Raw genomic sequence first — 56,318 nt, 5'->3', positions numbered from 1 at the left:
GCCAACGCCATCGGCACCAACGCCGAGTACCGCCGGCTCACCCAGGTCGCCGAGCTGGTGCAGCGCATCGGTGCGCTCAACCACGAGCTCGGCAAGGAGCGAACGCTCACCGCGTGGTACGTCTCCGACCGCAGCAGAGGCCAGCGCCTCGTCCAGCTCAAGACGCAGCGGCAGGCGACGGACACGGCCAAGAAGCAGGTGCTGAGCGCGGCCAACGCCATCGACGCCGCGCACTCCGCGCGTGTCATCGAGGGCGTCGACAACATGCGCCGGTGGCTCGCCGGTCTCGACAGCCTCCGCGAGTCCATGGTCTCGAACGTGCCGCCGCGTGCCGCCATCAGCACGTACACCACCATGATCGGCGTCTTCTCCGCGATCGAGGGCGACCTGGGTTCCGGCGTCAACGACGACACCCTCCAGGGTGACGTGGCCGCGCTCGGCTCGCTGCAGCGGGTCAAGGAGGAGATCTCGCGCCAGCAGATCATCCTGATCGTGGCGCTCGTCCAGCGGAAGCTGGACAACGACGACCTGTCGGACTTCCTGGGCTCCTGGAACAAGCAGCAGGCCGAGCTGGCCGCCTTCGAGCAGGAGGCCGACTCCAAGGACCTGGAGGCGTACCAGAAGGGCGTCAGGGGCCTGCAGATTGACCTCGCCGACGCCATGCGCCAGCGCGCGCTCGCCCAGATGCGCGAGTACAACGAGATCCGGGACCTCGACGTCACCACCCGCCGCGACCTCGGCAACTGGTACGAGTCGACCACGCTGTCCGGCAACGCCATGCGCAAGGTCGAGGACGGCCTGGCCACCAGGATCGTGGCCAGGACCCGGGAGCTGAGCGACACCGAGCAGCGCAACGCGATCATCTCCGGTGCGGTGATCCTGGTCCTGCTGCTCCTCGTCCTGGTCTTCACCACCCGCGTGGCCGGTTCGCTGGTCCGCCCGCTGCGCCGGCTGCGTGCCGAGGCGCTCCAGGTCGCCACGACCCGGCTGCCCGAGACCGTCCGCGTGCTGCGCGAGTCCGGCGAGAACGCGCAGATACCCGAGACGCCCTCGGTCGGCATCAACACCCGCGACGAGATCGGTGAGGTCGCCCAGGCCTTCGACGAGGTCCACCGCGAGGCGATCCGGCTGGCCGGCGACGAGGCCAAACTGCGGGCGAACGTCAACGCCATGTTCGTCAACCTCTCCCGCCGCAGCCAGACGCTGGTCGAGCGGCAGCTGCAGCTCATCGAGGGCCTGGAGCAGGGCGAGGAGGACGAGCAGCGGCTCGCGAACCTGTTCCGCCTCGACCACCTGGCCACCCGCATGCGCCGCAACAGCGAGAACCTCCTGGTCCTCGCCGGCCAGGAGGCCGCGCGCAAGTGGAGCGAGCCGGTGCCGCTGGTCGACATCGCCCGCGCCTCGCTGTCCGAGGTCGAGAACTACGAGCGGGTCCAGATCCAGATCCCGTCCGGCACGCTGATCGTCGGCCCCGCCGTCACCGACGCCGTCCACCTGCTCGCCGAGCTCATCGAGAACGCGATCTCGTTCTCCCCCCGCGAGAGCAAGGTCCAGGTCACCAGCACCCCCGCCGAGGGCGGCGTGCTCGTGTCGATCAACGACCTGGGCATCGGGATGAACCAGGAGGAGCTCTCCGAGGCCAACTGGCGCCTGGCGAACCCGCCCGTCGTGGACGTGTCGGTGTCGCGGCGCATGGGCCTGTTCGTGGTCGGCCGCCTGGCCCTGCGCCACGGCGTCCGCGTGCAGCTCAGCCCCCGGGAGACGGGCGGCCTGAGCGCGCTGGTCTTCATGCCGGACATGCTGATCAGCAACGGCCTGGGCGGGCCGCAGCAGGGCGGGCAGTACGAGGCGTTCACGGACTTCGACCCGAGCATGTTCGCGGAGCCTTCGCGGAACGGGTCCGCCTCCTACGGCGCGGCGCCCTCCGGCGACGGTCCCGAGCACGTGGTGGACACGCAGTGGCCGGGGTCGCTGCCGGTGCCGGGGAGCGGCAACTGGGCTCCCTTCGGCGGCGACCAGCAGGCGCCGTTCAACGAGCAGCCCGCCGCGTTCAACGACCGGCCCGCCGCAGATCGCCCGTTCGGTGAGCAGCCCTTCGGCGAGCCGCAGCCGTTCGGTGAGCAGCAGCCGTTCGGCGAGCCGCAGCCTTTCGGGGAGCGGCAGTCGCCCTACGCCGAGCAGCCGCAGAGCTCGCAGAACGGCGACCAGCCGCGCTGGCCGTCGTTCGCCGAGGAGCCCCCTGCGCCCGCGCAGCAGCCGTTCGGAGAGCAGCCGTTCGGTGAGCCGCAGCCGTTCGGTGAGCCGCGCTGGCCGTCGTTCGCCGAGGAGACGCCGCCTCCCGCGCCGCAGCCCAACTCGTTCGCGGAGAACCGGTGGCCGTCCTTCGCGGAGCAGCCGCCGCCCCTGCAGGAGGAGGAGCCGCGCTGGCCGTCCTTCGCCACCGAGCCGCCCAAGCAGCCGCAGGAGGAGCCGCAGTGGTCGTCGTTCGCCGACCCGGTGCCGCGCAGGTCGCTGTTCGAGTCGGAGGATCGTCCGCAGCCGCAGTTCGGGGAGTCGTACCGCTCGCCGTTCGCGGATGACCTCAAGCCCGCCGACCAGTTCCAGCAGAACGGGCAGTCCAACTACGACAGGTTCGGGCCCGGCGACTACTCCTCGCAGGACATGACCGGCCCGCTCCCCGTGGTGCGCAGCTCGCCCATGGAGGAGCAGGGCGACGAGTTCCTGCCGATCTTCTCGTCGGTCGGGTCCGACTGGTTCCGGCGGCCGGAGCCCGAGGTGCTGCAGCCGCACAGCGAGCCCGCTTCCTACGAGCCTGCTTCCTACGAGCCCGCTTCCTACGAGCCCGAGCCGGAGACCACGGTCGTGCATCCGGCCGTGCCCGCCGACCCGGCCCCGGTCGCTCCCGCGCAGTCCCCGTCGGGGCTGCCGCGGCGCACGCCCGGCGCGTCCGGGGCGGGCGCGACGTGGTCCTCGCCCGCGGACTCCGGCTTCCAGGCCGCGCAGGCCGCCGCGCAGCCCGCGCAGGGCGGCACGACGTCCTCGGGCCTGCCCCGTCGCGTGCCCAAGGCCAACCTGGTGCCCGGTACGGCCAGCCTCGCCGAACCCCAGGCTTCGTCACCGGCACCGCAGATCTCACCCGAGCGGCTGCGCAGCCGGCTCTCCAGCTTCCAGCAGGGCGTCCGCCAGGGCCGAGCGTTCACCCGGGGCGAAGAGAATGAGGAGGACAAATGAGAGAAATGAGCCAGGGTGCGCGCGGCATCAGTTGGTTGATCACGGATTTCGTGAACAACGTGCCGGGCGTCGCCCACACGGTCGTGGTGTCGTCCGACGGTTTGCCGCTGGCCTTCTCCGAGGGTTTTCCCAAGGATCGGGCCGACCAGCTCGCCGCGGTGGCGTCCGGCGTGATCAGCCTGACCCAGGGCGCCGCGCGGGTCTTCGAGGGCGGTATGGTGAGCCAGACCGTTATCGAGATGCAGCGTGGGCTCTTGATGATCATGTCCATCAGTGATGGGTCCTGTTTGGCGGTCCTGGCTGCTCCCGACTGTGACATGGGCCTGGTGGCTTACCAGATGACCCTGCTGGTCGAGCGAGCGGGCCAGGTGCTGACGCCGGCCGTACGCGCCGAGCTGCAAGCGGCCCGCCCCCGTTAGTGAGGCGGTGACAGGAGATCATGGTGTCAGGTCAGGGTTGGGCTGGTGATAGCACTCCGCCGCATCCGGCGGCTCCCCGTCCGCAGAAGCAGAGCTCCCTGGTACGGCCCTATGCCGTGACCGGGGGACGCACCGCTCCGCGGATGAAGTTCGCCATGGAGGCATTGGTGTCCTCCGTGACGTCGGAATACCAAGACATTTCCCTACTTAGTCCGGAGTATCAGGCGATTATTCAACTGACCCGGAACGTCCGGTCGGTTGCCGAGATCTCCGCCCTTTTACGCCAGCCCCTTGGGGTGGTCCGGGTGCTGATCGCCGACATGGCGTCCGAGGGCCTGATCCGCGTGCACCAGCCTGCGCTGGACGCCGGAAAGCCGGACCTCAACTTGCTCGAAAGGGTGCTCAGTGGACTTCGCAGGCTCTAGCCCCGGCCTAACCTCGACGAAGATCGTCGTGGCCGGGGGCTTCGGCGTGGGGAAGACGACATTCGTGGGTGCGGTATCGGAGATTCTGCCGCTCACCACCGAAGCGGTCATGACGGACGCCTCCGCGCACGTGGACGACGTCTCCCTCACACCGAACAAGACCACCACGACCGTGGCCATGGACTTCGGCCGGGTCTCGCTCGACCAGGACCTGATCCTCTACCTGTTCGGCACGCCCGGACAGCACCGCTTCTGGTTCATGTGGGACGACCTGGTGCGGGGCGCGATCGGCGCGGTGGTGCTCGTCGACACGCGGCGCCTGGCGGACAGCTTCCCCGCCATCGACTATTTCGAAGAGGCGAAGCTGCCGTTCGTGATCGGCATCAACGGCTGGGACGGGCAGTTCGCGCACGCCCAGGACGAACTCCGCGAGGCCCTGTCGATCGGCGGCCACATCCCGATCGTGCGCCTGGACGCCAGGCAGCGGGAGTCGGTGAAATCCACCTTGATCACCCTGGTGGAACACGCCTTGACCCGCCACATGCACACCCCGGTGTAGGCGGACCGCGGCCCGTCCGGGTTCAACCTGCTGGACCCCGCCCCGAGGCCAACGGCCTTCGCAATGGGGCGCTTCGCGCCGAAGGCGCTCAGACGTTCTCGTCTGGGCGCCTTCGGCGTCTGGTCGACCCACCCCTTGACCTACGAGGCGGTGGGCCGACTGCTGCCCACCCTGCCTACCGGATCCGGCAAGCTTCGTTGAGCGATCGCGGTTGGGAGCCCTGCCGGACCCGCCAAGTCAATCGACGCGCTGAGTATTGCCGCGGACAACGAGTTCCAGCACGGGTACACAATCTCCCTGGTCGAGGGCCTGACACCTGGCCAGAGGCGGCCGCTCTCCGCGTGCTCAGGCCTCGGCTCGGCCCAGCGTGTGCTCCGGATTGTCCAGCCAGACCCGTTGCCCCACCCGCGTGATGGTCATGCCGAACCGCTCCCGGTCCGGCTCACCCCAGGACACCCACTGTGCGTAAGCGTCGGTGATCTCATCCCACAGGGACCGACCGCCGAGCTGGTATGCGAGGTGATCGCCATCTGGGTCATGAACCGCCGCCGCCCAGTGGGAAGGGTCGGCCGGGTCGACCACGTACAGCACGAAACGGTCCCCCTCGTCGACCTCGCGGATGTGCAGGCCGGTGAGAGCCGACATGGCCAGCCCCGCCCCCGCCGGCGCGTGCGCGATCGTGCGAGGGTCGACCCGGGTCGTGGACCGTCGGCCGCTGCCGTCGTCGCCGGAGACGGGGGACCCGTCCTGCGAGCGCATCAGCATGTACGACGTGTAGCCGGGGAACCGGCCGACCGCGACCCCGTCCGGCCTGACCACGAGCCGCACGGAGAGGTCGACGTCGAAGCCGGGCGAGAACGGCGCCACGATCACGCCGCCCGGCCGAGTCTGCTCGACCCATGCGTACGGCACCGTGTGGACGGCGCAGGTGACGTGGACCCGGTCGTACGGCGCTCCCTCGGCCCACCCGTCCGCCCCGTCACCGACGATCAGGCGCGGGTGCACGCCGGCCGCGGCCAGCGTCTTTCCCGCTTGCTCGGCGACGACCTGGTCGACCTCAATCGAGGTCACGATGCCGTGCTCGCCGACCAGGTGGGACAGCAGCGCGGCGGTCCAGCCCGTCCCCGTGCCGATCTCCAGCACCCGATCACCCGGATCCGGATCAAGCAGGGTGAGCAGATCGACGACGGTCCCCGGGGCGGAGTTGGAGGAGGTGCAGCGCCCGTGCACCTCGCGGATGTCGGTTGCGCCGGCATCGAGCTGAGTCACGATGGCGTCCGGTCCGTACACCGTGGCCCACCAGGTTTCCGGGTCGGCGTGCTGGTCGATGAGGCGGGGGCCGCCTCCGGTGAGAACGACCCCGGTGGGTGGCACGAACCGATGACGGGGCACGGCCCGCAATGCCTTGTCGATGGCGCCGCTGACCGGGCGGCGCTCGCTGATGGCGTCGATGAGGCCATCGATGCGGGCGTCCAGGTCGAAGGTCACTTGCCGTCCTTCTTGTCCCCGTCACCGCTGCCGCGCTTGCCCTCGCTGCCGTCTCCGTCGTTCTGGCTCTTCTTTTCCTTCGGGGGCGTGAACGGCTTCAGGCTAGGTTCCTCGCCCTTGTGCTTTCCCATGCCGACCTCCTACGTCTAGACGAGTCGCTTACCGTAATCATGTGACTACGGTCCGGGGGCGGGCAAGGCAAATGCCGTTTCCAGCCTTCGCCGATAGGCGACTGTCACCTCCGCTGTAACACGCCCAGGCGTGACATGGGATCGCTCCCGAGCTGGTCGCGGCGTGAGGAAGGGCACGCAGCCGCCATGGGCACTTCCGGATGAGTTGTCGGCGAGGCTCCAGCCGTTGTTGCCGTTGGTGCCTCGTCGTGCCGATCATCCTGGGCGCAAGCGCCTGGGGGATCGCAAGGTGCTGCCGGGCATCTTGTTCGTGCTCCACACCGGGATCTCGTGGGAGCATCTGTCACAGGAGTTGGGCTTCGGTTCGGGGATGACCTGCCGGCGGCGGCTGCGGGACCGGCATGCCGCCGGGGTTTGGCAACACCTGCATGAGCTGTTGCCGGCGGAGTTGCACGCCGCGGGTCGGCTGGACTGGTCCAAGGCGGTGATCGACAGCTCTCACGTCCGGGCACTGAAGGGCGGCCCGAAACGGGTCCGAGCCGGGTCGACCGTGGGAAGACGGGCTCCGAACATCACGTGATCGCCGACGGCAACGGCCTCCCTCTGGCGCTGAGTCTGACCGGCGGTAACCGCAACGACGTCACCCAGCTGGTGCCGCTGCTGAGGTCGATTGCGCCCGTGCGCGGGCGGCGTGGCCGGCCCCGCCGACGGCCCGAGGTGCTGTACGCCGACAGACGGTACGACCACGACAAGTACCGACGGCTGGTCTGGGCCACCGGCGTGAAGCCGATGATCGCCCGCCGAGGTGCCGGGCATGGCTCCGACCTGGGTGATCGAGCGGACCATCGCACTGCCACACTGGCTCGGTCGTCCGCGTATCCGCTGGGAGATCCACGATGACATCCACGAGCCTTCATGGCCCTCGGCCCGCTGATCATTGTGTTGGAGGTCCTAAGTCGTGAGGACCGGACCGGGCTCGGATATTCGGTGGTCTGCCCGCCCCTGAGGACACAAGATGAGGCGCATGACTCTGGCCACCCCCACACTGCACACCGCTCGCCTGCGACTGCGCCCCTTTTCCGACTCCGACGCGGACCCCCTCTTCGCGCTGCACAGCAACACCTACGTGATGCGCTACTGGGACTCCCCGCCGTGGACCGAACCGGCCCGCGCCGAGCGCTTCATCGAGGCTTGCCGGAAGATGGCGGACGAAGGCACCGGGGCGCGGGTGGCCATCGACCGTGCTTCTGACGGGGCCTTCGTCGGCTGGTGCAGTCTGACCCGATGGAACCCGGACTACCGCAGTGCGTCGTTGGGCTACTGCCTCGACGGGGCGATGTGGGGCCGCGGCTTCGCGACGGAGGCCGCGCACGCGTTGGTGCGGTGGGCATTCGACACACTGGACCTGAATCGTGTTCAGGCCGAGGCCGATACGCGCAACGTGGCATCTGCCCGGGTTCTGGAGAAGATCGGATTCGTACGTGAAGGGACGTTGCGGGAAGACTGCGTCGTCAACGGTGAGGTGTCCGACTCGTGGGTGTTCGGGTTGATCAGGCGAGAGTGGCAGCCGTCGGCCGTGCCGATTCCAGCCTGCTAAGAGCTCCGAACCACCTCAACGCGTGCCACCCTGCGTCCACCTGCCGCAGAAGGGAAGGGATAGGAGCGCGAGGGTTGAGGGCCAGGTGGACGGTCAGCCGAGCGTCTGCACCCGCTCGGCCCACCCCTTGACCTACGAGGCGGTGGGCCGACTTCTGCCCACCCTGCCAACTGGATCAGGCAAGGTGCGGTAAATCCCGGCGGGGGTCGGGTCAGAGGGAGTCGACGACCGCGTCGACCACTCTGGTGAGGCGGTCCGGGCCGTCGGCGACGCGCGCCAGCAGGCGCATGCCGACGACGGTGTTCAGTAGCAGGCTCCCGACCGCCCGGGCGTCCCGGTCGGCGGCGATCTCGCCCGTGCGCCGGCCCTCCTCGACCAGCGCGCGGAAGGCGTCCTCGGTGCGGTCGAACATCCGCCGCACGAGCTGCGCCGCGCTCTCGTCCGACTGGCCGAGCTCGGCAGCGGTGTTCACGGCCATGCAGCCGCGCCGGTCGGGGTCGGCCAGGTCCATCTCGGACAGGAGGCACAGCGCCCTGCGCAACCTGTCCTTGACGGGACCCGGCTCCTCCAGCATCTCGATCAGCGCCGCCGCCTGGCTGTCGCGGTAGCGGCTCAGCGCCGCCTCGAACAGCGCGTGCTTGCTGCCGAAGGCGTTGTAGAGACTGCCCTTGCCGATGCCGAGCGCGTCCACCAGGTCCTGCGGCGTGGTGGCCGCGTAGCCCTTGCGCCAGAACACGTCCATGGCGTGCCCGACGGCCACGTCCGGATCGAACTGCTTCGGCCTCCCCATGGCAACGACGCTAGCAGTTTCTGGACCTGGAGGTCAAAATCACCCGGCGGCCGGCATCTCCGGGGGTGCTCCGGTCGCCAGCCGGTGGGCGCGCCGCGTGATCGCGGCCGGCCAGCCGTCCGGCACCACGGTGAAGGCACCCGCCCGCACCGCCGCGAGGGCCTGGTCCGCGATGTCCGCGGGGTCCTCGCCGTCGGGCGACATGCCGGTGCGGACCAGGGCCGGGCACAGCATCGTCACGCCGACCGGCGTGCCGGCCAGCGACAGCGCCGCCTGTTCTGCGAGGGCGACGACGGCGTGCTTGGAGGCCGCGTACGCGCCACCGGCCGGGAACGTGACGAGCCCCGCCAGCGAAGCCGTGATCAGGATGTGCGCCGGCCGTCCGGACGCGAGCAGCCGCGGGACGAACGCGCGCAGTCCGTTGACCACGCCGCCCACGTTCACGGCGAACACCCGGTCCCAGTCCTGCGGGCTCACCTCCCACGGAGCGCCCAGGTCCCGGCCGACGATGCCCGCGTTCAGGCAGACCAGATCGACGTCCGGGGCGGCGGCGGCCAGCGCCTCCATCTGCGCGGCGTCGGAGACGTCGGTCCGGACGGCCTCGGCCCCCAGTTCGGCCGCGGCTTCGGCGAGCGCCGTCTCGTTGACGTCGGCGAGCACGACCCGTGCCCCGTCCGAGCGGAGCCGGGCGGCCAGCGCCCTGCCGATCCCGCCGGCGGCGCCGGTGACGACGGCGTTGGTGAGGTTCATGAGGATGCTCCAAACATGGTCGACGAGTCCGCCGTCGCGGTGGGAGTGCACACGACCGCGTCGAAGGCCTGGTGCAGCGGCGTGTCCACGGTCGCGCTCTGCGACCGGATGCGGTCCAGCGGCGGCCCCGTACGCAGGTCGGTCAGGGTGACGGCCCCGCCGAGCCCGGCGTCGACGAGGGCCCCTTCCACGCTCCCGGGAGCCGGGGCGTCGAGGCTGACGACGTCGAGCGTGAACCCGACCGGGGAGCCCTCGGCGGGGACGATCATCTCCGGCGCCTGGCCGGCGGTGTGGGTCAGCGCCACGGCGCGGTAGCGCAGGCCGAGGTCGCGTGCCAGGTAGTGGCCCATCGGCAGGCCGGCCAGGTGGCCGCCGAAGGTGACGGGGGTCTTCTGTATGTGGTTGTTGTGGGCCACCAGCACGACTCGCGTGCCGGTGCCGGCCCTCTCCAGATGCCACCGTACGGCCGCGGCCATGTAGTGGTCGCGCGCCGACGTGTCACCTGGCAGGCCCGCGCCGGAGAACAGGTCGTTCATGGCCCGGAGCATGTAGTCGGTGTGGCGGGCGGCATCCAGGTGGCGCCGGGCCGTGTCGTAACGATGCCGGCCGGCGCGGGAGACGTAGAGCGGTTCGAGTGCCCGCAGCCGCAGCGACAGCCGGGACAGGCCCGCCGTGAGCGAGTCGCGGAACGCCGGGTCGAGAGCGCCCCACGCGGGCGCCGACACGGCGGCCGAGCCGCCGGTGATCTCGTCGGCCGCGCGCAGGACGCCGGCCACGAAGTCGCCGAGGTCCGGGTCGACCAGCCGCAGGTATTCGGCGACCGGGTCGAGGTCCGGCCGCAGGGTGAGGGTGTTGGGCAGGTCGATCCCCACGATCCGGACGGGCCGCGACCTGCTCCGGTTGTACTGGCGCAGCCAGCGCAGCAGCTCTCCGAACACACCGCGGGTGAGGGGCCCGGCCAGCCGGAGGAGGTCGGCCTCGTCGCCCTCGCCGGCCAGCCAGGCGTTGACGGCGGCGGCGTCCGCGGATCCGAGCTCGAACGCCACGTCGGTGAACCCGCAGCGTTCGAGGAGGAAGCGGAGCAGCCGCGCGCGGGCGAGGTTGAACTCGCGGACGAAATGGGCGCCCTCGCCGACGCCCACGACCTGGGCGTCACCGACCACGCCGCGCAGCGGCTCGAGATCGTCGAGGTCGGGGTCGGCCGGGTCGAGGGTGTTGAGGACAGTCGTGTGCCCTGACAGGGAACGGGAGGTCATGGAAATGCACTCGTTTCTCGGTGGATGCCGGAAGCCGGCGGTCAACGCGTCGAAGAACGCGGATCAGAGCGCTCGGCCGGACCCGTGCCGACGGGTCGCCGGAAGCGCTGCGATGTCCGCTCAGGGACGCGGATCAGAGAAACAAGGTGCCAGGAACCATGCGGCCGATCATAGCGGAGCCGTAGCACGCACGCTCCGTCACCGCCGATGCCGGTGCGTACGTTCATACTTCGCCTCTTGACCTTGTCAGACGGGGTCGGTAATGATCAACCGCGACTCCCGCCGAAAGGTGCACACGTGCGATTCATCGCAGGCAAGACCGCGGCTTTAGCCGCCGTCCTGACAGCAGTTCTCGTCGTCCCCCAGCCCGCCTCAGCAGCCGCCCAGCTCATCGGGAACGGCACCTTCGACAGCTCCACCGCCCCCTGGGCCGCGATCGGCCAGACGACGGTCGCGCTCGACGCCCAGCGGCTGCGGGTGGACGTGAAGGCCGTCGTCGCCAACCCCTGGGACGCCATGGTGGCCACCCCCACCACCGCCGCCCTGAACCCGGGCAAGAGCTACACCCTCTCCTTCGACGCCTACTCCACCGTCGCCTTCAAGGCCACCGCCACGGTGCAGTACAAGGCCACGCCCAGCAGCAACCAGTCGCTGGCCACGGGCGTGCAACTCACCACGTCGAGCAAGCGCTACAGCATCCCGTTCACGGCCGCGACCGCCACGGACACGGCGGCAGAGGTGACGTTCCAGCTCGGCGGGTCCGGCGGGACGCCCGTGATCCGGTTCGACAACGTGTCGCTCCTGGAGACGCAGACGACGCGCCCGACCTCCCTGTTCGTGTGGAACCAGTCCAACCCGGCCAAGTGGGTCACGGCCAATCCGAACGCGAGCCAGACCGCGGCCATCTCCGCGAACATCGCCAACAAGCCGATCTTCGAGTGGTTCGGCGGCTGGTTCAGCGACATCACCCAGGCCGTGGACACCTACGTCGGCGCGGCGCAGGCCCAGGACAAGCTGCCGATGCTGGTCGCGTACAACATCCCCAACCGGGACGCGTGCGCCAACCAATCGGGCGGCGGCGCGGGCGACGCGGCCGGCTATCACACGTGGATCACCGAGTTCGCCAAGGCCATCGGCACCAGGCACGCGATCGTCGTGCTGGAGCCCGACGCGGTCGCCGCCGCCGGGTGCGTGACCAAGATCGGCAAGAACCCCGAGGACCAGTACGCGATGCTGCTGGACGCCACGCAGGTGCTGAAGGCCCAGGCCCCCAACGCGTGGGTCTACCTGGACGCGGCCAACGCCACCTGGCTCGCGCCCGACGTCATCGCGCCGCTGCTGGTCAAGTCGGGCATCGCCAACACCCGCGGCTTCTCCGTGAACGTGTCGAACTACTTCTGGACCACCGACTCCGAGACGTACGCCGTCGGGGTCAACGGTCAGCTGTCGGGCACCGTGGGCGCCAAGAAGTACGTGATCGACACCAGCCGCAACGGCAACGGCCCCTACTCGGACAGCACGCCCGAGGACAACTGGTGCAACCCGCCCGGGCGCAAGCTCGGCGCCTCGCCGGTCAGGCAGTTGAGCGGCGCCGAGTACATCTTCTGGGTCAAGGTGCCCGGTGACTCCGACGGCGTGTGCAACGCCTCCACCAAGCCGGCCGGGCAGTTCGACCCCGACCTGGCGGTGGCCCTGATCAACGGCTAGTCCCCGGTGGCCGGGCCTCTCGGCGAGAGGTCCGGCCGCTCTCTCATACCCGCTGGAGCAGGAGGGTGACGAAGCCGAGCGCCTCCCGGTAGCCGTTGAGCCACAGCTCGCGGTGCTCCCGAGCGACGGCGAGGGCCTGGTCGCCGTCGGGGCCCGGGTTGGCGGCGGCCCATCGGGCCAGGGTGCCGGTCCACGACCATTCGTACTCGTCCCACTCGGCGAGGGTGCTCACGTGGCCGTAGACGGACAGCCATCCCTCGGACTCGGCGGCGGCCACCGTGCCCGCCAGGTCGGGGTACGCGCCGATGGCTTCCACGACCTCGGGAGCAGGGGTCCGCTCCCAGAAGCCCTCCCCGATCAGCGCCAGCCCGCCCGGCCGGACGAACCTGGCGACCGCGTCCATCGTGCCCTTCAACCCCTGGAACGCGTGGGTCGAGCCCACGCAGAGCACCAGGTCGTACGGCTGCTCCGAGGAGAACTCGGCCGCGGACATCTCGTGCAGCCTCAGCCGGTCGGACAGGCCACGCGCGGCCGCCGCCCGCCCCGCCGCGGACACGGCCTCCGCGGAGAGGTCGACGCCGTCGGCCGTGGCCGAGGGGACGAGTTCGAGCGCGCGGAGCGACCATTCACCCTCGCCGCATCCCAGGTCGAGGATGCGGGCCCCCTCCGGCAGCGCGGCCCGGAGCAGCAGGCGGTCGAGGTTGCCAGGCGTGATGGGCGCGGCGATCGGGTGGTCACGGTGGGCGATGGAGCTGATCAGCGTTCGTTCCATGCCGTTCAGTCTCGCGACGCCCGCAACCGGTTTATCGGCCGTACCGGTCGAGGACGGCCCGTGCCGTGGCGGCCATGGCCTCGTCCACCATCTCGCCCTCGAACGTCACCGCTCCCGACCCGCCGGCCTGGGCCGCCTCCACCGCCGCGATCAGCCGGGCGTAGCGGGCCAGCTCGTCGGGGGAGGGGGAGAAGGCCGCGTTGATGACGGGGACGTGGGAGGGGTGGATGGCCATCATGCCCTCGTAGCCGAGCGAGCGGTTCTGCTCGGCGAAGGAGCGCAGCCCGTTCAGGTCGCCGATGCTCGTCCACAGGCCCGCGACCGGGTTGGGGATGCCGGCGGCGCGCACGTCGAGGAGCACGCGGGAGCGCAGGCCGAGCGTGCTCTCCGGGGTCCAGCGGTAGCCGACGGCGCGGGCGACGTCGCCGCCCGGCGCGGTGACGGCGCCGAGGTAGGCGATCCGGGACGGTGCCGCCATGGCGACGTCGTACGCCGCCCGCAGCGCGGAGGCCGTCTCCAGCAGCGGCACCAGGGCGATGTGGCCCCGGGGCAGGCCGTGTTCGCGTTCGCACCAGGCGAGCAGCCGGTCGGCGAGGCGCACGTCCTCCGGGCCGCTCACCTTGGGCAGCACGACCCCGCTGAGCCGCTCGTGCGCGACGGCCCGCAGCTCCTCGGCCCCCGCCCAGCCGTCCAGCGGGTTCACGCGGACGAACAGGGCCAGGTGCCCCGCGTAGCCGGCGACCGTCGCGGCCACCGCGCGGCGAGCCTCGGACTTGCCGTCGGCGGGGACCGCGTCCTCGAGGTCGAGGATGACCGCGTCGGCCCCGGCCGCCTCCGCCTTGGCCAGCCACGCCGTCCTGGTGCCGGGGACGAAGAGCAGCGAACGGAGCAGGGGACGCTCAGATGACACCGTGCTGCTCCAGCTCCGCCAGCTCCTCCTCGGCCAGCCCCAGCCACTCGTGGTAGACGAGGTGGTTGTCCTGCCCGAGCGCGGGGCCGGTGCGCCAGACCTTCCCTGGCCGCCGGTGGAAGTGGGGGATCACGCCCTGCATGCGTACGGGGCCGAGGTCGGCGTCGTCGACCGTGATGATGTCGCCGCGCTCGGCATAGACCGGGTCGGCGGCGATGTCGGCGGCGGTGAACACCCGCGAGGCCACCACCTCCGCCCGGGCGAACTCCGCCAGGCACTCGTCCGTGGTCCGCGCGGCCACCCACTCCCGCAGGCCCTTGTCCAGGGTCTCCCGGCCCTCGTGCTGCTGCGCCGACGTGGCGAAGTCCTCCTCGGGCAGGCCGAGCAGGCGGGCCACGTTGCGTACCGAGCGGAGGGTCGCGGACGTCACGGTGATCCACTCGCCGTCGCCCGAGCGGTAGGTGTTGATCACCGCGGCGGGCGCGACGGCGAGCTGGTTGCCCGCCCGTTCGGGTACGACGCCGAGCTGGTCGTACGCGATGATCTGCCACTCGATCAGCCGGTAGAGGGGCTCGAAGAGGGCCAGGTCGATCCACTCGCCGTCGAAGCCGGGGTCGGCGGCGCGGCGGTGGAGGGCGGCGAGCACGGCGTACGCGCCCATCAGCCCGGTGACCGCGTCCCCGTGCGAGAACCCCGTGTGCACGGGCGGCCCGTCGGGGAACCCGGTCAGGTGCACCACCCCGCTCCTGGCCTCGCCCATCTTGCCGAAGCCCGGCTCGTTCGCCCGCGAGGACGTCGCCCCGAACCCCGAGATCTGCAGCAGGATCGCCTTCGGGTTGATCCGGTGCACGGCCTCCCAGTCCAGCTCCCAGTCGCGCAGCCGTCCGGCCCGCAGGGTGACGATCACGACGTCCGCCCAGGCGACCAGCCGGTGGGCGATCTCGCGTCCGGCGGCGTGATGCAGGTCGAGGGTGACCGAACGCTTGTTGCGGCCGGCGACCTTGAACCACAGGGGCACGCCGTCCCGTACCGGGCCCATCGCGCGGGCGGCGTCGCCGGCGCCGGGGGCCTCCACGTGCACCACGTCCGCACCCTGGTCGGCGAGCATGGAGCCGGCCATCGGCCCGGCCACCACGTGCGCGAACTCCACCACCTTCAGCCCGCGCAGCTGCCCCTGGCCGCTTCCGCCCGTTTCTTGACCCGTGCCTGTCACCCGCGCTCCTTCGCCTCCCGATCCGTTTCATCCTGCCGAGGCGGTGAAATGCGTGTCCAGCACAAGAAACCCATCATTCAATGCGCTTTGCGCATGAATCCGGGGATGGCCTCAGTCGCGGTTCCAGGAGACGCCCGCGGGCAGGTCCCGCAGCTCGCGGCGGAACCCGTCCAGCAGGTCCAGGAACGCGCTCGTCGCCACCGGCAGCGTGCGGCGGGCCCGGACCACGACGTCCAGCCGGCGGTCCACGACGGGTTCGGCGAGCGGCCGGTAGACCAGCCGCCCCGCCCCCATCAGCGGCAGCACCAGCGCGGGCATCGCCGAGACCCCCAGCCCGGCCGTCACCAGCCCGCCCACCGTCGCCACGCTCCCCGCCTCGGCCGCCAGCGTCGGGACCGCCCCGGCCTGCGCGAACGCCGCGTCCGTGAGCCGCCGCACGCTCGACTCCGGCCCGATCGCGAGGAACGGCTCCCGGGCCAGCTCCTCCCAGGTGACCTCCGGGAGCTCGGTGAGCGGGTGGTCCTCGGGCAGCACGGCGTGGAAGCGGTCCTTGATCAGCGGGCGGTGTTCGAGCTGCTCGGGGGCGGCGCCGACGGTGGAGATCGCGAAGTCGGCGTCCCCCGAGAGCACCCGGCCGAGCACCACCTGCTCCAGGCCGTCCATGATCCGCAGCCCGGCCATCGGCCGCCGCAGCCGGAACTCGGAGATCACCCGGGGCAGCAGCACCGCGGCCACCGACGGCAGCGTGGCCACGGCCACCACGCCCGACTCGCCGAGCAGGTAGCGCTCCAGCTCCTTCATGCCCGACCGGTGCGCGGACACGATCTGCTCGGCGACCCGCAGCGTCTCCACCCCGGCCGCCGTCAGCTGCACGTTGCGGGTGTCGCGCTCCAGCAACTGCGCGCCGAGCAGCCGCTCCAGCTCGGCCACCGCGCGGCTGAGCGACGACTGCGACACGTGCATCTCGGCCGCCGCCGCCGTGAAGCTCGCCGCTCTGGCCACGGCGGCGTACGCGGCCAGCAGCCGCAGGTTCGCCTCCATGGCGTGAGCATAGACCCGAACTTTTGCGCAGAACGCATGGATAAATGTTGCTTTGATGCTGGACCTGAGATTTCCTCGCTCGGAAACTCTTCCGTAACACTCCGGCACGTCACCCCCCGCGAGCCGGGCGAGGAAGAAGGCGAACACCGATGCTAGCGGCCCTGGGATTCACCACGATCGTTCTGTTCCTGCTGCTCACCATGACCAAGCGCGTGTCGGTCCTGATCGCGCTGGTGCTGATCCCGGTCCTGGCGGCGCTGGCCGGGGGCTTCGGCGGCGAGCTGGGGAAGATGGTCCTCGACGGGCTGACCAAGGTCGCGCCGACCGGCATCATGATCGCGTTCGCGGTCCTGTACTTCAGCCTGATGATCGACGCAGGTCTCTTCGATCCGCTCATCCGTGGCATCCTGCGCCTGGCCAAGGGCGATCCGCTCCGCATCGCCGTCGGCACCGCCGTGCTGACCATGTGCGTGGCCCTCGACGGCGACGGCGCCTCGACGTTCCTCATCACGGTCTCGGCGCTGCTGCCGGTCTACCGGCGGCTCGGCATGAGCCCGCTCGTCCTGTCCGGCGTCGTCTGCCTGGGCGCCGGGGTCATGAACCTCATCCCCTGGGGCGGGCCCACCGCCCGCGCGATGGCGGCGCTGAAGCTGGACAGCTCACAGGTGTTCACGCCGGTCCTGCCCGCGATGGCGGCGGGGATCGCGTGGGTGCTGGTGGCGTCGTACCTGATCGGGCTCAAGGAGCGCCGCCGCCTCGGCACGATCTCCGCCCCTGAGATGCCTGAAGAGCGGCTGGTCGGTGAGGGCCCCGGCACCCAGCGGGCGCCCGTCCACCCGGCTCTGACCGTCTTCAACCTGGTGCTCACGGTCGCCCTGCTGGTCGGGCTCGTGCTGCAGGTGATGCCGCTGCCGGTGCTGTTCGTGGTCGGGTTCGCGATCGCGCTGCTGGTCAACCACCCGACCTGGGAACGCCAGCAGGAGCTCCTGGAGAAGCACGGCAAGAGCGTCGTCCTGGTCACCACGATGATCTTCGCGGCCGGCGTGTTCACCGGCGTCCTCACCGGCACCAAGATGATCAGCAGCATGGCGTCGGCGTTCGTGAGCGTCATCCCCGACTCCCTCGGCGGGCACCTGCCCGTGCTCGTGGCCCTCACCGGCATGCCGCTCAGCCTGGTCTTCACCCCCGACGCCTACTACTTCGGCGTCCTGCCCGTGCTCGCCGAGACCGTCAGCGGCTTCGGCGGTGCTCCGGCCGAGGTGGCCAGGGCGGCCATCCTCGGACAAATGACCACCGGGTTCCCGCTGAGCCCGCTCACCGCGTCCACGTTCATCCTGGTCGGGATGAGCGGCGTGCAACTGGGCGAGCACCAGCGCTTCATCTTCAAGTGGGCCTTCGCCACCACCCTCGTGATGACCGTGGTCGCGCTGCTCACGGGCGCGTTCTCCCTCTGACCTCCGGAGAGTGACATGACCTGGCGCGAGCTTGCCCTCATACCGGCGCTGGTGGCGCTGCCGCTGTCCCCGCCGCAGCCGGATCTCGACGTCCACGTGCTCTCGAACCGGGCCGACCTCGTCTCGGGAGGTGACGCGCTGGTCAGGGTCACCGGCTCCGCACGGGTACGGGTCGAGCTCAACGGCGCCGACGTCACCTCCCGCTTCGTACCCGGGCCGGACGGCACCCTGACCGGGCTGGTCGACGGCCTCTCGCCCGGCGCGAACGTCCTGACCGTCCGCCCGCCGCGAGGACGGGCCGAGCGGCTGACCATCACCGACCACCCGCCGGGCGGCCCGGTGTTCTCGGGCCCGCAGGTGCGGCCGTGGCAGTGCCAGACCGCCGAGAACGGCCTCGGCCCCGCCCTGAACGACCGGTGCGACGCCGCCCCGGTCCGCAGCGAGATCACCCTCGGCAACGGCGTCAAGGCCACCCTCGAACGCGGCACCGTCAACCGCGGGATCTACGACGTGCTCGTGCCGGCGAACTGGAACCACAAGCTGGTGTGGGTGTTCGGGGCGGGCACGGGCCAGCAGTACCGGCAGGGCGTCTCCCGCGGGCTGACCATGCCGGAGGCGCAGGAGGCGGCCGCCAAGGGGTTCGCGGTGGCGTCGTCCACGATGACCGACAACTCCCTGCACAGCAACGACGTCACCTCCGCCGAGACCGTCATGATGGTCAAGGAGCACGTCGTCGAGACGTACGGCGAGATCCGCTACACCATCGGCCGCGGCGGCTCGGGCGGGGCGCTCCAGCAGTACCTCGTCGCCGACGCCTACCCGGGCCTGCTGGACGGCCTCCTGCCGACCCAGGACTGGCCGGACCAGATCGTCGGGGCCTACCGCGAGTTCGGCGACTGCGCCGCGCTGGTCCGCGCCATGGACGCCTCGCAGCTGTGGAGCGACCCCGACGACAGGACCGCCGTCTTCGGGCACGGCGGCACCGGCGTCTGCGCCACCTCCGCGGGCCGCGCCCCCGACTACATGAAGCCCGACGACGGCACGTCCTGCGCGGGCGAGGCGAGCTACGACCCGGCCCGCAACCCCGGCGGCGTCCGCTGCACCCTCCAGGACTTCATGATCTCCATTTACGGCGCCCGTCCGCAGGGGTGCGCCGGCGTGCCGTGCGCCCGCGTGGAGGGCTGCTCTGGTGCGTCGTGCGCTCGCCCGCAGGGGTGCTCCGGTGTGCCGTGCGCCCGGCGGCCGTGGGACAACGTCGGCGTCCAATACGGCCTGACCGCGCTGCGCGACGGCCGCATCAGCGCCGAACAGTTCGTCGACCTCAACCAGCGGGTCGGCGGTTTCGACATCGACATGACCTGGACCCCGTCGCGGAGCGAGGCCGACATCGCGGCCGTCGAGATCGCGCACCGCACGGGACGCGTCGTCTTCGGCCGGGGGCTGGCCCAGGTGCCGATCCTCGTGGTCCGCGGCACCGACAACAACGACTACCACTACCCCTGGCGCAGCCTCGTGCTCCGCAACCGGCTCGACCGGGCCAACGGCCACCACCGCAACCAGGTGCTCTGGACGAACGGCAGCGACGGCTCACCCCTGGACGTCATGGACCGCTGGCTCGCCGCCGTCGAGGCCGACCGCCGGCCGATCCCGCTGCCCGCCAAGGTCGTACGTCACCGGCCCGCCGAGGCCGTGGACGCCTGCTGGATCTCCGGTGCCAAGGTCACCGACCAGGCCGCCTGCGACCAGGCGTACCCGCACAAGGCCGACACCCGGGTCGCGGCCGGCGAGGGGCCGACCAGTGACCTGCTGAAATGCCGCCTCAAGCCGCTGCGGCGGGAGGACTACGGCGGGGTCGCGTTCACGGGGGAGGAGTGGGGGCGGTTGCGCTCGGCCTTTCCTGCGGGCGTGTGCGACTACTCCCGCCCGGGAGTCGGCCAGACGGACCCGGCCACGGGCCGCCTCCGGCCGCCACAGCCCTGGCTCACCTTCACCACCGGCCCCGGCGGCACCCCCCTCGGCCCCCCTCCATCCTCCCACCCCCTCTAACCCACCCCCCTCACTCTTCCCCCCAAGCCTCCTCTCCTCCGCCCCGGCCCTTGCCCCGGCTCCTGCCCCCGCCCCACCCCCAGTCCCAGCCCTCTCGCCCTCCGCCTCAGAGGACCGAAGATGAAACCCCTCAAGATCATGGCCGCACTGTCCGCCGCCTTGGGCCTGACCTGCGCCCCCGCCCTCCCCGCAGCAGCCGAACCGGGGGCCCCGGAGGCCGCGACCGCCGTCACATCCCTCCCTCCCGACCCGTTCTTCGCCTACGACCGCCCCGCCGAGTACCGGGGGGTCCACCGGGAACGCGTCACCGTACCCCTGCGCGACGGCAGCCACCTGGCCTGCGACCTGCACCGTCCCGCCGCCCCCGACGGCACCCCCGCCCCCGGCCGCTTCCCCGGCATCGTCTACGACTACAACGCCTACAACCAGCTCGGCCCCCAGGGACAGGCCGCCGCGTACTTCGTCACCCGGGGCTACGTCGCGGCCGTCTGCAACGTCCGAGGCTCAGGCGACTCGCCCGGCTACCTCGACCCCTTCAGCGGCCAGGAGCAGCGCGACAACTACGACCTCATCGAGTGGCTGGCGGCCCAGCCCTGGTCCACGGGCCGGATCGGGCAGACGGGCGTCAGCTACGGCGGGCACTCGTCCCTCCTCGTCGCGGTCAACAAGCCACCCCACCTGGCCGCCATCATCCCCGTGGACGGCATCAGCGACTGGTACGAGAACACCATCTACCGGGGCGGCATCTACTCGGCCAGGATCCGCGACTGGCAGCGCTCCGTCGCCCCCGACACCCTCGTCACGTACGCTCAGCACCCGCTCTACGACGGCTTCTGGCGCGAACGCAGCGTCAAGTCCCGCTGGAAGAACCTCGACGTCCCCGTCCTGGAGATCGCCGGCTGGTACGACCGCTACCGCCAGGGCATGGTGGAGAACCTCCAGGCACGCGAGCGCAACGTCTGGCTGGTGTCCGGCCCCTGGGTGCACGGCTGGCCGGCCGGGCAGCCCGCCGACATCGGCAACGGCGCCTATCTCGCCTGGTGGGACCGCTGGCTGGCCCGCCGCCCCGGTACCCCGCTGCCCGCCGCCAGGGTGACCTCCTATGAGGTGCCGGGCACGGGATGGCAGCAGTTCGACAGCTGGCCCCCTGCCGGAGCGCGGCCAATGAAGCTCGGCCTCGGAGCAGACGGCACCCTGGCCCCCGACCCCGGCAGGCCCGCCACCCGCACCTTCGAGGTCAACACCGAGCCGGTCGCGGGCGGGCCGGGTCAGCGGCTGTCGTTCGCGACCGGGCCGCTCCAGCGCGACCTGGTCCTCGCGGGGGAGGTCCAGGCCAAGGTACGGGCCTCGTTCACGGCGGCCGACGGCAACCTCGCGGTCGTGGTGCAGGACGTCGCCCCCGACGGCACGTCCACCCGCATCACCCAGGGCTGGCTGAAGGCGAGCCACCGCTCCGGCCACGAGCGCGCGGTCCCGGTACGCCCCGGCAAGACGTACGACCTGGACATCCGCACCTGGCCCACGCACTACCGCGTCGCGGCCGGGCACAGCATCAGTGTCACGGTGTCCAGCGACGACTACCCGGAGATCGACTCCGACGCCCCAGCGGGACAGGTGTCACTGAAGCTCGGCCACGGCGGCTCAACCATCCACCTGACCACCCTCTGACCCGTCGCCCGCCCCCACCCGCCCCCGCGTGTCCCCACCCGTCCGCACCCGGGCTCACATGGGGGCCGGGCCGCACCCGGACTCACGTGCGGGCCCGTCCTCACCCGGACTCACATGCGGGACAACAGCTCAGCCTTCTTCGCCTGGAACTCCTCCTCGGAGAGCAGCCCGGCGTCCCGCAGATCGCCCAGCTTGGCGATCAACTCGGCCACCTCGGCCCCCGACGGCCCCCGGCGCACCTCCGGGACCGCCGGGGCCGGAATCGACGCGAGGACAGCGGCCGCGAAGGGCAGGGACTTGTGCGTCGCCCCCCATCCGAGCCCGAAGACGACAGAGGCCGGATCCTTGTTCGGATCGGGATCCGGCCGCCCCCCGCGAACCTTCAACCGAAGACAGCCACTCGCCCCCTCCGGCGCGTGCCACTCGACGCTCTCCAGATCCGAGACCGAGAACCGCTGGTCACCCGCCGAGTATTTGGCGGTCGACGCCCCCGACCAGAACCACGTGAACGTGATGGCCTCGCCATCGAACGTCGCCGCCCCGTCCCACCCCTTGAAGGAACGGGGCACCGAAGGCGCCTCGACCATGAACCGCGTCACCGGCCCGGACTCGCCGATGGCCGCCCGCAACTCGTCCGCGTAATAGTCGGCGAGCGTCTCCCGTCCGGAGGGAAGCACGAGCCGGTAGGGCTCGGCCGCCTCCTGGAGCTGCCCGGCCGCCGCGGTCATGACCGGATCGGCACCCCGCCTGGGCACCACGCGCAGCACCACGGTGCCCCTCTTACCGGCCGCCACCGTCACCTCGGCGATCGCCGCATGGGGGATGACACGTTCACCGAGCTCGGAAACGAGTTTGGGGACCTTGGCGCCTTCGGGCCTTATCCGCAGCGCATCCGCCTCGAACACCCAAGCGCAACCCTGGCCCGCCAGGACATCATCCACGAAGCCAGGCTAGGCGATCGAGACGTGGCTGATACCATAACGCTTGTGACGTAACGGGCGTTATGTATCCGGAGGGCATGTGCCCAAGCAGGTTGATCAGGCCAAGCGCCGTCAGGCGATGTCCGAGGCCGTGTGGCGGGTGGTCGCGGAGCGCGGCATGGACGGGCTGACCATGCGAACGGTCGCCGACGCGGCCGGATGCACGACCGGCATGGTGACCCACTACTTCCGCGACAAGAAGGCGCTGATGGCCCACGCCAGATCCGTCATGCACGATCGCATGGTTCACCGCGTCGATGCGCTCGCCGCCGGGGGCACCTCCCGCGAGACACTGCAGTCGGTGTGCGAGCAGGCATTGCCGCTGGACGCCGAGCGGCATCTGGAGACCGTCGTGTGGATGCACTTCCAGCTCTCCGCCCGCACCGACGCCGAGCTGCTCCATCTGCATGCGTCAGCTCATGCGTCCTGGGTCCGCCGCCTCACCGCCCTCCTGCGCGCCGCGCTCGGCTGGCCGGAGCCCGCGGACCTGGAAGGACGGGCCCACAGTCTGGTCGCCTGCCTGGACGGTTTGGCGCTGAACGCCGCGGCCGACCCCGGCGCCTACCCGCCCGAGCTCCTGCGCCGCGTTCTTGCGACCCAGCTTGACCTGGTCCTGGCAACCCCGGAAGGAACCACGCGTCCATGACGACTGCCGACTTGTCCATCACCGCCGCCGCGAGCGACGACCCTAGAATCCGGCCGTTGGTCCACGACCTGGACGCCGACCTCGCGAGTCGCTACCCCGGCGACATAGGTGACACTGGGGGCCACCTCGACCCGGCCGTTCGCTTCCTGCTCGCCGAGTTCGACGGCCGACCAGTCGGTTGCTGCGCCATCCAGCCCTTCCCCGACGGCGCCGCTGAGCTCAAGCGTATGTACGTGATCCCTGCGGCCCGCGGCCGAGGCATCGCCGGACGGCTGCTGGCCGAGGCCGAACGCCTCGCCGCCGCCCTCGGCCACCCCGAGATCCGCCTGGAGACCGGTCTCCGCCAGCCCGAGGCCATCGCGCTGTACACCCGCGCCGGCTACACGATCATCCCCAACTATCCGCCCTATCAGCACGAGCCGCTCAGTCGCTGCTATGCCAAGCGGCTGTCCTGACTGGCCACCCGGGGGAGAATCTTCCTACTCGGCGGAAGATTTCTCCGCTCCGGAGGAAAAATGAAACCCCTGCTATGCGGATCGCTTTGTGTGCGTGCGAGCTGCCCGCCTCTGGGGGATCAACTGGACTTTGGGAAAGCTCGACCAACTGCATCGAAGTCGATCGGCTGGATGGTCAACGAGGATCACTGATCCAGACGGCAGGGCGGGCGTCGGCAGGCCGCCGCGTAGACGGTCAAGGGGCAAGCGCGATGGTGGGCGACGCGGTGACGGCGATGCCAGGTGGATGAACGGCCTTGGAAGAGCCACGCGCCAGTTAGCATCGGGCCCTTTCCTTCCTCATATGTGGTCAATCGGTCGGTGTCGGCGATGTGTTAACCGGATGGCAGGGCGCCAACCTTGCACTTGAACATCTCGGCGAACCGTCGCTGAGCGATCTGCATGAGCTGGATGAGGTCGTGATCCTGGTCCCGAGCTGGATTCTTCTTAACGTAGATGGTGATGAGCGACTTCTCGTTCCCACAATGGAACAAGGCGCCAGTCGCGCGAAACGGATAGCCCCGGACCTCGTAGTTGTCTATTGATCCTATGCCCAGTTCCCGCGGGAGCTTGGCTTGGCCGTTCGCCTCCCCGTTTCGCATCCACTTCTCGATGGCTTCCTGCTCGGTTGAGCGCTCGTAACCCGTGAGGAGGATGCTCTGCACGTCGCTCATAACCGCGCAGCTATCCGCGGCGGAGCGCTTGCTGGGGCCAGTCGTGTATCGGCCGGTGTAACCGGTCAACTCGGCCACTGCGGTCTGTGGGATGAAATTACACAGATAGGGAGGGCGGTCAGCGACGTCGCGCCGCGCAGGTGAGGAGGTGGGAGTTGGGTCGGCTGATTCCTTCGCCGTGCACGAGACAGTCGGCAGGACCATGACGGCCAGACAGAGCCACACTGCCTGCCGCCTAGTCATCGTCCCCTGCCTTCTGTTCAGAGCCACCGATGTTGATCTTGAATTCGTCCGCCCCGGTTTTGGCTTTCGTTTGGGCACTCCCGAAGTTGTCGGGCACTCTGGAATGACGGTCCAGCCAGCTCACAAAGTTGTCGTACTCGTATCTGGTCATCCGGTGCGGAGCTTTGACCTGTGGCGGGTCGTTCTCCACGAAAGGTTGCTCTTTCAGGCCGCCACGATCGTAGTACCCGTGGGCGACAGAGGATGACTCGAGCATCTGTTTCACCATCTGCTCGGCGGCCTTCTGATCAGACGCGGCCGCACCGAAACCCTTGGCCGTCTTCCCGCCGCCGTGCCCAGCCTGTTCCACCAGCCAGTTTCCGGCCTTCGCGTAGCCGTCCTTGACGAAGTTCTCGTAGATGGTGTCGGCCGCCTTGAGTCCCACTTTGCCCACCTGCCCGGCGAAGGGGATGGGGATGAGGCCGATGCCGTTCTCGACCATTTTCCGGAAGGCAGAGTCTGCGGCGTCGGCCTCCTTGCCCTGGCCGACCAGCGCCATCTTGCGTGCCTCGAGCAGGTGTCCCAGCGCCTTGGAGTCGTTCGTGATCACATTTTGCAGGAAAGTGTTGTCATGTGCCGCGATCGCCTGGTCGATCCTGCCTCGCATGTGTGCGATCTGCCCGAAGAGCAGGGCCTGGTACCCCTTTTCGTCGGCGGCCACGTCGAGCAGGACGAAATCGATGTCCGGCGGGCTGAATTCGGCGATCGGCCGCCCATCGACGATGCCCGTAAACTCCCCGTCCTTCGCCCGCGCGTAGTTCTTGTAGTACGAGCTGACGATGTCGCCCGTGTGCTCCGCGAGGATGCGGCCCATGTTGTCGCGGATGCCGGAGAGACGATCGAGCTCCGACGGGTCCTTGATTTCGACCTCCCCGGCGTCGTTGAACGACACATGCGGCTTGACCTCGTCGGCGAGTATTTGCGTGGCCATGACCGCCAGCCGCTTGGAGTCGGCGTCGGCGCCCTTCATCGCCGCCTCCATGGCCTCCCCCAGCGACTCGCCGCGATCGCCCATCTCCCACTGCGACCGCCGGTCGCTCATCAGATACTTCAGCAAATCCTTGTTGTCGAGCAGCGCCTGCGCGCGCTCTCGCGACGTGCTCGCAACGGTCATCAACGCGGCGATCGGATCGGCGGCGCCGATGACGTCGGAATCCTGGAACGGCCGCGTGTCGATGGGCGCGGGAAGGTTGTAGACGTCGGTGTCCTTCGGCAGGAACCGCACGCGATGCTCTTTCAGGTAGTCGCGGTCCCACTGGATCATGTCCTGGCCGATGGTCCTCATGAACCACTCGCTGTACGCCTCTTTCGGTGCCGCCGCGAGGATCTGGCCGAGTGACCAATATCCGGGATTGGTCAGTCCGCCCATGCCCGGAGCCGGGATCTCCGTGCGCCCCTGCCGCTTGAACTCCTCGATGAACTTCCGATTGAGATGCGCGTTCTTTGTCGGGTCGGTGGCTGCGGCGAGGGCCTTGCTCAGCATGGACAGCACGTCGCGATTCTGCCGCCGGATGGCCGCCGCCGAATCGCGATCGGCGTCGAGCGCCTTGCGTACCCGCGTTCCCATGGTGGCGGGAAGCGCCAAGAGGCCCTGCGGGCCGAGTTGTTCGATGAGGGCGGTGGCGAACTGCGGGTCGGACAGCCGCCCCTTGAAGGCGGCGAGCTTCTCCAGAGCGCCCGCGTCACCGCGCGCGGCGGCTGCGAACAGCGGGGCCGCCTGTGCCGCCTCGGCACGTACCCTGGCCGGGATTATCCTCAACTCGTCGATCTGCGCCATCCCGGCAGGGACAACCGCACCGGAGAGCGGGTTGCCGAACACGTCCACGTCGACTTTCTCGGCCTCGTACGCGAGATCGCGCCGCCGGTAGAGGTCGGGGGCCTGCTCGGTCAGCCACTGCCCGATCCGGCCGATCGCCGCCACTCCCGGGTGGGTGAGCTCGACCTCGTTCAGAATCGCCCGGAGCTGCGCCGCACATTCGGCCAGGCCCTTTCCTGCATTTTGTACGCCATAGCCGAGTTGGTGCATTTCTCGGGGGTCGATCGAGGAGAAAGTCATTCGTCTCTCGGCCCCATCACGGTCTGGTCGGAGATCGTTTCGTGGAGATGGTCGATGACCCCGCGAAGTCCTCGCCACAACTCCGCACGCTGCTGCGCCAGGTCACCGCCGAATCTATCGGCGACCGGCCCCGTCCATGTCCGCCCGCTCGACATTTGCGACAGTGGCTGATCCAGTGCGTGCCAGTGCTGGTCAGACAATTCCTGCACACGGCGCAGCGCGTTCATCAACTCGGCACGAGTAGTCATGAAGACCTCCCACCGAAGTGGTACGCAAGCCGTGCCACCGAAGTCTCAAATTCGTTCCGATTCACTTTGCCACGCCGCCATTCCCGACGTCATGCCGCCGAACGAAAACGGTATTCCTGTCAGCCGAGCGCGTCGATCTCCGCGATCAGAGCCGGCTCGGTACTGTGTGCATCAACCCAAGTCATGGCAGGCCCCTTTTCGGATCGGGGGGAGTTGGGTAGGTGCCTCGGCCCGGCACCGTGTACACCAGCCTCTGGCCGCGGAGAAGCGTCAGTGCTCGCCGTACGGTGCCCTTGGCCACGTCATATTGCTGCGCGAGTTGTGTTTCGGAGGGCAGCGGCACGTCCTGCTCGAAGTCGCCGGCTCGGACCCTCATGGCCAGGTCGTCAGCGATGGTCTGGAATCTCCACCCTGACCTTGCCTGGCGCGACGCGCTCTCTGGCTCAACATATGAGCCCTCGCCCCTGATCGTGTAGATGATGCCCGCGTCGCGTAGCTCTCGGATCGCACGCCGAGCCGTGATCCGCGCGACGCCGAACTCGCTCACGAGGTCAGCCTCGGACGGTACGAGCGCACCCGGCTGGAGCGCGCCGTCGTCGATCCGCTTGCGCAGCACATCGGCGAGTTGGTTGTAGAGCGGCACGGGTCCACGAGGGTTGAGCACGTCGGAATCGTAGTTGTACCGATACGTGCCATCATCGGCGACTACGTTCCTTGCTAGGACTAGGCGTTGTCTTGGACGGATTAGAACAAGCTATGTACTGACTGGAACGAGTGTTGTTACTGTGGCTCATGACGTTCAATGCCACGCGAACTAATGCCGGAGGTTCGGCCCATGGCAGGCCCAACCACAGATCTACGATTCGAACCCTTGACGGCTGAGATCCATGCCGTGCTCGAGAAGCACGGATACCGGCTGCCTACGGGCGGTGATCACATCCACGAACTCGTCATGGCCCGCGTCGGCCTCGCACTCAAGAACCTCGTCGAGATCTTCGAAGGAAGGGTGTGGTGACATGGCGCGCGAGATTCCCGACTTCCACGGCCCGCACGTCGCACCGCCCCAGCCGGGCCACCTGGTAGTGGCCTGGTATCAACCAGGCCGCCGGGCTTTGCGCATCCGTGTCGTCTCGTGGACGTGCGAGTGCCGGCCGACGACGTACGAGCTATGCGGCGCCGCTGGTCAGGGCTTCGTCCGCCGTACCGACCGCGACAAGCGGACCGTCCACGAAACCTCGTGGACATTGACCGCTGCCGCTGGACACACCTTCGAGCAGATCCTGCGCGGCGAGGCCCAGTGATCGCCATAACTTTTAATATCACGCCTATTTTTGAAGAAGCGTGGGTGTGGTGGAGCTATGGCTGTACAGGATGAGCAGGCTCGGCTCGTAGTCGAGGATCTGGCTGACCTCATGTCCCTCGCGCAGGGGCGAACCGCCGATCGGGCTCTTCATGCGGCGATCCGGCGCATGGCTCAACGGCACGACCGTGGGCCGCAGCCGAGCGCTGTATGGCTGTTCACAGCGGCCTCAGTTCTCGGCGTGACAGTTCCCACTGCTCGCTCGTGGATGAGTCACGGAGTGCTCGAAGCGGTTCCTGGCGAGGGTGTCGCTCGTGTGACGGCGACCTCACTGGCCCGGGTCGTGGTAGTCCTTCGCGAGATCGGCGAGGACGATCCTGGACGCAGACTCACCAAGGTGATCGCTGCGCTCCGTGACCGGGACCTGCTGCAACAGGCACAAGAAACGCTGGCGGGGAGCCCCGACTTCGTAGAGTACGACGAGGGCGATCTGGGGAGGTTGCTCCGTTGATGAGCCGCGCGCCGTTCCGGCGAGTCCCCCTGTGCAGTCCGTTTCCGCTGATGCTTCTTGGCCTTTGGCGCTGTTCATCTACAGATTGGCCAGACGGGCAAGATACTGCCTGATCCAGCAGGGCAGGGTGGGCTTCGGCAGGCCCACCACCCAGACGGTCAAGGGGTGGGCACGATGGCGCCGAAGGCGCGTGGGGGTGCGCCGGAGGCGCCCAAGTAAGGACAGCCCGAGCGGAGCGAGGTCCTTTGGTTCAGGGCGGGTGTCAGCAGGCCCACCACCCAGATGGGCAACGGGTGGGGGAGCCGGGCCCACCTACTGCCCGGTTACACGGTGGCGTGGCTGCCGCGGACCAGGCGGCCGACCTCGGCGCGTAGGTGGACGAAGTCCGGGTGTTCGCGGGTCGTGATCTGGTCGCGCGGCCCGGGCAGTTCGACCTTGAGGTCGCCGACCACGTGCGCCGGGGCCTTGGACAGGACCACCACGCGGTCGCCCACGTAGACGCTCTCGTCGATGTCGTGCGTGATGAGCACGATCGTCATCTGGTGGTGGCCGCGTACCTTGAGGACGAGGTCCTCCAGGTCCTCGCGGGTCTGCGCGTCGACCGAGCCGAAGGGCTCGTCCATGAGCATCAGCGCCGGACGGTAGGCCAGCGCCCGCGCGATCGCCACCCGCTGCTGCATGCCCCCCGACAGCTGGAACGGGTATTTGCGCTCCGCGCCCGCCAGGCCGACCGACTCCAGGGCCTCCTGGGCGGCCTCGCGGCGCTGGCGCTTGTCCATGTTCTTGCGGCGCAGCGGCAGCGCCACGTTGTCGGCCACCGACATCCACGGGAACAGGGAGCGGCTGTAGTCCTGGAAGACCACGGCGAGGTTGTCCGGCGTCTGGCGTACGAGGTTGCCCTCGACCTTGATCTGGCCGCCCGTCGGCGTGAGCAGCCCGGCGATCGACCGCAGCAGGGTCGACTTGCCCGCCCCGGAGGGGCCGACGATGCACAGCAGCTCACCCGCGGCGACGCTCAGGTTGAGGCCCTCGATGGCGTGGTGCGCGTTGGGGGTACCGCCGCCGTAGACGTGGGAGAGGTTGTCTATCTCGAGCAATGGAGTTCCTCAGGGGGCGAGACCATGGACAAACTCGGAGCCGGAAATACTCTATCCGAGCCGGAATCGGCATACTTGTAAACGCGTGTGATCTTACTCTTACGTGCTGGAAAGTTGCTGGGCGGCGTGGTGCCAGGCCAGCACCCGTCGTTCGACGACCAGGAAGAGCTCGTTGAGGGCGTAGCCCAGCACTCCGAGCAGCACGATCCCGCCCCACATGGCGGGCAGGTCGAAGGTCTGGTACGCGGCCGTGAGCTGGAACCCGATGCCGTTCACGGTGCCGGGCAGCAGCTCGGAGAAGACCATGACGATCAAGGAGAGCGACAGCGCGAGCCGCAGCCCCGCGAACATCTTGGGCAGCGCAGACGGCAGGATCACCCGGAACAGCCGCTCGGTCCTCGACAGCCGGAACACCTGGGCGGTCTGCAGGTGCAGCGGTTCGACCGCGCGGGCGCCGTCGGCGGTGTTGAGCAGCACCGGCCAGACGATGCTGAAGACGATGAACGTCAGCTGCATCCGCAGCCCGAACCCGAACACCACCACGAAGACCGTGACCAGCGCGGGCGGCGGGATGGCCCGCAGGAACTGCAGCACCCCGTCGAGATAGTCGTACGCCCGCGCGGACAGCCCCAGCGCGAGCCCGAGCACGACCCCGGCCAGCGCGCCCCCCGCGAACCCGGCGGCCATCCGGCCCAGGCTCGGCAGGATGTTCCCGATGGCGTCCTCGGTCAGGAACAGCGTGCCCGGCGGGCCCGAGAACCACATCGCGTGCATCCTGACCACGATTGTGCTGGGTGAGGGGAAGAACGTGCTGCCCGCCAGCCGCGTGGCCACCTCCCAGGCGAGGATCAGCCCGACCAGCACCAGCGACCGGAACGCCGCCCCGCGCATGCCCCTGGTCCTCATGCCGTCTCTCCCAGGCGGGCGTGGTGCCAGCGGAACGCCCGCCGTTCGGCGGCCACGAGCAGCGCGTTCACCAGCACCCCGAACAGCCCGACCCAGAACACCGCGGCCAGGATGTCGGTCATCCGCGCGGGCACGGCGATGCCGGCGAAGAAGATGAACACGCCGATGCCCTCGCCCCGCCCGGCCACGATCTCGGTGCTGACGATCAGGATGAGCGCCACTCCGGCGGCCAGCCGGAACCCGGTGGTGATGAAGGGCGCCGACGACGGCAGCGACACGCGCAGCAGCACCGCCAGGGGCCCGAAGCTGTACGACCGCAGCGACTCCTTGGCGAGCGGGTCGACGCCGCGCAGGCCGTACATCGTGTTGTAGAGGATCGGCCACAACGAGGCGTAGACCGCGAGCGTGACGCGTACCTGCAGGCCCGTGCCGATCAGGAGGGACACCAGGGGGATCAGCGCCACCGACGGGATCGGCCGCAGGAACTCCACGACCGAGCGCGTGGCGGCGTCGACGATCGGCACGCTGCCGAGCAGCAGCCCGAGCGGCACCGCGATCACCGCCGCGAGGCCGAGGCCGATCACCCAGGCGAGCAGGCTCGTCAGGGCGTGGACGCGGAAGGCGGGGTCGGCCATCAGCGTCGCCGCTCGCCCGAGTATCGCGGTCGCGGGCGGCAGGGTCTCCGGGTCCACCAGCCCGGTCCGGCTGAGCAGTTCGATCAGGGCGGCGAAGGCGAGGGCTCCCCCCGCCCGGCGTGACCAGCGTGTCGCGGCGGACGCCGGGCGGGCGGGGGCCAGGGTCTGAGTGCTCACCCGGACGTGGTGGGCGACATCAGCGACTTGACGTCGATCGCCTTCGTGAGCCACTTGGCCTCCAGCATCCAGTCGGCCACCCGCTGGAGGCGGACCGGGTTGTCGTTGCTGGAGAAGTACGGGAACGTGACGGTGGCCGCGGTGGCCGCGTCGATCTGGGTGAAGTTGGGCAGCACCTTGGCCACCACTTCGCGGTTGTTCTCCATGAGCTTGGCCGCGTTGTGGATGGCCCGCTGGAACGCGGCCGCCGTCTTCGGGTTCTTGTCGTACCAGTCCTGCGTGCTGACGTACCCGGAGATCGGGAACTCGGCGGCGGGACCCGACGCCGGGTCGAGGATCTTGCGGGCGCCCATCGCGGACGTGGCCGCCGTGACCATGGGCTCGCCCAGGTACGCGGCGTCGATCTGCCCGCCCTTCCACGAGGGCATGATGTTCTGGAACGTCACCTGGACATATTTGATCTTGGACGGGTCGACGTTGTTGGCCTTGAGCACCTGCGTCAGCGCCAGCTCCTGGAAGTTGTGCAGGACGTTCACGTTGATCGTCTTGCCTTCGAGGTCCTTGGCGGTCTTGATGGGGGAGTTCGGCAGGGCCATGATGCTGAGCGAGTCGGGGGCCGCGCGAGAGCCCTCGGCCAGGATGCGCAGCTTCAGCGCCTGCTTGTCGTGCGCCTGGAACATCGACACGTAGTTGCCGAACATCGCGTCGATCTCGCCCTTGACCAGCATGGGGATGGCCTCCGGCGCGGCCTGGACCACTTGCGGGGTGACCTCCAACCCTTCCTTCTCGAAGAGCTTCTGGTCGATGGCGACGTAGATGGCGGCACTGTCGATGGCGGGCAGGGTGGCGACCTTGATCTTCGTCTTCTCCAGGCCGCCGGCGGATGCGGACGGTGCCGCGCTGGGTGTCGTGGAGCCGCCCGTGCTGCACGCAACGGCGCCGAGTGTCAAAGCTAACCCGATGATGGCGGCCCTGGCGGGACGGCCAAGCCTCATGTCAGGGACTCCCTTCAGATGGAGCCAGGCGGGGGGACCGGGTGGCTTCTGCTCCCGGGGGCTGTGTGCCTGACGCACAACAGGGATAGACCGTAACACCAAATCCGTAGTCATTATCGCGAAAACGACGCCTGTGGTTGCAATGTCGGGTTCTCGTTCTATCGTGAAAATTTGATGACCGGTAAGAGATCGGTGTTTGTCCGGTTTGTGAAAGGAGGGGATTGACGGGACGACTGTTACTGATGAGGCCAGTCAGTCGAATATTCCACGAGTCCCGAGGAGGCTCGCTGGGCACCCTTCCGTTGCCTGTTTCACCAGTTAGAGGGCAGCCTTACCGATTCTGCCGAAATATTTGGACAATCGGGGATAAACGCCTCAATGGGGCACTAGTAGTGGTTGGCTCGCGCCAACTGCTGTGCTCAAATGACGCCTATCTAGACGTAGATATTGCCCCACGTGCATTTACCTGCATGGTCACCGAGAATTCCCCTCCAGGGGCGAGAGGTTGCGAAGGCAAGTGAGAACGCAGAGCGCTGAAGCTTCCGCCGACCGCGAGCCGCACGGGCATCAGAAGCGACGGCTGCCCAACCCTCCTTCACGCAGGTTCGGGCTGGGCAACTGGCACGTGCGATCGCGCCTTATCGCGCTGATCGTCGTCCCCACGGCCGTGGCCGTGGCTCTGGGCGGACTGAACGTGTTCACCTCGCTCAGGGACGCCAACACCTATCAGACCCTCAGAGAGGTGGCCGAGCTCAGCGAGCAGCTCGGCGCCGTCACCCATGAACTGTCCTTCGAACGCGACCAGACCGCTCTCTACATCGCCCAGGGCCGCCCGGGCAATCGAGAGGCCCAGCTCCGTACGACCTACAGCGGTGTGAACAACCTCATCGACGAGGCCAAACGGCGGGCGCGGGCGCTCACGGACACCCACGCCGACGCCGTACGACCCGTGCTCCGGCGACTGGACGAGATCCCGACGCTGCGGGAGACGGCCGTCAAGGGTAAGATCCAGCCCCTCCCGATGATCCAGAAGTACTCGCAGATCATCGCGGCCCTGCTCCAGTTCCACGACCAGGTCGGCCAGGTGGCGGTGGACGACGAGGTCTCGCACAGCGCCAGCGCGATGGCCGCCATCGCCCGGGGCAAGGAGCAGGCCTCCAAGCAGCGCGGCGTCCTGGCCAGCGCGCTGGACAAGAAGGGCTTCGACAGCGGCGAGCTCGACGCGCTCACCGACGCCAAGTCGCGTGAGGAGAGCGAGGAGACGCTGTTCGCGACCCTGGCCACCCTCGACCAGCTCGAGCTCTACCGCAACACGGTCGTGGGCAGGGACGTCGACCAGACCGACCTGTTCAGGCTGCGGGCCATGGCGCAGTCCGCCGAGGGCAAGGAGCTGAGCATCGGTGTACGGCCGGACAAGGACGTCTCCACCTGGTTCGAGGTCAGCACCGGCAAGATCGACGCGCTGCGCAGCGTGGAGAAGGACCTGTCCTCCTCCGTCATCCTGCGTGCCCGCGCCCTGGAGGAAGCCGCCAACCGTTCGGCCCTGATCTCCGGCGGCCTCATCCTGCTGCTGATGATCGTGGTCACCGCGATCATCTCGCTCATCGCCCGCTCGCTCATCAGGCCGCTGCGCAAGCTGCGCGGCGAGGCCCTCGACATCGCCGGCCACCGCCTGCCGGAGACCGTGCAGCAGCTGCGCGAGAGTGGCGAGGGCGCGGCCGGCCCCGTCATCCCCATCGGCGTGGACACGCACGACGAGATCGGCGAGGTCGCGCGGGCGTTCGACGAGGTGCATCGTGAGGCGGTCCGGCTGGCGGGTGAGGAGGCCCGCCTGCGGAGCAACGTCAACGCGATGTTCGTGAACCTGTCGCGGCGCAGCCAGACGCTGGTGGAACGCCAGATCACCCTGATCGACGGTCTGGAGCAGGGCGAGCAGGACGAACTGCGGCTCGGCAACCTGTTCAAGCTGGACCACCTGGCCACCCGCATGCGGCGCAACAGCGAGAACCTGCTGGTCCTCGCGGGCCAGGACCCGCCGCGCCGCTGGAGCCAGCCGGTCAAGCTGGTGGACGTGGCCCGTGCCTCCCTCTCGGAGGTGGAGAACTACGAGCGGGTGGTGCTCCAGGTTCCGGACGGCGTCTCGGTGGCCGGCCAGGCCGTCAACGACGTCATCCACCTGCTGGCCGAGCTCGTCGAGAACGCCCTGTCGTTCTCGCCGCGCGAGACCAGGGTGACCGTCTCCGGCAGCCGGATCGACGGCGGCGGCGTGATGTTGTCGATCACCGACGCCGGCATCGGCATGACCCAGGAGGAGCTGGTCCAGGCCAACGACCGCCTCACGGACGCGCCGAGCGTGGACGTGTCGGTGTCGCGCCGCATGGGCCTGTTCGTGGTCGCGCGTCTGGCGCACCGGCACGGCATCCGGGTGCAGCTGCGCCCGCACGCCTCGGGCGGCCTGACCGCGATGGTGCTCATCCCGGAGAACATGCTCGGCTCCCAGGCCCCCAACTTCTCCGGCATGCCGTCCTTCTCGGGCAACCAGCCTCCGGCCCTCGCGGGCTCGGCCGCCGGTGGTCCGGGCGAGCAGCCGTACTCGGGGCCGCACCCCGCGCCTCCGGCCACGGACTGGCCGCAGCCGCCTCCGCCCACGTACCAGATGGGCCCCGGCCAGATGGGGCCCGGCCACCCGTCCTTCCCGTCGCACCCGGAGATGAGCGGCAACTGGCCGCCGACGCAGCAGTGGCAGCCGGACGCGAACGCGTGGCCGTCGGAGCCGCGTATCGGCAGCGGCTACGACAGCTCCGACGTGTGGACCCCACCGCGCAGCCCGTCCTGGAACGGCGACCGCGCACTGCCCAGACGACCCGTCCCCGAGCCCCCGCCGGGCGGCTGGGGCCGCGACACCATGCCGCCGCAGCGGCCGGGGTTCGACTTCCCCGAGACCGAGTCGGCCAACCCGGGCTCCATCCCGGCCGCACCGCCCGCCTCGGCGGGAGACGACTACTTACCCATCTTCGCCGCGGTGGAGTCGGCCTGGTTCGGCCGCGACAGCGGGGCGAGCTGGGGTTCGAGCAAGGCGGACGAAGGATGGAGCGCGGCGGAGGCAGTGGTGGAACCGGTACGTGACGGCCAGACGGCGGCCGGGCTGCCGAAGCGGGTGCCCAAGGCCAACCTGGTGCCCGGCTCGGCCGACACCTCGACCCCGAAGGGCGTGACACCGATGCCGTCGGTGTCGCCGGACCGTATACGCAACCGGCTCTCGAGCTTCCAGCAGGGCTTCCGGGCGGCGCGTGACGACATCACCGAGGGCAGGGCGTTCCCCTCTGGCCCCAGGAACAACGACAGGGAGGAGGGAGCATGAGTGAGCGAAGCGAGCGATCAATGAGACACAGCCGATTGTCGCTCATGCGACCGACGGAGGAGGGGGCATGAGTGAGCGAAGCGAGCGATCAATGAGACACAGCCGATTGTCGCTCATGCGACCGACGGAGGAGGGCGCATGAGCGATCTGAGCCATGCGGCACGTGGTGTCGACTGGCTGATCACTGACTTCGTCAGCACGGTTCCGGGCGTCGCGCACGCGGTGGTCGTCTCGTCCGACGGGCTGCCGTTGGCGGCCTCGTCGGGCTTTCCGGCTGACCGGGCTGACCAGCTGGCCGCCATCGCGTCGGGTCTGGTGAGCCTGACGCAGGGTGCGGCCAGGGTGTTCGAGGGCGGTGCGGTCAATCAGACGATCGTGGAGATGCAGCGCGGGTTGATGCTGATCATGTCGGTCAGCGACGGTTCGTGTCTGGCGGTGCTGGCGGCTCCGGACTGTGACATGGGTCTGGTGGCGTATCAGATGACGCTGATGGTTGATCGCGCCGGTCAGGTGCTGACCCCGGCTGTGCGCGCAGAGTTGCGTGCCAGCCAGACCAGGTGATGTACGTGTCAGACCCGAGATGGAACAGCGGCGGTTGGGCGCCCCCGCCTGTGCCCCAGTCCCAGCCGCAGCTGAATCCCGACCCCGCGTCGCCCGTCCGTCCTTACGCCGTGACAGGTGGACGGACGGCGCCGCGGGTAAAACTGGCGATGGAGGCCCTGGTGTCCTCGGCGACCGCCGAGCACCGGGAGTTCTCGCACATCACGCCGGAGTACCAGGCGATCAGTCAACTGTGCCGGCAGGTGCGGTCCGTGGCAGAGGTGTCGGCCCTGCTGCGGATCCCCCTCGGCGTGGTGCGCGTGCTGATCGCTGACATGGCTGCCGAAGGTCTCGTCCGTGTGCATCAGCCACAGCTGGACGAGGGCAGGCCGGACGTCAATCTGCTCGAAAGGGTGCTCAGTGGACTTCGCAGGCTCTAGCCCCGGTCTCACCTCGACGAAGATCGTGGTGGCTGGAGGTTTCGGGGTGGGGAAGACGACCTTCGTCGGCGCGGTGTCGGAGATCATGCCGTTGACCACGGAGGCCGTCATGACCGACGCCTCCGTGGGGATCGACGATCTGGGCATGACGCCGCTGAAGTCGACCACCACCGTCGCCATGGACTTCGGCCGGGTCTCCCTGGACCGTGACCTGATCCTCTACCTGTTCGGCACGCCCGGGCAGCACCGGTTCTGGTTCATGTGGGACGACCTGGTACGCGGCGCCATCGGCGCGGTCGTGCTCGTGGACACGCGCCGGCTTTCCGACAGTTTTCCGGCGATCGACTACTTCGAGGAGGCCCAGCTGCCGTTCGTGGTGGGCGTCAACGGCTGGGACGGTGAGTATCCGCACAGCGACGCCGAGGTACGCGACGCCTTGACGCTGGCGCCGCACATCCCGTTGGTGCGGCTCGACGCCAGGTCCAAGGACTCGGTCAAGGTCGCGCTGATCAACCTGGTCGAACACGCGCTCTCGGTCCGCATGGCCGTACCGGGCTGGGGTGGTTAGCTCCACTTTCGCGCTGCTTTCGCCCGCGTGGGCGCGTTGACAGCCGCGGTCCTCTCCTGATCACAATGGCTCCCGCCGAGCATCGCAGGAGCATCATGTCCCGTGGCCGCACCACATGAACGTGAGGAACCCGATCACCGGGCAGGCCGACCGGCTGCTCGCCCCTGTCCCGCCCGACCGGCTCGCCGCCCTGGCGGCCGGTCTGCGCGAAAGGCAGCGCAGCTGGCTGGAGGCCGACCGCGGCGAGGTCCTCTCCAGGTTCGCCGCCGCGCTGGCCGCCGACGAGGAGCTGCTCGCCGCGCTGGTGGCCGACACCGGCAGGGTGGGGGAGTCGGTCCTGGAGCGGCAGATCGTCGCCGGTCTCATCGATCGGTGGGTACGCCAGGCGCCCGCCCTCCTCGCACCCCCGGCCGAGACCCCCGCCTCCGTGCCCGGCGTCTTCGTGGGCGGCGACGTGGTGCCGTACGAGCTGGTCGGGGTGATCAGCCCGTGGAACTTCCCGCTGCTGCTGGGCCTCATCGACGCCGTGCCCGCGCTGGCCGCGGGATGCGCGGTGCTGGTCAAGCCGAGCGAGGTGACCCCCAGGTTCATCGAGCCGCTGATGCGGCTGGTCCCGGACGGGCTGCCGCTGGAGATCGTCGAGGGCGACGGCGATACCGGCGCGGCCCTGGTGGACCTGGTGGACGCCGTGGTCTTCACCGGGAGCGTGGAGACAGGACAGGTGGTCGCCGAGGCGGCCGCCCGCGCGTTCGTGCCCGCGTTCCTGGAGCTGGGCGGCAAGGACCCGGCGATCGTGCTGGCCGGGGCCGACCTGGAGCGGGCCGCGTCGGCCGTCCTGTGGGGCGGCACCGCCAACGCCGGGCAGTCGTGCCAGTCGATCGAGCGCGTCTACGTGGCCCGCGAGGTCCACGACGAGTTCCTGGCGCTGCTGGTGGACCGGGCCGCCAAGGTGGGCCTGACCTGCGAGGGCGGCCCGATCGGGCCGATCATCGGCCCGGGCCAGGAGGACGTCGTCGCCGCGCACCTGGCCGACGCCGTCTTCAAGGGCGCGACCGTGCACACGGGAGGCCGGATCGAGCGGCACGGCGGCGGCCACTGGTGCCGCCCGACCGTGCTGTCCGGCGTCGACCACGGCATGCTGGTGATGACGGAGGAGACGTTCGGCCCGGTGCTGCCGGTGATGGCCGTGGACGGGCCCGACGAGGCGGTCGCGATGGCCAACGACTCGGTCTACGGGCTGTCGGCCGCGGTCTTCGCCGCCACGGAGGAGCAGGCCATGGCGGTGGCGGCGCGGCTGAGGGCCGGCGCGATCAGCGTCAACGACGCCTCGCTGACCGCGCTGGTGCACGAGGGCGAGAAGCACTCCTTCCGCCTGTCGGGGCTCGGCGGCTCGCGGATGGGCGCCGCCTCCATCCGCCGGTTCGTACGCCGCAGGGCCTTTCTGGTCAACCGTTCCGACGCCGCCGACCCCTGGTGGCACACGACGAAGGAGTAGCCGCGGATGGGACTTCGCGCGGACATGCCGCTGCTGGCCCGCCACGAGGGCGAGTGGGAGGGCGAGTACCTCCACCTCGACCGAGAGGGAAACCCGATCGACTGGCACCGCGTCCAGATGACCTGCGCGATCCTGGACGACACCGTCTACCACCAGACCAACCGCTACATCTGGGACGACGGGCGCACCGAGGTGCACGAGTTCCCGGGCACGTACCTGGGCGGCGGGCGCTGCGGGTTCGACACCGAGCGGATCAAGGGTGAGTTCTGGGAGCTGGACGCCAGCACCATCTACCTCAGCTGGCAGTACAAGGCCGAGGACGAGGACCTGCGCCTCTACGAGATGATCGTGCTCAGCGAGGACGGCAAGTCCCGCAACCGCGTCTGGCAGTGGATCAAGGACGGCGTGTGCGTGAAGCGGACCCTGATCAACGAGCGCCGCGTGGGCTGACTCAGCCTCTCGCCCCTCGGTGCCACGACAGCACCACACGCTCGAACCCCAGGAACCCGGCGTTGAGCAGGATGCCCAGCAGCCCGAGCAGCACGATCCCCGCCCACATGGCCGGGATGTCGAACTGGCTCTGCGCCTCCAGCATCCGGTGCCCGATCCCCTCGGTGCTGCCCACCAGCTCCGAGATGATCATCATGATCAGGGCCAGCGACACGCTCAGCCGCAGCCCGGCGAAGATCTTGGGGGAGGCGCCGGGCAGGATGATCCGGGTGAGCCGCTGCCAGGGGCCGAGCCGGTAGACGACCCCGGTCTCGATGTGCTGCCGGTCCACGTGGCGGGCGCCGTCCATGGAGTTGATCAGTACGGGCCAGACGACGCCGTACACGATCGCGGCCAGCTGCATCGGGGTGCCGATCTTGAACAGCGCCAGGAAGACCGGCACCAGCGTGCTGGGCGGCACCGAGCGGCCGAAGTGCAGCAGCGGCTCCACCAGGGCCGCCAACCAGCGCGAACGTCCGAGCGCGACCCCGATCGCCATCCCGGCCGCGCAGGCCACCGCCCAGCCCGCGAACAGCCTGGCCAGGCTGGGCAGCAGGTCGGCGACGGCCTCGTCGGTCAGGAACGCCCGCGTCCACGGCCCCGAGAACCACAGCTCGTGCAGCTTGGCCACGATCCGCGACGGCGGCGGGAAGTACGCGGCCTGCGCGGACCGCGTGGCCAGCTCCCAGCAGAGCATGGCCACGGGCAGCAGCCAGTACCACATGAGCCTGCGCAGAGAATTCACGAGGCGTCCCCCGTCCGTTCCCGGTGCCAGCGGAACGCGCGCCGTTCGGCGGCCGTGAACAGCAGGTTCGCGGCCAGCCCGATCAGCCCCGCCCACAGCGGCGCCGCCAGCATGCGGTCGAGCCGGTTCGCGCTGCCGGCCAGCGACAGGAACGCGCCGATCCCGCCCCCGCCCGGCGCCAGCAGCTCCGCGCTGACGGCCACGATCAGGGTGACCGACACCGCGATCCGCACGCCGGTCGCGATGAAGGGCGCCGCGCTCGGCAGGCTCACCCGCAGCGCCACGGCGACCGGCCCGAAGCCGAAGCTCCGCAGCGTGTCCTTGGCCAGCGGGTCGACGTCGGTCAGGCCGTACAGCGTGTTGATCAGCACCGGCCACGTGCAGGTGTAGACGACCAGCGCCGTCTTGGCGTCCTGGCTCTCGGTCCACAGGAACATGGCGATAGGGATCAGCGATACCGACGGGATCGGCCGCAGGAACTCCACCAGCGGCCGGACCGACCGCTCCACGAACGGGACCGTGCCGAGCAGCAGCCCCGCGGGCACGGCGACCGCGACCGCGATCACCAGCCCGCTCGCGCACGCGCCCAGCGTGGCCAGCATGTCGGCCCTGAACTGCGGCTCCAGCGGCAGCTCCGCCGCCGTGGCCAGCACGGACGACACGTACGGCCATCCGGCCGGGGCCAGCCCGAGCCGCCCGGTCAGTTCGGCGAGGGCGATGAACGCGGCGAGCCCGAGGGCCCCGAGCACCGCCCGCCCGATCCGGTGTTCGATCATCAGCTCACAGGCGCGAACAGCTGCGCCACGTCCACCTTGGACTTGAGGTAGCCATAGCCGTGCAGCAGGTCGGCCAGCTTCTGGACACCGGCCTTGTCGGCCTCCATGGAGAACTTGCCGAGCGTCATCGCCGCCGCCGCGTCCGCCGGGATCTGCGTGTACGTCGGCACCACCTCGTCGATCGCCTTCCTGTCGGAGCCCGCGATCTGCTGGGCCTTGGCCAGGGCGCGGTGGAAGGCGGCGGCCGTCTTCGGGTTCTTGGCCAGCCAGTCCTCCGTGACGCCCCACCCGTCGATCGGCACGCCGGCCGTCACGCCGTCGGTGGTGTCGATGATCTGCGTGGCGCCGCTCTTCTTCGCCGCGGTCAGGAACGGCTCGACCAGCCAGGCCGCGTCCACCTTGCCCGAGCCCAGCGCGGAGATCTGGTCGGCGAACGGCACCTGGACGTACTTGACGTCCTCGGGCTTGAGTCCGGCCTCCTGCAGGTGGGCGTTGGTCAGCGTCTGGCCGAGCGCCTTGAGCACGTTGACCGCGATGGTCTTGCCCTTGAGATCGGCCGGCGTCTTGATGGGGGAGCCCTTGGCGACGACGACGCCGGCGATGTTGGGGGCGGCCTCCTGGCTGTGCTGGAAGAGCTTGAGCTTGGCGGCGCCCGAGTCGTTGATGGCCATCAGCGACACGTAGCTCGTGAGGAACGCGTCCATGCTGCCGTTGAGGATCTTCGGCATGACCGCCTGCGGCGCCTGGATGATCTCCGTCTTGACGGTCAGGCCCTCCTCCTTGAAGAAGCCGCGCTTCTCCGCGATGAACAGCGGCGCCGACGACGGGACCGGCACCACGCCGACCAGCAGCTGGGTCTTCTCCAGCCCACCTGCGGCCGAGGTGCTGCTCGTGCCCGTCTGGCTCCCTCCTGCGCCGCCGCACGCGCTGAGCGTCAGCGCGATCGTCATACCCGCGACTACGAACCTGGCCAGCTTCATCGCCAATGCCTTTCTCGGTCCTGAGAGTTCACGAATTACCGGTGGCCTGCCTGTGCCAGACGAGCGCCCGGCGCTCGGCCAGCACGAACAGGGAGTTAACGACGTAGCCGAGGACGCCCAGCAGGGCGATCGCCGCCCACACCCCGGCGCCGTCGAAGCTGCGCATGGCCGTCAGCAACTGGTAGCCGATGCCGTCCGTGCCGCCGACGAGCTCGGAGATCACCATGAGGATCAGGGCCAGCGACAGGCTCAGCCGCAGCCCGGCGAAGATCTTGGGAGCGGCGGCGGGGAGGACGACCAGGCCCAGGCGTTGCGGCCTCGACAGGTTGAAGACCCTGGCCGTATCGGTGTAGGTGCGATCGACGGACCTGACACCGTCGATCGTGTTGAGCAGCACCGGCCAGATCACTCCGAACACGATAGTGGCCAGCTGAGTGGTCAGGCCCGCCTTGAACAACACGAGGAACAGCGGCAGCAGCAGCGGAGGCGGGATGGCCCGGCCGAACTCGATCAGCGGGTCCACGTAGTCGGTCGCCGAGCGCGAACGACCGAGCAGCATGCCCGCCGCGATCCCGATCAGCGCGGCCAGCAGCCAGCCGCCGAACATGCGGCCGAGGCTGGGCAGGATGTTCGCGATCGCGTCGTTCGTCAGGAAGCCACGAGCGGGCGGGCCGGAGAACCACAGTTCGCGCATGCGCGCCAGGATCGTCGTGGGCGGCGGGAAATCGGTGTCCCCGATCGCGCGCCCGGCGATCTCCCAGACGGCCAGCACCACGGGGACCACCCAGAGCCGGGCGAGCGCCTTCACGAAACCGCCCCGGTCCGCGCGTGGTGCCAGCGGAACAGGCGGCGCTCGGCGGCGAGCAGCACCATGTTCGCGATCACGCCGAAGAGACCGGCCCAGAACGTCGCCGCCATCATGAGGTCGGTCCGGTTGCCGTTGCCGGCCACGGTCACGTAGACGCCGATCCCGTTCACGCCGCCGGCCACGAGTTCGGCGCTGACGGCCAGTACGAGCGCGATCCCGGCGGCGATCCTGACGCCGGTCGCCACGAACGGGGCCGCGCTGGGCAGGCTCACCCTGACGAGCACGGCCGGCGGGCCGAACCCGAAGCTGCGCAGGGACTCCTTGGCCAGCGGGTCCACGTCGCGCATGCCGTACAGGGTGTTGATGAGGATCGGCCAGACGGAGGCGTACACGATGACGGAGACCTTCATCAGCTCGTCCACCGGGACCAGCAGGATCGCGAGCGGGATGATGGCCACGGAGGGGATCGGGCGCATGAACTCCAGCACGGGCCTGATCGCCCGCTCCACCGGCGTCAGCGCGCCGAGCAGCACGCCCGCGGGCACGGCCACCGCGACGGCGGTCAGCAGGCCGAGTGCCCAGTTCGCGAGGGTGGTGCCCACCCCGGCCAGGAACGTCGCGTCGGCCGGGAGACGCACGGCTTCGTACAGGACGGTCGAAGGCGGTGGAAAGAGGAGGTTCTCGCTCAGGCCGAAGCGGATGAACAGCTCTCCGGCCAGGAGGAACCCCGCGGCGCCGACGGCGCCGCGGAGCAGGCGGGCACCCCTCATCCGCCCGGGCTCGCCGCGATGAGCGACTTCACGTCGATCGGGCCGGTGATGTACTTGTACTCGAGCATGAGGTCGGCCACCTTCTGCAGCCGGGCCGCCTCCAGGGTGCTCGGGTAGGTGCCCAGGGTGATCGCCGCGGCGGTCTTGGCGTCGATCTTCGTGTACGTCGGCAGCGTCGCCTCGATCTCCTTGCGGTCACCGGAGGCGAGTTGCTGCGCCTTGGAGATCGCCCGCTGGAAGGCGGCCAGCGTCTTCGGGTTCTGCCGCACCCATTCGTCGGTGGCCATCCAGCCCGCGATGGGCAGGTCGGCGGTCTGGCCCGTCATGGTGTCGGCGATCGTGCGGAAGCCGAGCGCGTTCTTGTTGGCCGTGATGAACGGCTCGGTGATCCAGCCCGCGTCGCCCTGCCCCGCGGTGATCGCGTTGCCCATCTCGGGGAACGGCTTCTCGGCGAACTTGACGTCCGTCTCGCTGAGCCCGGCCGCCTTGAGCTGGGTCGTGACCGCCAGCGTGGCGATGTTCCTGAGGTTGTTGACCAGGACCGTCTTGCCCTTCAGGTCCGCGACCTGCTGGATCGGCGAGTCCTTGGGAACCATGATCTCGAAGGTGTTGGGGGCCGCCCGGTACATGTCGGCCACCAGCTTGATCTTCTTGCCCTGGCCGGCCGCCAGGATCGAGGACACGTAGTTGGTCTGCGTGATGTCCAGGGCGCCGCTCTCGATCTGCGGCAGCGCGGCGGCGCCGCCGGTGATCGTGACCGGCTCCACCGTCAGGCCCTCTTCCTTGAAGAAGCCCTTGGCCTGGGCGATGTAGAGCGCGACCGGGTCGGGAATCGGCAGCGCCCCGACCTTGATGGTGGCCTTCTCCAGGCCGTTGGGTCCCGTCGAAGCCGGGGACGCGCCGCCCCCGCTGCAGCCGGTGAGCGCGAGGACGGCGACGGAGCCGAGCGCGAGTACGTGACAGCGCAGAGTGCGTGCCATGGGGGGTCTCCTACTTGGATTTGGGAGAGCGAGACACGTTACTTTGCGTGAGCGTACCCGAGGAATGATCGTCTTTGCAGGCGCACGCGCTTTCAGGCGGGCCGGGACACGTAGCGGCCCACCGGGCGGCCCACGATCTTGCCGGCGTCGAGCACGTGGTTGCCGCGTACGAACGTGTCGGTGACCTTGGCGGTCAGCTCGAACCCCTCGAACGGCGTGTACTCCTGCGTCGACTCCGAGTCCTGCGCGCGAACCGTCCAGGTCTGCCCGGGGTCGACCAGGCAGATGTCGGCGTCGAAACCGGGGGCGATGGTGCCCTTGGTGCGCAGGCCGTACCGCTTGGCGGGGTTCCACGAGGTCAGCGCGGCGATCCTGCCGTACGGCAGGCCCCTGCGGCGGCCTTCGGTGACCAGGCCGGGCAGCAGGTACTCGGCGCCGCCGAACCCGGCCTTGGCCACGAAGACGTTGTCGCTCGGCTCGCCGAACTTGAGCTCCTCGCGGCAGCAGGCGTGGTCGCTGACCACCCAGTCCACGGTGCCGTCGAGCACGTGTCCCCACAGCGCCTCGACGTCCTCGCGGGGCCTGATCGGCGGGTTGACCTTGGCCCCGATGCCGCTGGCCGTGTCGATGTCGGCGAGCAGGTGACCGATCGTGACCTCGCGGCGGAAGTCGATGTGGGGGAACGTCGCCGCCATGCGGACGGCGGCGTCCAGGGCCTTGGCGGAGGACAGGTGCAGCAGGTTGATGTTGGCCAGGCCCGCCTCGTGGGCGAGGTAGGAGGCGATGAAGACGGCCAGCCCCTCGGAGTGCGGCGGGCGCGAGGCGCTGTAGGCGGCCAGGCCGCTCAGGTCCCCGGCCTCCTCCACGAGCTTCGTGTACGCGGTCATGATCTCGGCCGTCTCGCAGTGCAGCGACAACGAGATCTCGCCCGCCAGCTCGGGCAGCCGCTCCCTGGCCGCCTGCACGCCACGCATCACGAACTCGAAGTGCGCGTAGTCGTAGCGCTCGCCCTCCGGCAGCATGAGGAACGCCCGCTGGTCGTCGGAGCGCCCGTGCAGCCCGTGCCCGCCGTAGAACATGAAGATCTTGAACGACGGCACCCCGAACCGCTCGACCAGGTCGGGCAGCTCGCCGATGTGCCCGCTCGACATGGGCGCCAGGTGGAAGCCGTAGTCGACGTAGGCCCGGCCCTCGGCCTGCCTGAGCACCTCCGGGAAGAACTCGGCGTAGGAGCCGCCCCTGTTGAGGTAGTACTGGCCGGTCCGCATGTAGGTGAGCGCCGTCGTCACGCCGCCCTGGGCGCTGGCCCGGCTCTCCGACTCGGTGTCCTCGGGCAGCGGGTTGTAGATGCCCCAGTGCTGGTGGGCGTCGACGACTCCGGGGAAGGCCAGCTTGCCGCCGCCGTCGATCACCTCGCCGGCGGCGGACTGGCCCGGCTCCACCCGTACGATGCGGCCGTCCGCGATGGCGATGTCCGCCTCCACGGGGTCGTCGTGTTCGTGGGTGACAACCTTCACGTTCTTCAACAACAGGTCGGTCACAGCAGTGGTCTTTCCTATGCGAGGCGGTAGGCGTTGCGGTGCCAGGACAGCACGCGCCGCTCCACCGTGAGGAACAGTGAGTTGAATGCGAAGCCCAGCACGCCGAGCAGCACCACGTTGGCCCAGATGGCGGGCATGTCGGCGGCGCTGACGGCCATGTTGAGGAGATAGCCGAATCCCTCGGTGCTGGCCTTGAGCTCGGAGATGACCATGAGGATCAGCGCCAGGGAGACGCTCAGGCGCAGGCCCGCGAAGATCTTCGGTGCCGCGGCGGGCAGGATGATCCGGAAGAACCGCAGGTGGGCGGGCACGCCGAAGACGGCCGCGGTCTCGACCTTCAGCATGTCGAGGTTGCGCGCGCCGTCGATGGAGTTGAGCAGGATCGGCCAGACGATGCCGAACACGATGGTCGCGACCTGCACCTGCGGGCCGATCTGGAAGAGCACGAGGAAGATCGGCAGCATCACGGGAGGCGGCACGGCCCGGCCGAACTCGATCAGCGGTTCGACGATGTCGGCCAGCCAGGGGGTCCTGCCGATGGCCACGCCGAGGCCCACGCCCACGACCACGGCGATGGCCCAGGAACCGACCACCCTGATCAGGCTGGGCAGGAAGTTGTGGACCGCCTCTTCGGTGAAGATATAGGGCCCGGAGAGCCACATCTCGTACATCCGAGACAGGATCAGGGTCGGTCCGGGGAGAAACGGAGTGGCGAGCGCCCCCGCGAGCAGCTCCCAGCCGAAGAACATGACCGGGACCAGCCACAGGCGCTTGACCAGGGTGAGAATCATGTGTTCCGCCACCTGAACAGCCGGCGCTCGGCGCGCGCGAGCAGGATGTTGACGACGAGACCGATCACGCCGGCCCAGATCAGGACCGCGACGACATCGATCAGCGCGTCCATGCCGATGCCGGTGCTCGCCTCGATGAGGAAGCCTCCGACGCCGACCGAACCGCCCACGATGTACTCCACGCTGATGGCCAGGATGAGCGTGATGGAGGCGGCCAGCCGGACGCCCGTCGCGATGAAGGGCGCCGCGCTCGGCAGGGCGACCCGCCAGATCACCGCGCCGGGGCCGAACCCGAACGAGCGCAGCGTCTCCTTGCCCAGCGGGTCCACGTCACGCACGCCGTACAGGGTGTTGATCAGGATCGGCCAGGAGGCGGCGAACACGATGAGCGCCACCTTGGCGTTGATCTCCGGCTGGAAGAAGAACAGCGCCAGCGGGATCAGCGCCACCGAGGGGATGGGTCGCAGGAATTCCACGAAGACCCGGGTCATCTCCTCGACCACCGGGACCGTTCCCAGCAGCAGCCCGATCGGGACGGCGATCAGGACGGCCAGCGGCAGCCCGATGACCGCGGCCGTGAGCGTGCCCCCGATGTCTCCGAGGAACTCCGGGTCCACGGCCAGGGAGAACGTCCTGGCCAGGGTTTCCGCGGCCGGAGGCATCCACTTGAACAGGCCCGTCATGCCGAGAAGCTGCCAGGCAAGCAGAAAACCCGCCACGCCGATGGCGTGGCGGGTGTATTTGGCCAGCTTGGCGCGGGCGAGCGGGGTCTGCCCGCGCCGCGCCGGGTTGATCGTGGTCATCATCCCTGAGGTGCTGCGTAGATCATCGAGTTGACGTCCATCTTCTGCTTGAGCAGGCCGGAGTCGAACATCAGGTCGGCCACCCGCTGGATGCGCTGGGAGTTCAGCGAGGTCGGGTAGGCGCCGAGGTTGATCGTGGCGGCGGTCTCAGCCGGGATCTTGGTGAAGGTCGGCAGGACCTTGGTGACCGCGCTCCGGTCGGTGGCGGCGATCTGCTGCGCCTTGGCCATGGCCCGCTGGAAGGCGGCCAGGGTCTTGGGGTTGTTCTGCGTCCACTTCTCCGTGGCGGCCCAGCCGGTGATGGGCAGACCGTCGGTCGGGCCGGACATGGTGTCCAGCAGCATGGTGGCGCCGATCTCCTTCTTCGCCTGGCTGACGTACGGGTCCGTCATCCACACGGCGTCGACGCTGCCCTTGTCCAGCGAGGAGATCCATTCCGTCGTCGGGATCACGACGTAGGTGATGTCCTTGCCGGGGGTGGGGTCGAGACCGGCGATCTTGAAGTGGGGGCTCATTGTGAGCGTTCCCAGACCACCGACGATGTTGACGCCGATCTTCTTGCCCTTCAGGTCGGCGACCTGCTTGATCGGGGAGTCCTTCTTGACCATGATGCCGAAGGCCCCGGGCGCGCCCTGGTAGGAGTCCGCGATGTACTTGAACTTCTCAGTGCCGGCCTGCTGGATGGTCAGGATGGTGGCGTAGCTGCCCAGCACCACGTCCATCTGGCCGTTGGCGAGCTTGGGGAGCACCGCCTGGGGAGCCTGGATGGGCTCCTGCTTGACGTTGAGGCCCTCTTCCTTGAAGAAGCCGCGCTCCATGGCGATGAACAGTGGCGCAGAGTCCGCACCCGGATACTGTCCGACCAACAGGTCGGTTTTCATGCCACCGGCGGCGGAACTCGCGCTTTCTGGTTTGTCGCCGGAACTTGAACAGCCGGTGATGACGAGGGTGCTCACAAGCCCAATCAGGGCACTACGCCCTAATGCACCGAACCGCATTACGCGTCTCCTTATGAACCCATGGGGGTGGGGGTGTTGGTAACTGAGGGTGTCAGCGACGGTCGAACCCTAGCGCAGGCCGTAGTTCCCGATGCACCGGGAACTCCTAAAATTAACAAGATATATCACCATATGTGGCGATATATCCCTTTTGTCCGATTAATATCTCGGACCTGGCTTGACTTCTAGGGCCTGTGGCAGGTGTTGTGATTTGCGTAAAATGTGCAGCTGTGTGTCGACCGTGATCTTTGCGCTATTGGCCGATCTCGTGTTGATGTGCTCCAATAAGCTCTCGCCCCAAGGGTGCGTCGGCGTCACACCGCAAACACCTGCATAACGTGATCTTCGTGCACCAGACCGTCCGAGGAGAGGTTGCGGAGGCAAGTGAAGAGTGTTGTCCCCTCTGTGGGCGGGGATCCGGGCTTAATAGAGGAAGCCCCCCGACATGCGTCCGGTGGACCGCAGCCGGTCGCCCCTGGCGTTGCGGGCGAAGCCGGGAAGGCTCGGACGGGATCGCGTTTCTCCCTGCGTAACTGGCGTGTGCGTTCCAAGCTGCTGGTCCTGGTCGTCATCCCGACCCTCGCCGCGCTCGTGCTCGGTGGCCTGCGTGTCACCACCTCGATCGCGAGCGCCGGCGACTACGCGCAGGTCAACGAGGTCGCCGTGCTGGCGAGCCGGCTGACCGCGCTCGCGCACGAGGTCGAGGTGGAGCGTGACTACACCGCGCGCTTCGTCGCCCTCGGGCGCAAGGCCGGCCGGACCGAAGTGACCGATCAGTACGAGCCGGTCAACAAGCTCGTCGCCGAGGTCAAGGGCAGCGTCGACGCGCTGGCGACCTCCGACAGCCCTCAGGCGCCCGAGGCCCTGCGCATCAAGAACCGTCTCAACGAGCTCGACACCGCGCGTAAGAACGCGATGGACTCCCAGCTCGACGTGAACTCCGTCATCGAGCTCTACGACCGGTTCATCACAGACCTCCTCTCCCTGAACGACACCATCGACCAAGGTGCGGTCGACAAGGAGCTCTCGGCGAGCGTCTCCGGCTTCGCCGCCCTCTCCCGGGCCAAGCAGTACGTCTCCACGCAGCGCGCGCTGCTCGTGGCGGCCCTGGCCACCCGGGAATTCGGTCGGGTGGAGCTTGACTCCTTCATCGCCGCGCGCGCCCAGAAAAACAGCGAGCTGGCCACCTTCCGGGCGCAGGTCCCCCTTGAGCTGCGCCAGGCGTACGACGACACCGTCAGCGGCAAGGCCAACGACCGCGCGGAGATCCTGGCCGCCCGAGCCCTGTTCCTGCAGAGCCTGGGGCAACCACGGAACGTGTCGGACCCGAAGCTCGGGCTCACCCGTGACGGCAAGGACTGGTTCGCCGCCATCAGCGAGACCGTCGACGGGATGCGCAAGGTCGAGCAGCGCGTGGCCGACTCGATCGTGCTCCGCAGCCGCACCCTGGAAGGGTCCGAGCAGCAGAGCGCCGTCATCGTCGCGGTCGGCATCCTGATCCTGCTCATCCTCGTGCTGCTGGTCACCGTCTTCATGGCGCGCTCGCTGAGCGGCCCCCTGCGCAGGCTGCGCAGGGAGGCACTGTTCATCGCCGGTCGCCGCCTGCCCGACACCGTGCGCCAGCTCCGTGAGTCCGAGTCGGTCGAGAGCGTCGACGTCCAGCCCATCGGCGTCGCCTCTCAGGACGAGATCGGTGAAGTCGCGCGGGCGTTCGACGAGATCCACCGCGAGGCGGTCCGGCTGGCGGGCGAGGAGGCCCGCCTGCGAAGCAACGTCAACGCGATGTTCGTGAACCTGTCCCGCCGAAGCCAGACGCTGGTGGAACGCCAGATCACCCTCATCGACGGTCTGGAGCAGGGCGAACAGGACGAGCAGCGACTCGGCAACCTGTTCAAGCTGGACCACCTGGCCACCCGTATGCGGCGTAACAGCGAGAACCTGCTGGTCCTCGCCGGCCAGGAACCGCCCCGCCGCTGGAGCAAGCCCGTCAAGCTGGTCGACGTCGCGCGCGCCTCGCTGTCGGAGGTCGAGAACTACGAGCGGGTCGTCCTCCAGGTGCCCGACGGCGTCGCCGTGGCCGGCCAGGCCGTCAACGACGTCATTCACCTGCTGGCCGAGTTGATCGAGAACGCCCTGTCGTTCTCGCCGCGCGAGACCAGGGTGACCGTCTCCGGCAGCCGGATCGACGGCGGCGGCGTCATGCTGTCGATCAGCGACTCCGGCATCGGCATGACCCCGGACGAGCTCACCATCGCCAACGACCGCCTCATGGACGCCCCCACCGTGGACGTGTCCGTGTCGCGGCGCATGGGCCTGTTCGTGGTCGCGCGTCTTGCGCACCGCCACGGCATCCGGGTGCAGCTGCGCCCCCACGGCACCGGCGGTCTGACCGCCATGGTCCTGATGCCGGAAGCGCTGCTCGGCTCGCAGGCTCCCGCCTACGCGACCCCCGGCGGCACCGGCATGGGGACGCTGGACTCGTTCGACGAGAGCTTCGGCGCCCGTTCGCCCATGCCTCCCATGCCTCTGCCTCCGATGCAGCAGCCCTCCATGCCGCCCGTGCCGCCGCCGCCCACCCCCCAGTGGGGTCCGGGTGGCTACCAGCCCGGGCCGGGGCACCCGTCGTTCCCCTCACAGCCGTCCTTCTCGGCCCAGCCGAGCGTGGACGTGGGCTGGCCGGCCGACCCGCGCAGCAGCAGCGGCGGTTACGACACCTCTGACGTCTGGGTGCCGGCGCGCAACTCCAACAGCCGGCCGGGCGAATGGGGCCAGGACAACGGCAACTCCCTGCCGAGGCGGCCTTTCGGCGGCGACCAGATGGACATGGGGCAGCCGAGGTACGACTTCCCCGAAACGGAGTCGGCGGCGACCGGTCCCATCCCGGCCGTGAAGCCCGCCTCTTCGGGCGACGAATACCTGCCGATCTTCGCCTCGGTCGAGTCGGCCTGGTTCGAGCACGGCAACGAGGGCGCCGCCACCTGGGGTTCCGCCAAGGCCGACGCGGGCTGGAGCGCCGCGGAGGCGGTCGTCGAGCCGGTACGCGACGGTGCGACCGCGGCGGGGCTGCCCAAGCGGGTGCCCAAGGCCAACCTGGTGCCCGGCTCGGCCGACACCGTCTCGGCGCCCAAGGGCGTCGCCCCCATGCCGGCGGTCTCGCCGGACCGGGTGCGCAGCCGCCTTTCGAGCTTCCAGCAGGGGTTCAGGGCGGCACGTGACGACATCAGCGAGGGCAGGACGTACCCCTCCGGTCCGAGAAGTGTTGAAAGCAGGGATGAGCGCGCATGAATGACTTGAGCCAGTCGGCACGTGGGGTGGACTGGTTAATCACCGATTTCGTCAGCACCGTTCCTGGCGTCGCGCACGCGGTGGTCGTCTCCTCAGACGGGCTGCCGCTCGCGGCCTCCGCGGGATTCCCGGCCGACCGGGCTGACCAGCTGGCCGCCATCGCGTCGGGCCTGGTGAGCCTGACGCAGGGTGCGGCCAGGGTGTTCGAGGGCGGGCCGGTCAACCAGACGATCGTGGAGATGCAGCGCGGGTTGATGCTGATCATGTCGATCAGCGACGGTTCGTGTCTGGCGGTGCTGGCGGCTCCGGACTGTGACATGGGTCTGGTGGCGTATCAGATGACGCTGATGGTTGATCGCGCCGGCCAGGTGCTTACCCCGGCTGTGCGCGCAGAGTTGCGCGCCAGCCAGACCAGGTGATGTAGGTGACAGACCCCAGATGGAACAGCGGCGGCTGGGACTCCCATAACAGTGGTGCGTGGGATTCCCAGAACAGTGGGAGTTGGCAGCCTCCCCCTCAGCCGCCGCCCAGCAACGACCCCGCCTCGCCGGTACGGCCCTATGCCGTGACCGGCGGGCGTACCGCGCCCAAGGTCAAGCTGGCCATGGAGGCCCTGGTGTCCTCGGCGACCGCCGAGCACCGGGAGTTCTCGCACATCACCCCCGAATACAAGGCGATCAGCCAGCTGTGCCTGCAGGTCAGGTCGGTGGCTGAGGTCTCGGCGCTGCTGCGGATCCCGCTCGGTGTGGTGCGTGTTCTGATCGCGGACATGGCGGCAGAGGGTTTGGTTCGGGTGCATCAGCCGCAGCTGGAAGCGGGTAGGCCGGACGTCAACCTGCTGGAAAGGGTGCTCAGTGGACTTCGCAGGCTCTAGCCCCGGTTTGACCTCGACGAAGATCGTGGTCGCCGGTGGGTTCGGGGTGGGCAAGACGACCTTCGTCGGCGCGGTGTCGGAGATCATGCCGTTGACCACGGAGGCCGTCATGACCGACGCCTCCAAGGGCATCGACGATCTGGGCATGACACCGCTCAAGTCGACCACCACCGTCGCCATGGACTTCGGTCGCGTCTCGCTCGATCGCGACCTGATCCTGTACCTGTTCGGCACGCCCGGACAGCACCGGTTCTGGTTCATGTGGGACGACCTCGTCCGCGGCGCCATCGGCGCGGTCGTGCTCGTGGACACGCGCCGCCTGGCGGACAGCTTCCCCGCGATCGACTACTTCGAAGAGGCGCAGCTGCCGTTCATCGTGGGGGTGAACGGCTGGGACGGCCAGTACGCCCACAGCGACACCGAAGTGCGTGACGCCCTGACCCTGGCGCCGCACATCCCGATGGTGCGCCTCGACGCCAGGTCCAAGGACTCGGTCAAGACCGCGCTGATCAACCTGGTCGAGCACGCGCTCTCGGTCCGCATGGCCGTGCCAGGCTGGAGCGGCTAGCGGAGCGGATAGGCTGGAGTCTTAGACGTTCATTCGCTTCGAGGACTGGCCAACCACGTGTTCGAGACGCTATCCGACCGGTTGACATCGGTCTTCTCCTCCCTCCGGTCCAAAGGCCGGCTGTCCGATGCCGACATCGACGCCACCACCCGCGAGATCCGCATCGCCCTGCTGGAGGCCGATGTCGCGCTCCCGGTGGTCAAGGCGTTCGTCGCCCAGGTCAAGGAGCGCGCCCGCGGGGCCGAGGTCTCCCAGGCGCTCAACCCGGCGCAGCAGGTCGTCAAGATCGTCAACGACGAGCTGATCGGGATCCTCGGCGGCGAGACGCGCAGGCTCCGCCTCGCCAAGACGCCGCCGACCGTCATCATGCTGGCGGGTCTGCAGGGCGCCGGTAAGACCACCCTGGCCGGCAAGCTGGCCAGGTGGCTGCGCGAGCAGGGCCACACGCCCCTGCTCGTCGCCGCAGACCTGCAGCGCCCCAACGCCGTCCAGCAGCTCCAGGTCGTGGGCGAGCGCGCCGGGGTCGCGGTCTACGCCCCCGAGCCGGGCAACGGCGCCGGCGACCCGATCGAGGTCGCCCGCACGTCGATCGACGAGGCCAAGCGCCTGCTGCACGACATCGTCATCATCGACACCGCCGGCCGCCTGGGCATCGACCAGGAGATGATGAAGCAGGCCGCCGACATCCGCGACGCGGTCTCGCCCGACGAGGTCCTGTTCGTGGTCGACGCCATGATCGGCCAGGACGCCGTCACGACGGCGCAGGCGTTCATGGAGGGCGTCGGCTTCGACGGGGTCGTGCTGACCAAGCTCGACGGCGACGCCCGCGGTGGCGCCGCCCTGTCGGTGCGGCACATCACGGGCCGGCCGATCATGTTCGCCTCCACGGGTGAGAAGCTCGAAGACTTCGACGCCTTCCACCCTGACCGGATGGCCTCCCGCATCCTCGACATGGGTGACATTCTCACCCTGATCGAGCAGGCCCAGAAGACGTTCGACGAGGAGCAGGCCGCCAAGATGGCGGGCAAGCTCACGTCGGGCGAGAACTTCACGCTCGAGGACTTCCTCGAGCAGATGATGATGGTCCAGAAGATGGGGCCCATCAAAAACCTGCTGGGCATGATGCCCGGCATGGGGCAGATGCGCGACCAGCTCAACTCCATCGACGACCGCGACCTCGACCGCATCGCCGCCATCATCCGCTCGATGACGCCCGGGGAGCGCCAGGACCCCAAGATCATCAACGGGTCGCGCCGGGCCCGCATCGCGGCCGGCTCCGGCGTCACGGTCACCGCCGTCAGCAACCTCGTCACCCGCTTCTTCGAGGCGCAGAAGATGATGAAGCGGATGGCGGGCGGCATGGGCATTCCCGGCATGCCGGGCGGTCGCGGCAAGGCGGGCAAGGCTCAGAAGAAGGCCAAGGGGCGGCGCGTCAGCGGCGACCCGCGCAAGGCGGCCCTCGGCAAGGCCTCTTCCGCCGAGGCTCCGGAGGCGGAGCCCAAGAGCGGTGGCCTGCTGGGCAACCTCGGGGGCAAGCTGCCTCCGGGCGTGGAGCTGCCGCCCGGCTTCGACCCCTCCAAGTTCCGCCTGCCCGGCCAGAAGTAACCACCGCCGGGACTCTGCCTCCCGGCGGACCTGCACTCCGGTTTTCGACGATGCCGCTCCGGTTTCCGCGGGCGGCGTGCGTCGGGCCTCCGCGTCGACGCTCCGGTCTCCCCTCCTTGGGCTTCCCATGCCGGCTGCCCGCCGTGGAGCCCGCAGCGGCGTGCTCTTGGCCCCCGGGAGACGCGCCGCGCCGGCCGCGGCCCCTGGTGGACTCCCGGCAGTCCCGTCGCTCTGAGTGCCTGCATCCGCCCTCTCGTACGGCTGCTCGCCTGGACCTGCCGCACGCCCCACCCGGAACCGGTCGCCCCCGTTCGCGCGGCCGGAGATCATGCGCCGGCGGGATAGCATGAGCGGGTCGCTCGCCGTACAGGCGGCCAGGTCGCACGCAGGGCCGAGCCTTCGGGCGCGGACGGAGGCGACGCGCCGTGACGGAACGTCGATGGCAGTGCCGTAGATCTGGCACAATGGCATGTTGGAACATCGTGGCCATGCGGGTGCCCTCTCATCTCCCGCCGGACGCGCCTGTCCCTGGAGCGTCGTCCCGTCGTGCCCCACTCGGCGAGATGCCGTTCACCCACGCTCGAATGCAGGAGAGACCACACCCGTGGCAGTCAAGATCAAGCTCAAGCGGCTCGGCATGATCCGCAACGCTCAATACCGCATCGTCGTCGCCGACAGCCGCACCAAGCGTGACGGCCGGGCGATCGAGGAGATCGGCCTGTACCACCCGAAGGACGACCCTTCGCGCATCGAGGTCAACGCCGAGCGTGCGGCCTACTGGCTGGGGGTCGGCGCGCAGCCGACCGAGCCCGTCCTCAAGCTGCTCAAGCTCACCGGCGACTGGCAGAAGTTCAAGGGCGAGCCCGCCCCTGCGCCGCTGAAGGTCGCCGAGCCCGCGCCTGACCGTCACGCCCTCTACGAGGCCGCGGCCAAGGAGACGCTGTCCGGTGGCGACACCGGCACGGCCGCTACCACGCCGAAGAAGGCCAAGAAGAAGGAAGAGGCTGAGGCCCCCGCCGAGACCCAGGCCGAGGGCGAGGCCTGACGTGCTCGAGGAGGCTCTCGAGCACCTCGTCAAGGGCATCGTCGAACATCCAGACGATGTCCGGGTCCGCGCACGCCGCATTCGCAGCGGGCGCGTCCTGGAGGTCCGGGTGCACCCCGAGGACCTGGGCAAGGTCATCGGACGCGGCGGGCGCACCGCCAAGGCGCTGCGCACCGTTGTGAACGCCCTGGCCGACGGGAAGTACGTACGGGTCGACCTGCTCGACCTGCACGAAACAGTCCGTTAGCGTCAGGTTTCCGCGCCCTCATCGGCTTTGCGGCCGATGGGGGCGCTTGCGTTAGGAGTTCATGTTGCAGCTGGTCGTCGGCCGGATCGGCCGTCCGCACGGGGTGCGCGGTGAAGTGTCCGTGGAGGTACGCACCGACGATCCCGAGCTG

57 protein-coding genes and 1 pseudogene (2 of these 58 running past the window's edge) are annotated in these 56,318 nt (G+C 69.2%); 29 read left to right on the top strand and 29 right to left on the bottom strand.

What is annotated here, in order from left to right:
* The 4 genes in view from AB0L65_RS28095 to AB0L65_RS28080 are tightly spaced (at most 20 nt apart) and all read left to right on the top strand, a layout consistent with a single transcriptional unit that may run on beyond the window.
* Positions 1-3,231, top strand: the 3' portion of a protein-coding gene (locus tag AB0L65_RS28095) for a nitrate- and nitrite sensing domain-containing protein (RefSeq protein ID WP_364250832.1). 72 nt of this gene lie to the left of the window's left edge; only the last 3,231 of its 3,303 coding nucleotides appear in the window; its start codon lies beyond the left edge, outside the window; its stop codon occupies positions 3,229-3,231.
* A gap of 5 nt (positions 3,232-3,236) precedes the next feature.
* A complete protein-coding gene (locus AB0L65_RS28090; protein ID WP_205304681.1) occupies positions 3,237-3,650 on the top strand; it encodes a roadblock/LC7 domain-containing protein in 414 nt (137 codons plus the stop codon).
* A gap of 20 nt (positions 3,651-3,670) precedes the next feature.
* Complete coding sequence (locus AB0L65_RS28085; protein ID WP_225964010.1) at positions 3,671-4,075, top strand: DUF742 domain-containing protein; 405 nt, start codon at positions 3,671-3,673, stop codon at positions 4,073-4,075.
* Positions 4,056-4,634: an ATP/GTP-binding protein gene (locus tag AB0L65_RS28080; RefSeq protein WP_364250829.1), complete on the top strand. Its 579-nt coding sequence runs from the start codon at positions 4,056-4,058 to the stop codon at positions 4,632-4,634. Before AB0L65_RS28085 ends, AB0L65_RS28080 begins: the two co-directional genes overlap by 20 nt.
* A 345-nt stretch (positions 4,635-4,979) precedes the next feature.
* On the opposite strand, the gene AB0L65_RS28075 is transcribed toward AB0L65_RS28080, so the two are convergent.
* Both AB0L65_RS28075 and AB0L65_RS28070 read right to left on the bottom strand, forming a co-directional pair.
* Entirely contained in the window at positions 4,980-6,122 is a 1,143-nt protein-coding gene (locus AB0L65_RS28075) for a methyltransferase domain-containing protein (protein WP_364250826.1), read from the bottom strand.
* Complete coding sequence (locus AB0L65_RS28070; protein WP_364250823.1) at positions 6,119-6,253, bottom strand: hypothetical protein; 135 nt, start codon at positions 6,251-6,253, stop codon at positions 6,119-6,121. Before AB0L65_RS28070 ends, AB0L65_RS28075 begins: the two co-directional genes overlap by 4 nt.
* A 163-nt stretch (positions 6,254-6,416) precedes the next feature.
* Here AB0L65_RS28070 and AB0L65_RS28065 point away from each other — a divergent pair.
* Together AB0L65_RS28065 and AB0L65_RS28060 are read left to right on the top strand one after the other, a co-directional pair.
* Positions 6,417-7,192, top strand: a pseudogene (locus AB0L65_RS28065) (IS5 family transposase); the annotation flags it as partial.
* Between the two features lie 85 nt (positions 7,193-7,277).
* Complete coding sequence (locus tag AB0L65_RS28060) at positions 7,278-7,850, top strand: GNAT family protein (protein WP_364250820.1); 573 nt, start codon at positions 7,278-7,280, stop codon at positions 7,848-7,850.
* 211 nt (positions 7,851-8,061) lie between these two features.
* On the opposite strand, the gene AB0L65_RS28055 is transcribed toward AB0L65_RS28060, so the two are convergent.
* The 3 genes from AB0L65_RS28055 to AB0L65_RS28045 are packed head-to-tail and all read right to left on the bottom strand — an operon-like array spanning position 8,062 to position 10,646.
* Complete coding sequence (locus AB0L65_RS28055) at positions 8,062-8,640, bottom strand: TetR/AcrR family transcriptional regulator (protein ID WP_364250817.1); 579 nt, start codon at positions 8,638-8,640, stop codon at positions 8,062-8,064.
* Between the two features lie 39 nt (positions 8,641-8,679).
* Complete coding sequence (locus AB0L65_RS28050; protein WP_364250814.1) at positions 8,680-9,390, bottom strand: SDR family NAD(P)-dependent oxidoreductase; 711 nt, start codon at positions 9,388-9,390, stop codon at positions 8,680-8,682.
* Positions 9,387-10,646, bottom strand: coding sequence for an erythromycin esterase family protein (locus tag AB0L65_RS28045; protein WP_364250811.1), 1,260 nt, complete (start codon positions 10,644-10,646; stop codon positions 9,387-9,389). The genes AB0L65_RS28050 and AB0L65_RS28045 overlap by 4 nt, the downstream gene beginning before the upstream one ends.
* Positions 10,647-10,943: 297 nt before the next feature.
* Here AB0L65_RS28045 and AB0L65_RS28040 point away from each other — a divergent pair, with 297 nt between their 5' ends.
* Positions 10,944-12,353: a glycoside hydrolase family 6 protein gene (locus AB0L65_RS28040; RefSeq protein WP_364250808.1), complete on the top strand. Its 1,410-nt coding sequence runs from the start codon at positions 10,944-10,946 to the stop codon at positions 12,351-12,353.
* Positions 12,354-12,396: 43 nt separating this feature from the next.
* Here AB0L65_RS28040 and AB0L65_RS28035 read toward each other — a convergent pair whose 3' ends face one another.
* The 4 genes from AB0L65_RS28035 to AB0L65_RS28020 all read right to left on the bottom strand — a co-directional run bounded on the left by AB0L65_RS28035 (position 12,397) and on the right by AB0L65_RS28020 (position 16,289).
* Positions 12,397-13,125: a class I SAM-dependent methyltransferase gene (locus AB0L65_RS28035; RefSeq protein WP_364250806.1), complete on the bottom strand. Its 729-nt coding sequence runs from the start codon at positions 13,123-13,125 to the stop codon at positions 12,397-12,399.
* Positions 13,126-13,156: 31 nt separating this feature from the next.
* On the bottom strand, positions 13,157-14,035 hold the full coding sequence (locus tag AB0L65_RS28030; RefSeq protein ID WP_364250804.1) for a CoA ester lyase: 879 nt from the start codon (positions 14,033-14,035) through the stop codon (positions 13,157-13,159).
* Positions 14,025-15,248: a CoA transferase gene (locus AB0L65_RS28025; protein WP_364250801.1), complete on the bottom strand. Its 1,224-nt coding sequence runs from the start codon at positions 15,246-15,248 to the stop codon at positions 14,025-14,027. The genes AB0L65_RS28030 and AB0L65_RS28025 overlap by 11 nt, the downstream gene beginning before the upstream one ends.
* 111 nt (positions 15,249-15,359) lie before the next feature.
* Positions 15,360-16,289, bottom strand: a complete 930-nt coding sequence (locus tag AB0L65_RS28020) for a LysR family transcriptional regulator (RefSeq protein ID WP_364250798.1) — start codon at positions 16,287-16,289, stop codon at positions 15,360-15,362.
* Positions 16,290-16,438: 149 nt separating this feature from the next.
* On the opposite strand from AB0L65_RS28020, the gene AB0L65_RS28015 reads away from it, so the two are divergent.
* The 3 genes from AB0L65_RS28015 to AB0L65_RS28005 all read left to right on the top strand — a co-directional run bounded on the left by AB0L65_RS28015 (position 16,439) and on the right by AB0L65_RS28005 (position 21,457).
* The gene (locus AB0L65_RS28015; protein WP_364250795.1) at positions 16,439-17,743 is read left to right on the top strand and encodes a citrate:proton symporter; all 1,305 of its coding nucleotides are present in this window, start codon (positions 16,439-16,441) and stop codon (positions 17,741-17,743) included.
* Positions 17,744-17,758: 15 nt separating this feature from the next.
* Complete coding sequence (locus tag AB0L65_RS28010; protein ID WP_364250792.1) at positions 17,759-19,789, top strand: DUF6351 family protein; 2,031 nt, start codon at positions 17,759-17,761, stop codon at positions 19,787-19,789.
* A 120-nt stretch (positions 19,790-19,909) separates the two neighbouring features.
* Positions 19,910-21,457 carry a CocE/NonD family hydrolase gene (locus AB0L65_RS28005; RefSeq protein WP_364250789.1) on the top strand — a complete coding sequence of 516 codons (1,548 nt, stop codon included), beginning with the start codon at positions 19,910-19,912 and terminating at the stop codon, positions 21,455-21,457.
* Between the two features lie 110 nt (positions 21,458-21,567).
* Here the strand turns inward: AB0L65_RS28005 and AB0L65_RS28000 are convergent, their stop codons facing one another.
* The gene (locus tag AB0L65_RS28000; protein WP_364250786.1) at positions 21,568-22,398 is read right to left on the bottom strand and encodes a DUF4429 domain-containing protein; all 831 of its coding nucleotides are present in this window, start codon (positions 22,396-22,398) and stop codon (positions 21,568-21,570) included.
* Positions 22,399-22,477: 79 nt separating this feature from the next.
* Here AB0L65_RS28000 and AB0L65_RS27995 point away from each other — a divergent pair, with 79 nt between their 5' ends.
* Together AB0L65_RS27995 and AB0L65_RS27990 are read left to right on the top strand one after the other, a co-directional pair.
* The gene (locus AB0L65_RS27995) at positions 22,478-23,083 is read left to right on the top strand and encodes a TetR/AcrR family transcriptional regulator (RefSeq protein WP_364250783.1); all 606 of its coding nucleotides are present in this window, start codon (positions 22,478-22,480) and stop codon (positions 23,081-23,083) included.
* Positions 23,080-23,538 carry a GNAT family N-acetyltransferase gene (locus AB0L65_RS27990; RefSeq protein ID WP_364250780.1) on the top strand — a complete coding sequence of 153 codons (459 nt, stop codon included), beginning with the start codon at positions 23,080-23,082 and terminating at the stop codon, positions 23,536-23,538. The genes AB0L65_RS27995 and AB0L65_RS27990 overlap by 4 nt, the downstream gene beginning before the upstream one ends.
* 374 nt (positions 23,539-23,912) lie before the next feature.
* On the opposite strand, the gene AB0L65_RS27985 is transcribed toward AB0L65_RS27990, so the two are convergent.
* From AB0L65_RS27985 to AB0L65_RS27970, 4 genes are all read right to left on the bottom strand, one after another.
* Complete coding sequence (locus AB0L65_RS27985; RefSeq protein ID WP_364250777.1) at positions 23,913-24,251, bottom strand: hypothetical protein; 339 nt, start codon at positions 24,249-24,251, stop codon at positions 23,913-23,915.
* Positions 24,252-24,486: 235 nt separating this feature from the next.
* The gene (locus AB0L65_RS27980) at positions 24,487-26,559 is read right to left on the bottom strand and encodes a DUF6571 family protein (protein WP_364250774.1); all 2,073 of its coding nucleotides are present in this window, start codon (positions 26,557-26,559) and stop codon (positions 24,487-24,489) included.
* 26 nt (positions 26,560-26,585) lie between these two features.
* Positions 26,586-26,837, bottom strand: coding sequence for a hypothetical protein (locus tag AB0L65_RS27975; RefSeq protein ID WP_364250771.1), 252 nt, complete (start codon positions 26,835-26,837; stop codon positions 26,586-26,588).
* Positions 26,838-27,018: 181 nt separating this feature from the next.
* On the bottom strand, positions 27,019-27,501 hold the full coding sequence (locus tag AB0L65_RS27970) for a GntR family transcriptional regulator (protein WP_364250768.1): 483 nt from the start codon (positions 27,499-27,501) through the stop codon (positions 27,019-27,021).
* 207 nt (positions 27,502-27,708) lie between these two features.
* Between AB0L65_RS27970 and AB0L65_RS27965 the strand changes: the two genes are divergently transcribed.
* Positions 27,709-27,852, top strand: coding sequence for a hypothetical protein (locus AB0L65_RS27965; RefSeq protein WP_364250765.1), 144 nt, complete (start codon positions 27,709-27,711; stop codon positions 27,850-27,852).
* Position 27,853: 1 nt separating this feature from the next.
* The gene (locus AB0L65_RS27960; RefSeq protein ID WP_364250762.1) at positions 27,854-28,138 is read left to right on the top strand and encodes a hypothetical protein; all 285 of its coding nucleotides are present in this window, start codon (positions 27,854-27,856) and stop codon (positions 28,136-28,138) included.
* 24 nt (positions 28,139-28,162) lie between these two features.
* On the opposite strand, the gene AB0L65_RS27955 is transcribed toward AB0L65_RS27960, so the two are convergent.
* Positions 28,163-28,291 (bottom strand): hypothetical protein, encoded by a 129-nt coding sequence (locus AB0L65_RS27955; RefSeq protein WP_364250759.1) that lies wholly within the window; start codon positions 28,289-28,291, stop codon positions 28,163-28,165.
* Positions 28,292-28,453: 162 nt separating this feature from the next.
* Between AB0L65_RS27955 and AB0L65_RS27950 the strand changes: the two genes are divergently transcribed.
* On the top strand, positions 28,454-28,648 hold the full coding sequence (locus AB0L65_RS27950; protein ID WP_364250756.1) for a hypothetical protein: 195 nt from the start codon (positions 28,454-28,456) through the stop codon (positions 28,646-28,648).
* A 323-nt stretch (positions 28,649-28,971) separates the two neighbouring features.
* Here AB0L65_RS27950 and AB0L65_RS27945 read toward each other — a convergent pair whose 3' ends face one another.
* The 4 genes from AB0L65_RS27945 to AB0L65_RS27930 all read right to left on the bottom strand — a co-directional run bounded on the left by AB0L65_RS27945 (position 28,972) and on the right by AB0L65_RS27930 (position 32,458).
* Positions 28,972-29,745 carry an ABC transporter ATP-binding protein gene (locus AB0L65_RS27945; protein WP_319718892.1) on the bottom strand — a complete coding sequence of 258 codons (774 nt, stop codon included), beginning with the start codon at positions 29,743-29,745 and terminating at the stop codon, positions 28,972-28,974.
* A gap of 99 nt (positions 29,746-29,844) precedes the next feature.
* Entirely contained in the window at positions 29,845-30,651 is an 807-nt protein-coding gene (locus tag AB0L65_RS27940) for an ABC transporter permease subunit (protein WP_364250753.1), read from the bottom strand.
* Positions 30,648-31,463, bottom strand: coding sequence for an ABC transporter permease (locus AB0L65_RS27935; RefSeq protein ID WP_364250750.1), 816 nt, complete (start codon positions 31,461-31,463; stop codon positions 30,648-30,650). The genes AB0L65_RS27940 and AB0L65_RS27935 overlap by 4 nt, the downstream gene beginning before the upstream one ends.
* Positions 31,460-32,458 carry an ABC transporter substrate-binding protein gene (locus AB0L65_RS27930; protein ID WP_350730298.1) on the bottom strand — a complete coding sequence of 333 codons (999 nt, stop codon included), beginning with the start codon at positions 32,456-32,458 and terminating at the stop codon, positions 31,460-31,462. Before AB0L65_RS27930 ends, AB0L65_RS27935 begins: the two co-directional genes overlap by 4 nt.
* Before the next feature lie 625 nt (positions 32,459-33,083).
* Between AB0L65_RS27930 and AB0L65_RS27925 the strand changes: the two genes are divergently transcribed.
* From AB0L65_RS27925 to AB0L65_RS27900, 6 genes are all read left to right on the top strand, one after another.
* Complete coding sequence (locus tag AB0L65_RS27925; protein ID WP_364250747.1) at positions 33,084-35,819, top strand: nitrate- and nitrite sensing domain-containing protein; 2,736 nt, start codon at positions 33,084-33,086, stop codon at positions 35,817-35,819.
* 138 nt (positions 35,820-35,957) lie between these two features.
* Entirely contained in the window at positions 35,958-36,380 is a 423-nt protein-coding gene (locus tag AB0L65_RS27920) for a roadblock/LC7 domain-containing protein (protein ID WP_350730302.1), read from the top strand.
* A gap of 50 nt (positions 36,381-36,430) precedes the next feature.
* Complete coding sequence (locus tag AB0L65_RS27915) at positions 36,431-36,799, top strand: DUF742 domain-containing protein (RefSeq protein WP_192790731.1); 369 nt, start codon at positions 36,431-36,433, stop codon at positions 36,797-36,799.
* Positions 36,780-37,367, top strand: a complete 588-nt coding sequence (locus AB0L65_RS27910) for an ATP/GTP-binding protein (protein WP_350730304.1) — start codon at positions 36,780-36,782, stop codon at positions 37,365-37,367. The genes AB0L65_RS27915 and AB0L65_RS27910 overlap by 20 nt, the downstream gene beginning before the upstream one ends.
* Positions 37,368-37,488: 121 nt before the next feature.
* Complete coding sequence (locus tag AB0L65_RS27905) at positions 37,489-38,862, top strand: aldehyde dehydrogenase family protein (protein WP_364250744.1); 1,374 nt, start codon at positions 37,489-37,491, stop codon at positions 38,860-38,862.
* Positions 38,863-38,868: 6 nt separating this feature from the next.
* A complete protein-coding gene (locus AB0L65_RS27900; RefSeq protein WP_364250741.1) occupies positions 38,869-39,312 on the top strand; it encodes a hypothetical protein in 444 nt (147 codons plus the stop codon).
* 1 nt (position 39,313) lies between these two features.
* On the opposite strand, the gene AB0L65_RS27895 is transcribed toward AB0L65_RS27900, so the two are convergent.
* From AB0L65_RS27895 to AB0L65_RS27850, 10 genes are all read right to left on the bottom strand, one after another.
* Entirely contained in the window at positions 39,314-40,096 is a 783-nt protein-coding gene (locus AB0L65_RS27895) for an ABC transporter permease (protein WP_364250738.1), read from the bottom strand.
* The gene (locus AB0L65_RS27890; RefSeq protein ID WP_364250735.1) at positions 40,093-40,872 is read right to left on the bottom strand and encodes an ABC transporter permease subunit; all 780 of its coding nucleotides are present in this window, start codon (positions 40,870-40,872) and stop codon (positions 40,093-40,095) included. The genes AB0L65_RS27895 and AB0L65_RS27890 overlap by 4 nt, the downstream gene beginning before the upstream one ends.
* The gene (locus AB0L65_RS27885; RefSeq protein WP_364250732.1) at positions 40,872-41,822 is read right to left on the bottom strand and encodes an ABC transporter substrate-binding protein; all 951 of its coding nucleotides are present in this window, start codon (positions 41,820-41,822) and stop codon (positions 40,872-40,874) included. Before AB0L65_RS27885 ends, AB0L65_RS27890 begins: the two co-directional genes overlap by 1 nt.
* 58 nt (positions 41,823-41,880) lie before the next feature.
* Complete coding sequence (locus AB0L65_RS27880) at positions 41,881-42,660, bottom strand: ABC transporter permease (RefSeq protein ID WP_364250729.1); 780 nt, start codon at positions 42,658-42,660, stop codon at positions 41,881-41,883.
* On the bottom strand, positions 42,657-43,430 hold the full coding sequence (locus tag AB0L65_RS27875; RefSeq protein ID WP_364250726.1) for an ABC transporter permease: 774 nt from the start codon (positions 43,428-43,430) through the stop codon (positions 42,657-42,659). Before AB0L65_RS27875 ends, AB0L65_RS27880 begins: the two co-directional genes overlap by 4 nt.
* Positions 43,427-44,410, bottom strand: a complete 984-nt coding sequence (locus AB0L65_RS27870) for an ABC transporter substrate-binding protein (RefSeq protein WP_364250723.1) — start codon at positions 44,408-44,410, stop codon at positions 43,427-43,429. The genes AB0L65_RS27875 and AB0L65_RS27870 overlap by 4 nt, the downstream gene beginning before the upstream one ends.
* 92 nt (positions 44,411-44,502) lie before the next feature.
* Positions 44,503-45,951 carry a dihydroorotase family protein gene (locus AB0L65_RS27865; RefSeq protein ID WP_364250720.1) on the bottom strand — a complete coding sequence of 483 codons (1,449 nt, stop codon included), beginning with the start codon at positions 45,949-45,951 and terminating at the stop codon, positions 44,503-44,505.
* 14 nt (positions 45,952-45,965) lie between these two features.
* Entirely contained in the window at positions 45,966-46,742 is a 777-nt protein-coding gene (locus AB0L65_RS27860) for an ABC transporter permease subunit (protein ID WP_364250717.1), read from the bottom strand.
* A complete protein-coding gene (locus AB0L65_RS27855) occupies positions 46,739-47,548 on the bottom strand; it encodes an ABC transporter permease subunit (protein WP_364250714.1) in 810 nt (269 codons plus the stop codon). The genes AB0L65_RS27860 and AB0L65_RS27855 overlap by 4 nt, the downstream gene beginning before the upstream one ends.
* Positions 47,545-48,426 (bottom strand): ABC transporter substrate-binding protein, encoded by an 882-nt coding sequence (locus AB0L65_RS27850; protein WP_355207017.1) that lies wholly within the window; start codon positions 48,424-48,426, stop codon positions 47,545-47,547. Before AB0L65_RS27850 ends, AB0L65_RS27855 begins: the two co-directional genes overlap by 4 nt.
* A 657-nt stretch (positions 48,427-49,083) precedes the next feature.
* Here AB0L65_RS27850 and AB0L65_RS27845 point away from each other — a divergent pair.
* The 8 genes from AB0L65_RS27845 to rimM all read left to right on the top strand — a co-directional run.
* Positions 49,084-51,828 (top strand): nitrate- and nitrite sensing domain-containing protein, encoded by a 2,745-nt coding sequence (locus AB0L65_RS27845; RefSeq protein ID WP_364250710.1) that lies wholly within the window; start codon positions 49,084-49,086, stop codon positions 51,826-51,828.
* The gene (locus AB0L65_RS27840; RefSeq protein ID WP_185071550.1) at positions 51,825-52,247 is read left to right on the top strand and encodes a roadblock/LC7 domain-containing protein; all 423 of its coding nucleotides are present in this window, start codon (positions 51,825-51,827) and stop codon (positions 52,245-52,247) included. Before AB0L65_RS27845 ends, AB0L65_RS27840 begins: the two co-directional genes overlap by 4 nt.
* A 146-nt stretch (positions 52,248-52,393) precedes the next feature.
* Positions 52,394-52,702 (top strand): DUF742 domain-containing protein, encoded by a 309-nt coding sequence (locus tag AB0L65_RS27835; RefSeq protein WP_319719344.1) that lies wholly within the window; start codon positions 52,394-52,396, stop codon positions 52,700-52,702.
* A gap of 7 nt (positions 52,703-52,709) precedes the next feature.
* Positions 52,710-53,270 carry an ATP/GTP-binding protein gene (locus AB0L65_RS27830; protein ID WP_350730330.1) on the top strand — a complete coding sequence of 187 codons (561 nt, stop codon included), beginning with the start codon at positions 52,710-52,712 and terminating at the stop codon, positions 53,268-53,270.
* A gap of 57 nt (positions 53,271-53,327) precedes the next feature.
* Positions 53,328-54,875 carry a signal recognition particle protein gene (ffh, locus tag AB0L65_RS27825; protein ID WP_350730332.1) on the top strand — a complete coding sequence of 516 codons (1,548 nt, stop codon included), beginning with the start codon at positions 53,328-53,330 and terminating at the stop codon, positions 54,873-54,875.
* A gap of 604 nt (positions 54,876-55,479) precedes the next feature.
* Entirely contained in the window at positions 55,480-55,920 is a 441-nt protein-coding gene (gene rpsP / locus AB0L65_RS27820) for a 30S ribosomal protein S16 (RefSeq protein ID WP_364250707.1), read from the top strand.
* Between the two features lies 1 nt (position 55,921).
* Positions 55,922-56,167 (top strand): RNA-binding protein, encoded by a 246-nt coding sequence (locus tag AB0L65_RS27815; protein ID WP_113699978.1) that lies wholly within the window; start codon positions 55,922-55,924, stop codon positions 56,165-56,167.
* Positions 56,168-56,231: 64 nt separating this feature from the next.
* A protein-coding gene (gene rimM, locus AB0L65_RS27810; protein ID WP_364251064.1) for a ribosome maturation factor RimM crosses the window boundary here: on the top strand, positions 56,232-56,318 show its 5' portion. The gene runs 414 nt beyond the window's last position; the window shows 87 of its 501 coding nt (coding positions 1-87); it begins with the start codon at positions 56,232-56,234; its stop codon lies off the right edge, out of view.

Origin of the sequence: Nonomuraea sp. NPDC052116, from assembly GCF_040680035.1 — a bacterium.
GTDB classification, from domain to species: Bacteria; Actinomycetota; Actinomycetes; order Streptosporangiales; family Streptosporangiaceae; genus Nonomuraea; species Nonomuraea angiospora_A.
The sequence above is the reverse complement of the archived record's forward strand: the minus strand, read 5'-3'. Positions and strand labels throughout refer to the sequence as shown.

Coding starts and splice junctions, on each gene's coding strand:
- AB0L65_RS28090 (WP_205304681.1), top strand. CDS start 3,237: ATGAGCCAGGGTGCGCGCGGCATCAGTTGGTTGATCACGGATTTCGTG.
- AB0L65_RS28085 (WP_225964010.1), top strand. CDS start 3,671: ATGGTGTCAGGTCAGGGTTGGGCTGGTGATAGCACTCCGCCGCATCCG.
- AB0L65_RS28070 (WP_364250823.1), bottom strand. CDS start 6,253: ATGGGAAAGCACAAGGGCGAGGAACCTAGCCTGAAGCCGTTCACGCCC.
- AB0L65_RS28060 (WP_364250820.1), top strand. CDS start 7,278: ATGACTCTGGCCACCCCCACACTGCACACCGCTCGCCTGCGACTGCGC.
- AB0L65_RS28055 (WP_364250817.1), bottom strand. CDS start 8,640: ATGGGGAGGCCGAAGCAGTTCGATCCGGACGTGGCCGTCGGGCACGCC.
- AB0L65_RS28050 (WP_364250814.1), bottom strand. CDS start 9,390: ATGAACCTCACCAACGCCGTCGTCACCGGCGCCGCCGGCGGGATCGGC.
- AB0L65_RS28045 (WP_364250811.1), bottom strand. CDS start 10,646: ATGACCTCCCGTTCCCTGTCAGGGCACACGACTGTCCTCAACACCCTC.
- AB0L65_RS28035 (WP_364250806.1), bottom strand. CDS start 13,125: ATGGAACGAACGCTGATCAGCTCCATCGCCCACCGTGACCACCCGATC.
- AB0L65_RS28020 (WP_364250798.1), bottom strand. CDS start 16,289: ATGGAGGCGAACCTGCGGCTGCTGGCCGCGTACGCCGCCGTGGCCAGA.
- AB0L65_RS28015 (WP_364250795.1), top strand. CDS start 16,439: ATGCTAGCGGCCCTGGGATTCACCACGATCGTTCTGTTCCTGCTGCTC.
- AB0L65_RS28010 (WP_364250792.1), top strand. CDS start 17,759: ATGACCTGGCGCGAGCTTGCCCTCATACCGGCGCTGGTGGCGCTGCCG.
- AB0L65_RS28005 (WP_364250789.1), top strand. CDS start 19,910: ATGAAACCCCTCAAGATCATGGCCGCACTGTCCGCCGCCTTGGGCCTG.
- AB0L65_RS27990 (WP_364250780.1), top strand. CDS start 23,080: ATGACGACTGCCGACTTGTCCATCACCGCCGCCGCGAGCGACGACCCT.
- AB0L65_RS27985 (WP_364250777.1), bottom strand. CDS start 24,251: ATGAGCGACGTGCAGAGCATCCTCCTCACGGGTTACGAGCGCTCAACC.
- AB0L65_RS27980 (WP_364250774.1), bottom strand. CDS start 26,559: ATGCACCAACTCGGCTATGGCGTACAAAATGCAGGAAAGGGCCTGGCC.
- AB0L65_RS27975 (WP_364250771.1), bottom strand. CDS start 26,837: ATGACTACTCGTGCCGAGTTGATGAACGCGCTGCGCCGTGTGCAGGAA.
- AB0L65_RS27960 (WP_364250762.1), top strand. CDS start 27,854: ATGGCGCGCGAGATTCCCGACTTCCACGGCCCGCACGTCGCACCGCCC.
- AB0L65_RS27955 (WP_364250759.1), bottom strand. CDS start 28,291: ATGAAGAGCCCGATCGGCGGTTCGCCCCTGCGCGAGGGACATGAGGTC.
- AB0L65_RS27940 (WP_364250753.1), bottom strand. CDS start 30,651: ATGAGGACCAGGGGCATGCGCGGGGCGGCGTTCCGGTCGCTGGTGCTG.
- AB0L65_RS27930 (WP_350730298.1), bottom strand. CDS start 32,458: ATGAGGCTTGGCCGTCCCGCCAGGGCCGCCATCATCGGGTTAGCTTTG.
- AB0L65_RS27920 (WP_350730302.1), top strand. CDS start 35,958: ATGAGCGATCTGAGCCATGCGGCACGTGGTGTCGACTGGCTGATCACT.
- AB0L65_RS27900 (WP_364250741.1), top strand. CDS start 38,869: ATGGGACTTCGCGCGGACATGCCGCTGCTGGCCCGCCACGAGGGCGAG.
- AB0L65_RS27890 (WP_364250735.1), bottom strand. CDS start 40,872: ATGATCGAACACCGGATCGGGCGGGCGGTGCTCGGGGCCCTCGGGCTC.
- AB0L65_RS27885 (WP_364250732.1), bottom strand. CDS start 41,822: ATGACGATCGCGCTGACGCTCAGCGCGTGCGGCGGCGCAGGAGGGAGC.
- AB0L65_RS27875 (WP_364250726.1), bottom strand. CDS start 43,430: ATGAGGGGTGCCCGCCTGCTCCGCGGCGCCGTCGGCGCCGCGGGGTTC.
- AB0L65_RS27870 (WP_364250723.1), bottom strand. CDS start 44,410: ATGGCACGCACTCTGCGCTGTCACGTACTCGCGCTCGGCTCCGTCGCC.
- AB0L65_RS27860 (WP_364250717.1), bottom strand. CDS start 46,742: ATGATTCTCACCCTGGTCAAGCGCCTGTGGCTGGTCCCGGTCATGTTC.
- AB0L65_RS27855 (WP_364250714.1), bottom strand. CDS start 47,548: ATGATGACCACGATCAACCCGGCGCGGCGCGGGCAGACCCCGCTCGCC.
- AB0L65_RS27850 (WP_355207017.1), bottom strand. CDS start 48,426: ATGAAAACCGACCTGTTGGTCGGACAGTATCCGGGTGCGGACTCTGCG.
- AB0L65_RS27840 (WP_185071550.1), top strand. CDS start 51,825: ATGAATGACTTGAGCCAGTCGGCACGTGGGGTGGACTGGTTAATCACC.